The organism is Weissella sagaensis (assembly GCF_010306265.1).
Classification (GTDB): domain Bacteria; phylum Bacillota; class Bacilli; order Lactobacillales; family Lactobacillaceae; genus Weissella; species Weissella sagaensis.
The window spans coordinates 1-57,671 of sequence record NZ_BLKA01000006.1; the positions used below are offsets into that span (position 1 = coordinate 1).

At 36.5% G+C, this 57,671-nt stretch carries 58 protein-coding genes, 6 tRNA genes, 1 pseudogene and 1 other annotated feature (1 of these 66 running past the window's edge); of the genes and pseudogenes, 60 read left to right on the forward strand and 5 right to left on the reverse strand.

Annotated elements, in window-relative coordinates; genetic code table 11:
* Nucleotides 1-71: 71 nt before the first annotated feature.
* The 10 genes from G7Y65_RS06800 to G7Y65_RS06845 all read left to right on the forward strand — a co-directional run bounded on the left by G7Y65_RS06800 (nucleotide 72) and on the right by G7Y65_RS06845 (nucleotide 3,378).
* Nucleotides 72-144, forward strand: a tRNA-Val gene (locus G7Y65_RS06800).
* A gap of 2 nt (nucleotides 145-146) precedes the next feature.
* Nucleotides 147-219, forward strand: a tRNA-Lys gene (locus tag G7Y65_RS06805).
* Nucleotides 220-228: 9 nt separating this feature from the next.
* Nucleotides 229-302 (forward strand) — tRNA-Arg (locus tag G7Y65_RS06810).
* Between the two features lie 27 nt (nucleotides 303-329).
* Nucleotides 330-403: transfer RNA gene (locus G7Y65_RS06815), tRNA-Pro, on the forward strand.
* A gap of 26 nt (nucleotides 404-429) precedes the next feature.
* Nucleotides 430-503 (forward strand) — tRNA-Met (locus G7Y65_RS06820).
* Nucleotides 504-514: 11 nt separating this feature from the next.
* Nucleotides 515-586 (forward strand) — tRNA-Gly (locus tag G7Y65_RS06825).
* A 150-nt stretch (nucleotides 587-736) separates the two neighbouring features.
* A complete protein-coding gene (locus G7Y65_RS06830) occupies nucleotides 737-1,366 on the forward strand; it encodes an HAD family hydrolase (RefSeq protein ID WP_042492444.1) in 630 nt (209 codons plus the stop codon).
* A gap of 34 nt (nucleotides 1,367-1,400) precedes the next feature.
* Nucleotides 1,401-2,234 carry a glutamate racemase gene (murI, locus tag G7Y65_RS06835; RefSeq protein WP_137600761.1) on the forward strand — a complete coding sequence of 278 codons (834 nt, stop codon included), beginning with the start codon at nucleotides 1,401-1,403 and terminating at the stop codon, nucleotides 2,232-2,234.
* A gap of 26 nt (nucleotides 2,235-2,260) precedes the next feature.
* On the forward strand, nucleotides 2,261-2,857 hold the full coding sequence (locus G7Y65_RS06840) for an XTP/dITP diphosphatase (protein ID WP_042492450.1): 597 nt from the start codon (nucleotides 2,261-2,263) through the stop codon (nucleotides 2,855-2,857).
* A gap of 2 nt (nucleotides 2,858-2,859) precedes the next feature.
* Nucleotides 2,860-3,378, forward strand: a complete 519-nt coding sequence (locus G7Y65_RS06845) for a YfcE family phosphodiesterase (protein WP_042492452.1) — start codon at nucleotides 2,860-2,862, stop codon at nucleotides 3,376-3,378.
* Nucleotides 3,379-3,433: 55 nt separating this feature from the next.
* On the opposite strand, the gene G7Y65_RS06850 is transcribed toward G7Y65_RS06845, so the two are convergent.
* Nucleotides 3,434-4,048 carry a DsbA family protein gene (locus G7Y65_RS06850; protein ID WP_052348382.1) on the reverse strand — a complete coding sequence of 205 codons (615 nt, stop codon included), beginning with the start codon at nucleotides 4,046-4,048 and terminating at the stop codon, nucleotides 3,434-3,436.
* 344 nt (nucleotides 4,049-4,392) lie between these two features.
* On the opposite strand from G7Y65_RS06850, the gene G7Y65_RS06855 reads away from it, so the two are divergent.
* The 26 genes and pseudogenes from G7Y65_RS06855 (at nucleotide 4,393) to G7Y65_RS06980 (ending at nucleotide 28,968) form a co-directional block, all read left to right on the forward strand.
* Nucleotides 4,393-5,010, forward strand: a complete 618-nt coding sequence (locus G7Y65_RS06855) for a GTP pyrophosphokinase (RefSeq protein WP_042492453.1) — start codon at nucleotides 4,393-4,395, stop codon at nucleotides 5,008-5,010.
* 21 nt (nucleotides 5,011-5,031) lie between these two features.
* Nucleotides 5,032-5,850, forward strand: a complete 819-nt coding sequence (locus tag G7Y65_RS06860; protein ID WP_042492456.1) for an NAD kinase — start codon at nucleotides 5,032-5,034, stop codon at nucleotides 5,848-5,850.
* A gap of 1 nt (nucleotide 5,851) precedes the next feature.
* Nucleotides 5,852-6,769 (forward strand): RluA family pseudouridine synthase, encoded by a 918-nt coding sequence (locus G7Y65_RS06865; RefSeq protein WP_042492458.1) that lies wholly within the window; start codon nucleotides 5,852-5,854, stop codon nucleotides 6,767-6,769.
* A gap of 15 nt (nucleotides 6,770-6,784) precedes the next feature.
* Entirely contained in the window at nucleotides 6,785-8,164 is a 1,380-nt protein-coding gene (gene mgtE, locus G7Y65_RS06870; protein ID WP_042492460.1) for a magnesium transporter, read from the forward strand.
* 165 nt (nucleotides 8,165-8,329) lie between these two features.
* A complete protein-coding gene (locus G7Y65_RS06875) occupies nucleotides 8,330-9,016 on the forward strand; it encodes a ribosome maturation factor RimP (RefSeq protein ID WP_042492462.1) in 687 nt (228 codons plus the stop codon).
* 17 nt (nucleotides 9,017-9,033) lie between these two features.
* Nucleotides 9,034-10,164 (forward strand): transcription termination factor NusA, encoded by a 1,131-nt coding sequence (gene nusA, locus G7Y65_RS06880; protein WP_042492464.1) that lies wholly within the window; start codon nucleotides 9,034-9,036, stop codon nucleotides 10,162-10,164.
* A 12-nt stretch (nucleotides 10,165-10,176) separates the two neighbouring features.
* Nucleotides 10,177-10,476 (forward strand): RNase P modulator RnpM, encoded by a 300-nt coding sequence (gene rnpM, locus G7Y65_RS06885; RefSeq protein ID WP_042492466.1) that lies wholly within the window; start codon nucleotides 10,177-10,179, stop codon nucleotides 10,474-10,476.
* Entirely contained in the window at nucleotides 10,466-10,771 is a 306-nt protein-coding gene (locus G7Y65_RS06890; RefSeq protein WP_042492468.1) for a YlxQ-related RNA-binding protein, read from the forward strand. Before rnpM ends, G7Y65_RS06890 begins: the two co-directional genes overlap by 11 nt.
* Nucleotides 10,772-10,782: 11 nt before the next feature.
* A complete protein-coding gene (infB, locus tag G7Y65_RS06895) occupies nucleotides 10,783-12,996 on the forward strand; it encodes a translation initiation factor IF-2 (protein ID WP_042492469.1) in 2,214 nt (737 codons plus the stop codon).
* 38 nt (nucleotides 12,997-13,034) lie between these two features.
* Nucleotides 13,035-13,388: a 30S ribosome-binding factor RbfA gene (gene rbfA / locus G7Y65_RS06900; RefSeq protein ID WP_042492471.1), complete on the forward strand. Its 354-nt coding sequence runs from the start codon at nucleotides 13,035-13,037 to the stop codon at nucleotides 13,386-13,388.
* Nucleotides 13,389-13,514: 126 nt separating this feature from the next.
* Entirely contained in the window at nucleotides 13,515-14,426 is a 912-nt protein-coding gene (truB, locus tag G7Y65_RS06905; protein ID WP_042492474.1) for a tRNA pseudouridine(55) synthase TruB, read from the forward strand.
* A 63-nt stretch (nucleotides 14,427-14,489) separates the two neighbouring features.
* Nucleotides 14,490-15,428 (forward strand): riboflavin biosynthesis protein RibF, encoded by a 939-nt coding sequence (gene ribF / locus G7Y65_RS06910; RefSeq protein WP_042492476.1) that lies wholly within the window; start codon nucleotides 14,490-14,492, stop codon nucleotides 15,426-15,428.
* Between the two features lie 19 nt (nucleotides 15,429-15,447).
* On the forward strand, nucleotides 15,448-17,142 hold the full coding sequence (locus G7Y65_RS06915) for an NFACT RNA binding domain-containing protein (protein ID WP_165314753.1): 1,695 nt from the start codon (nucleotides 15,448-15,450) through the stop codon (nucleotides 17,140-17,142).
* A 102-nt stretch (nucleotides 17,143-17,244) separates the two neighbouring features.
* Nucleotides 17,245-17,880, forward strand: a complete 636-nt coding sequence (locus tag G7Y65_RS06920; RefSeq protein WP_042492480.1) for a copper homeostasis protein CutC — start codon at nucleotides 17,245-17,247, stop codon at nucleotides 17,878-17,880.
* 41 nt (nucleotides 17,881-17,921) lie between these two features.
* Nucleotides 17,922-18,338 carry a MarR family winged helix-turn-helix transcriptional regulator gene (locus G7Y65_RS06925; RefSeq protein WP_042492482.1) on the forward strand — a complete coding sequence of 139 codons (417 nt, stop codon included), beginning with the start codon at nucleotides 17,922-17,924 and terminating at the stop codon, nucleotides 18,336-18,338.
* A gap of 174 nt (nucleotides 18,339-18,512) precedes the next feature.
* Nucleotides 18,513-19,379, forward strand: coding sequence for a DegV family protein (locus tag G7Y65_RS06930; protein ID WP_042492484.1), 867 nt, complete (start codon nucleotides 18,513-18,515; stop codon nucleotides 19,377-19,379).
* A 180-nt stretch (nucleotides 19,380-19,559) separates the two neighbouring features.
* Nucleotides 19,560-20,405 carry a DegV family protein gene (locus G7Y65_RS06935; RefSeq protein ID WP_042492486.1) on the forward strand — a complete coding sequence of 282 codons (846 nt, stop codon included), beginning with the start codon at nucleotides 19,560-19,562 and terminating at the stop codon, nucleotides 20,403-20,405.
* Nucleotides 20,406-20,519: 114 nt separating this feature from the next.
* Nucleotides 20,520-21,404, forward strand: a complete 885-nt coding sequence (locus G7Y65_RS06940; RefSeq protein ID WP_150189644.1) for a GDSL-type esterase/lipase family protein — start codon at nucleotides 20,520-20,522, stop codon at nucleotides 21,402-21,404.
* Nucleotides 21,391-22,008, forward strand: a complete 618-nt coding sequence (locus G7Y65_RS06945) for a YpmS family protein (protein ID WP_081839285.1) — start codon at nucleotides 21,391-21,393, stop codon at nucleotides 22,006-22,008. Before G7Y65_RS06940 ends, G7Y65_RS06945 begins: the two co-directional genes overlap by 14 nt.
* Nucleotides 22,005-22,226: a YozE family protein gene (locus tag G7Y65_RS06950; RefSeq protein WP_042492488.1), complete on the forward strand. Its 222-nt coding sequence runs from the start codon at nucleotides 22,005-22,007 to the stop codon at nucleotides 22,224-22,226. Before G7Y65_RS06945 ends, G7Y65_RS06950 begins: the two co-directional genes overlap by 4 nt.
* Nucleotides 22,227-22,247: 21 nt before the next feature.
* The gene (gene ylqF, locus G7Y65_RS06955; RefSeq protein ID WP_042492490.1) at nucleotides 22,248-23,123 is read left to right on the forward strand and encodes a ribosome biogenesis GTPase YlqF; all 876 of its coding nucleotides are present in this window, start codon (nucleotides 22,248-22,250) and stop codon (nucleotides 23,121-23,123) included.
* The gene (gene rnhB, locus G7Y65_RS06960) at nucleotides 23,113-23,880 is read left to right on the forward strand and encodes a ribonuclease HII (protein WP_042492492.1); all 768 of its coding nucleotides are present in this window, start codon (nucleotides 23,113-23,115) and stop codon (nucleotides 23,878-23,880) included. The genes ylqF and rnhB overlap by 11 nt, the downstream gene beginning before the upstream one ends.
* Before the next feature lie 130 nt (nucleotides 23,881-24,010).
* Nucleotides 24,011-24,795 (forward strand): annotated as a pseudogene (gene dprA, locus G7Y65_RS06965) (DNA-processing protein DprA).
* 123 nt (nucleotides 24,796-24,918) lie between these two features.
* On the forward strand, nucleotides 24,919-27,069 hold the full coding sequence (topA, locus tag G7Y65_RS06970; protein WP_042492497.1) for a type I DNA topoisomerase: 2,151 nt from the start codon (nucleotides 24,919-24,921) through the stop codon (nucleotides 27,067-27,069).
* Nucleotides 27,070-27,080: 11 nt separating this feature from the next.
* Complete coding sequence (gene xerC / locus G7Y65_RS06975) at nucleotides 27,081-28,007, forward strand: tyrosine recombinase XerC (protein ID WP_165314754.1); 927 nt, start codon at nucleotides 27,081-27,083, stop codon at nucleotides 28,005-28,007.
* Nucleotides 28,008-28,086: 79 nt separating this feature from the next.
* A complete protein-coding gene (locus G7Y65_RS06980; protein WP_042492500.1) occupies nucleotides 28,087-28,968 on the forward strand; it encodes an aldose 1-epimerase family protein in 882 nt (293 codons plus the stop codon).
* A 93-nt stretch (nucleotides 28,969-29,061) separates the two neighbouring features.
* On the opposite strand, the gene plsY is transcribed toward G7Y65_RS06980, so the two are convergent.
* Nucleotides 29,062-29,685, reverse strand: a complete 624-nt coding sequence (gene plsY, locus G7Y65_RS06985; RefSeq protein ID WP_042492501.1) for a glycerol-3-phosphate 1-O-acyltransferase PlsY — start codon at nucleotides 29,683-29,685, stop codon at nucleotides 29,062-29,064.
* A 194-nt stretch (nucleotides 29,686-29,879) separates the two neighbouring features.
* On the opposite strand from plsY, the gene parE reads away from it, so the two are divergent.
* The 3 genes from parE (at nucleotide 29,880) to G7Y65_RS07000 (ending at nucleotide 35,374) form a co-directional block, all read left to right on the forward strand.
* Nucleotides 29,880-31,907, forward strand: coding sequence for a DNA topoisomerase IV subunit B (parE, locus tag G7Y65_RS06990; protein WP_042492504.1), 2,028 nt, complete (start codon nucleotides 29,880-29,882; stop codon nucleotides 31,905-31,907).
* 6 nt (nucleotides 31,908-31,913) lie between these two features.
* Nucleotides 31,914-34,370, forward strand: coding sequence for a DNA topoisomerase IV subunit A (gene parC / locus G7Y65_RS06995; RefSeq protein ID WP_137600765.1), 2,457 nt, complete (start codon nucleotides 31,914-31,916; stop codon nucleotides 34,368-34,370).
* A gap of 77 nt (nucleotides 34,371-34,447) precedes the next feature.
* Nucleotides 34,448-35,374 carry a manganese-dependent inorganic pyrophosphatase gene (locus G7Y65_RS07000; RefSeq protein ID WP_165314755.1) on the forward strand — a complete coding sequence of 309 codons (927 nt, stop codon included), beginning with the start codon at nucleotides 34,448-34,450 and terminating at the stop codon, nucleotides 35,372-35,374.
* A gap of 132 nt (nucleotides 35,375-35,506) precedes the next feature.
* On the opposite strand, the gene G7Y65_RS07005 is transcribed toward G7Y65_RS07000, so the two are convergent.
* Nucleotides 35,507-36,124 carry a GntR family transcriptional regulator gene (locus tag G7Y65_RS07005; protein WP_042492512.1) on the reverse strand — a complete coding sequence of 206 codons (618 nt, stop codon included), beginning with the start codon at nucleotides 36,122-36,124 and terminating at the stop codon, nucleotides 35,507-35,509.
* Nucleotides 36,125-36,370: 246 nt separating this feature from the next.
* Between G7Y65_RS07005 and G7Y65_RS07010 the strand changes: the two genes are divergently transcribed.
* From G7Y65_RS07010 to G7Y65_RS07040, 7 genes are all read left to right on the forward strand, one after another.
* Nucleotides 36,371-37,624, forward strand: coding sequence for a quaternary amine ABC transporter ATP-binding protein (locus G7Y65_RS07010; protein ID WP_042492514.1), 1,254 nt, complete (start codon nucleotides 36,371-36,373; stop codon nucleotides 37,622-37,624).
* A 1-nt stretch (nucleotide 37,625) separates the two neighbouring features.
* Complete coding sequence (locus tag G7Y65_RS07015; protein WP_141926822.1) at nucleotides 37,626-39,359, forward strand: ABC transporter permease/substrate binding protein; 1,734 nt, start codon at nucleotides 37,626-37,628, stop codon at nucleotides 39,357-39,359.
* Between the two features lie 17 nt (nucleotides 39,360-39,376).
* Nucleotides 39,377-39,550 carry a hypothetical protein gene (locus G7Y65_RS07020; RefSeq protein ID WP_228179876.1) on the forward strand — a complete coding sequence of 58 codons (174 nt, stop codon included), beginning with the start codon at nucleotides 39,377-39,379 and terminating at the stop codon, nucleotides 39,548-39,550.
* A gap of 231 nt (nucleotides 39,551-39,781) precedes the next feature.
* Nucleotides 39,782-41,128, forward strand: a complete 1,347-nt coding sequence (locus tag G7Y65_RS07025; protein ID WP_165314756.1) for an FAD-dependent oxidoreductase — start codon at nucleotides 39,782-39,784, stop codon at nucleotides 41,126-41,128.
* A 57-nt stretch (nucleotides 41,129-41,185) separates the two neighbouring features.
* Nucleotides 41,186-41,450: a binding site (T-box leader), on the forward strand.
* Between the two features lie 47 nt (nucleotides 41,451-41,497).
* Nucleotides 41,498-42,331 carry a MetQ/NlpA family ABC transporter substrate-binding protein gene (locus G7Y65_RS07030; protein WP_137600767.1) on the forward strand — a complete coding sequence of 278 codons (834 nt, stop codon included), beginning with the start codon at nucleotides 41,498-41,500 and terminating at the stop codon, nucleotides 42,329-42,331.
* A 13-nt stretch (nucleotides 42,332-42,344) separates the two neighbouring features.
* The gene (msrA, locus tag G7Y65_RS07035; protein ID WP_042492525.1) at nucleotides 42,345-42,875 is read left to right on the forward strand and encodes a peptide-methionine (S)-S-oxide reductase MsrA; all 531 of its coding nucleotides are present in this window, start codon (nucleotides 42,345-42,347) and stop codon (nucleotides 42,873-42,875) included.
* Nucleotides 42,876-42,888: 13 nt separating this feature from the next.
* Nucleotides 42,889-43,833: a diacylglycerol/lipid kinase family protein gene (locus G7Y65_RS07040; RefSeq protein WP_137600768.1), complete on the forward strand. Its 945-nt coding sequence runs from the start codon at nucleotides 42,889-42,891 to the stop codon at nucleotides 43,831-43,833.
* Between the two features lie 84 nt (nucleotides 43,834-43,917).
* Here G7Y65_RS07040 and rnjA read toward each other — a convergent pair whose 3' ends face one another.
* The gene (gene rnjA / locus G7Y65_RS07045; RefSeq protein WP_137600769.1) at nucleotides 43,918-45,597 is read right to left on the reverse strand and encodes a ribonuclease J1; all 1,680 of its coding nucleotides are present in this window, start codon (nucleotides 45,595-45,597) and stop codon (nucleotides 43,918-43,920) included.
* A 3-nt stretch (nucleotides 45,598-45,600) separates the two neighbouring features.
* Nucleotides 45,601-45,813, reverse strand: coding sequence for a DNA-directed RNA polymerase subunit epsilon (locus G7Y65_RS07050; RefSeq protein WP_042492538.1), 213 nt, complete (start codon nucleotides 45,811-45,813; stop codon nucleotides 45,601-45,603).
* A 307-nt stretch (nucleotides 45,814-46,120) separates the two neighbouring features.
* Here G7Y65_RS07050 and G7Y65_RS07055 point away from each other — a divergent pair, with 307 nt between their 5' ends.
* From G7Y65_RS07055 to G7Y65_RS07120, 14 genes are all read left to right on the forward strand, one after another.
* Nucleotides 46,121-46,603, forward strand: coding sequence for a hypothetical protein (locus G7Y65_RS07055; RefSeq protein WP_042492542.1), 483 nt, complete (start codon nucleotides 46,121-46,123; stop codon nucleotides 46,601-46,603).
* Nucleotides 46,604-46,647: 44 nt separating this feature from the next.
* On the forward strand, nucleotides 46,648-47,235 hold the full coding sequence (gene def, locus G7Y65_RS07060) for a peptide deformylase (RefSeq protein WP_137600770.1): 588 nt from the start codon (nucleotides 46,648-46,650) through the stop codon (nucleotides 47,233-47,235).
* A gap of 3 nt (nucleotides 47,236-47,238) precedes the next feature.
* Entirely contained in the window at nucleotides 47,239-47,529 is a 291-nt protein-coding gene (locus tag G7Y65_RS07065) for a UPF0223 family protein (RefSeq protein ID WP_042492546.1), read from the forward strand.
* 3 nt (nucleotides 47,530-47,532) lie between these two features.
* Complete coding sequence (locus G7Y65_RS07070) at nucleotides 47,533-48,318, forward strand: inositol monophosphatase family protein (protein ID WP_042492549.1); 786 nt, start codon at nucleotides 47,533-47,535, stop codon at nucleotides 48,316-48,318.
* A 73-nt stretch (nucleotides 48,319-48,391) separates the two neighbouring features.
* On the forward strand, nucleotides 48,392-50,236 hold the full coding sequence (gene typA, locus G7Y65_RS07075; RefSeq protein ID WP_042492550.1) for a translational GTPase TypA: 1,845 nt from the start codon (nucleotides 48,392-48,394) through the stop codon (nucleotides 50,234-50,236).
* Between the two features lie 162 nt (nucleotides 50,237-50,398).
* Entirely contained in the window at nucleotides 50,399-51,616 is a 1,218-nt protein-coding gene (locus G7Y65_RS07080) for an FtsW/RodA/SpoVE family cell cycle protein (RefSeq protein WP_042492553.1), read from the forward strand.
* 3 nt (nucleotides 51,617-51,619) lie between these two features.
* The gene (locus G7Y65_RS07085; protein WP_042492554.1) at nucleotides 51,620-51,931 is read left to right on the forward strand and encodes a YlbG family protein; all 312 of its coding nucleotides are present in this window, start codon (nucleotides 51,620-51,622) and stop codon (nucleotides 51,929-51,931) included.
* On the forward strand, nucleotides 51,931-52,485 hold the full coding sequence (rsmD, locus tag G7Y65_RS07090; RefSeq protein ID WP_042492556.1) for a 16S rRNA (guanine(966)-N(2))-methyltransferase RsmD: 555 nt from the start codon (nucleotides 51,931-51,933) through the stop codon (nucleotides 52,483-52,485). Before G7Y65_RS07085 ends, rsmD begins: the two co-directional genes overlap by 1 nt.
* Before the next feature lie 4 nt (nucleotides 52,486-52,489).
* Complete coding sequence (coaD, locus tag G7Y65_RS07095) at nucleotides 52,490-52,966, forward strand: pantetheine-phosphate adenylyltransferase (RefSeq protein ID WP_042492558.1); 477 nt, start codon at nucleotides 52,490-52,492, stop codon at nucleotides 52,964-52,966.
* A 2-nt stretch (nucleotides 52,967-52,968) separates the two neighbouring features.
* Nucleotides 52,969-54,012, forward strand: coding sequence for a SepM family pheromone-processing serine protease (locus G7Y65_RS07100; RefSeq protein ID WP_165314757.1), 1,044 nt, complete (start codon nucleotides 52,969-52,971; stop codon nucleotides 54,010-54,012).
* A 247-nt stretch (nucleotides 54,013-54,259) separates the two neighbouring features.
* On the forward strand, nucleotides 54,260-55,258 hold the full coding sequence (lplA, locus tag G7Y65_RS07105; protein WP_042492571.1) for a lipoate--protein ligase: 999 nt from the start codon (nucleotides 54,260-54,262) through the stop codon (nucleotides 55,256-55,258).
* Nucleotides 55,259-55,273: 15 nt separating this feature from the next.
* Nucleotides 55,274-56,410 (forward strand): thiamine pyrophosphate-dependent dehydrogenase E1 component subunit alpha, encoded by a 1,137-nt coding sequence (locus G7Y65_RS07110; RefSeq protein WP_141926819.1) that lies wholly within the window; start codon nucleotides 55,274-55,276, stop codon nucleotides 56,408-56,410.
* 2 nt (nucleotides 56,411-56,412) lie between these two features.
* Entirely contained in the window at nucleotides 56,413-57,393 is a 981-nt protein-coding gene (locus G7Y65_RS07115; protein ID WP_042492575.1) for an alpha-ketoacid dehydrogenase subunit beta, read from the forward strand.
* Nucleotides 57,386-57,671, forward strand: the 5' end (the start) of a protein-coding gene (locus G7Y65_RS07120) for a 2-oxo acid dehydrogenase subunit E2 (protein ID WP_137600772.1). It continues 1,016 nt past the right edge of the window; only the first 286 of its 1,302 coding nucleotides appear in the window; it begins with the start codon at nucleotides 57,386-57,388; its stop codon lies off the right edge, out of view. Before G7Y65_RS07115 ends, G7Y65_RS07120 begins: the two co-directional genes overlap by 8 nt.

Genomic DNA, 57,671 nt, shown 5'->3' on the forward strand with positions numbered 1-57,671 from the left:
GTTAAGCTCAGTAGTGCCAAAAGTAGTTGGAGGATCGCCTCCTGCGAGGATAGGACGTCGCGATGCAATATGGACGTTTAGCTCAGCTGGGAGAGCACCTGCCTTACAAGCAGGGGGTCACAGGTTCGATCCCTGTAACGTCCATTGGGTCGTTAGCTCAGTTGGTAGAGCAGTGGACTTTTAATCCATGGGTCCTGGGTTCGAGCCCCAGACGACCCATTATATATTGCACCTATAGCGCAACTGGATAGAGTGTCTGACTACGAATCAGAAGGTTGAAGGTTCGAATCCTTCTAGGTGCATTAACAATAGAATAGTTGTTAAATTTTCGGGACGTAGCTCAGCTTGGTAGAGCACCTGGTTTGGGACCAGGGGGTCGCAGGTTCGAATCCTGTCGTCCCGATTATATGGCATATAATTGTCATAGTTCGCGGTGTAGCTCAGCTGGCTAGAGCGTCCGGTTCATACCCGGGAGGTCGAGGGTTCGATCCCCCCCGCCGCGATATGTCATAATGCGGATGTAGTACAATGGCTAGTGCTCCAGCCTTCCAAGCTGGGAATGCGGGTTCGATTCCCGTCGTCCGCTTACTTATGATTATCTCTAAAATTCTCTGATGGAGGTTTTTAGAGATTTTTTTTACTTTAAATTAACATCACAAATATTAAATTTACTACTCAGATGCATGAATTTTACTAGTGTTATATAATGAGTAGTATCAATTATTTTGGGGGAACTATGAAAACAATTATTTTTGATGTGGATGGTACTTTATTAAGTACTGAGGCTATGTATATGCAATCTCTTATTCAAACATTTAAGGATAGAGGTATTGAAAAATCATATGAAGAAGTATATAAAGTTTTTGGATTACCTTCATTAGACGGCTTAATTAAAATGGATGCACCTGAGCCCGAAAAAATGCAATTGGAATGGCAAAGTCATTATGAAGATTTTTGGCACGAAGTAAAAGTGTTTAGCGGCGTAGACGAAATGTTAGCAAAGCTAAAAGCGAATAAATTCATCCTTGGAATAGTAACATCTAATACAAAAGAAGAGTTTACAAGTAATACCAGTCAATTTGATTTTGCAAAATATTTTGATCGGTTTGTATTTGCTGGTGAAACACCTAAAATGAAACCAGCGCCTGATCCAATTTTAAAATCATTAAGTGATTTACACGCTGATCCGCAATCTGCAATGTATGTTGGTGATTCTATTCATGATATGCAAGCAGCACACAATGCTGGTATAAAGTTTGGTATGGCTGCTTGGGGAGTGCGTGATCAAATGATTTTTAATAATCAAGCTGATTATGTTTTTAAAACACCACAAGAATTATTTGAGTTTGCGATAAGTAACAAATAATTTTTTTAATAATTTTTTGAAAGAAGTGATTATAATGGATAACCGAGCAATAGGTTATATAGATTCTGGCATAGGTGGCTTGTCTGTTGTTAAAAAAGCACTAGAGCAATTACCAAACGAACAAGTATATTATGTTGGTGATACTGCTAGAATGCCATATGGACCAAGACAACCTAAAGAAGTCAAAAAATTTACATGGGAATTGGCAAATTTTTTGACGAATAAAGACATTAAATTATTAGTGATAGCATGCAATACTGCCACAGCGGCAGCGTTAGATGAATTGACCGCTAATTTAGACATACCAGTAATCGGGGTTATACAACCTGGTGTTCAAACGGCAAATAAAGTGACGAAAACTCATGAAATTGGTGTAATTGCCACACAAGGTACGGTTAATTCACTAGCGTATTACAATGGTTTAAAGCAAGTAAATAAAGCTAATCATATTACACAATTAGCAGTGCCACGATTGGTTGAAATTGCTGAACAGCCTGTTAAAGAAACAGTTGAAATACAACAGGAAATAACAAAAATATTATCGCCGATTAAACAAGGTAATATTGATACATTAGTCCTTGGCTGTACACACTTCCCATTATTAGCACCATATATTCAACGTGCAGTGGGTAAACAAGTGCAACTTGTTGATGCTGGTGCAGCTGCAGTATCAGTTGTTACTAATGTTTTAAAAGAACAAGATATACAGCATGAACCGTTAATGATTACCTCACAAAACCACGATGAATATTATACGACGGGTAATCAAAAAACCTTTGCAAAGTTAGCACAAGGCTGGCTCCAAACAACCCATTTAGATGTCCAACATTTGGATATCCAAGATGGTTGTTTAATACTTAATAAGTAATCGATAATTAAATAGGAGTATTTAAAATGGCAAAAATAATTTTTGCATCAAAAAACAATGGTAAAATTCGTGAATTTCGTGAGTTTTTGACACCATTCGGCGTTGAAGTTATTTCATTACTTGATTTAAATGGGGTTCCTGAAATAGAAGAAAATGGGGCAACATTTGAGGAGAATGCGACGATTAAAGCACAAACAATTGCTCAATTTTATCATTTACCTGTCGTCGCTGATGATTCAGGTTTGAGTGTGGATGCATTACATGGTGCTCCAGGAGTGCATTCTGCTAGATATGCGGGAGACCATAATGATTTGGCTAATAATAAAAAATTACTTGCTGAATTAATTAATGTGCCATTTCCTAAGCGTACAGCAACTTTCCATACAGTCATTGTTGGTTTAAAACCTTCCGGGGAAAAAATTGTCATTGATGGTGCAGTTAATGGCCATATTTTAACAGAATTTCGTGGTGATAATGATTTTGGTTATGATCCCTTATTTTATTATGATAAGTTAGATAAAACTTTTGCCGAAATGACACCTACAGAAAAGAATGAAGTTTCACATCGTGGGAATGCCTTGCGTAAGTTCATAACAGTCTTTAAAGAATGGTGGGAGGATTAAAAATGGATTATTTAATTATTTCTGATACACATGGCGATTGTCAAATTTTATTGGATATCGTAAATCACTATCAAGGCCATGTTAAAGCAATGTTTTACAACGGTGATTCTGAATTGAAACGATCAGACGAATTGTTTGATACTTTACTACCTGTTATTGGTAATATGGATAGTGACCCAATGTTTCCTGATGACCGTGATTACCAAGATAAATATTTAAAGCTTTATCAAACACATGGGCATCTTGTGCACACTGAAGTATCACTTAATCATTTAAGGGAAGTGGTTGCGCCAAAAGATGTTGACGTCGTTACTTCAGGCCATACGCATATGCTAGGTGCTGAAATGATTGATGGTAAATTATTTATTAATCCAGGATCAATTTCATTACCTAAGGGTACCTATGCCTATTTAAAAGGAACGTATGCTATTTTATCAGTCGAACCTGAAACATTTCATGTTCAGTTTTACACACGTGATATGCAACCAGTACCAGAATTAGTATTTGAATTTAATCGTTAAATAAAAATTACGTAGATAGCATGTTTTCATGGCATCTACGTAATTTTTTTGAATGTTAATTACTACCTTCTTCATAATTAATTAAATGAGGGGTAGCAGTTAACCCATTTGATTGATGAACAGGATCAAAAATGAGTGATAATCCACTAGTTGAAAAGTCTGACGTTTTAAACGCATATTTTTCTTGTTTGGAGTCACAAACAATCATTGTTGGATAATTAGTAATATCCATAGTTGCTGCCATATTTTGATCTTGCTGCAAAGCTAGCATGGTAGCAGGTGTATTATAATCTTCTAAAAAAAGATTAGTATCTAAATTTAATTTAGACAAAGTTGTGAGTACTAATGATGTAGAATAGGGTGTGTTATTTAAGAGTAATTCCTGCATTTTTGCATAGAATATCCTAGCCGCTTTTTTACCTTGCGACTGCACAGCTTTTGTATCTAATGCAAGTTGTGATAAATTTCGAGCCACAGTAGCATAGTCAACTTTTAATTGATTATGTCGCTTTAATTCTAGATAAGTATCTCTGACTGATTGCATTGTAACAACGGGTATCATACGGTAAGAAACAAACTGTGAGGTTTGCTTAATATAATGAGTGACTTTCTTTTCTGATAGAATACTATCAGACGAAAGTGGGGTTACGAAGTGGTACACTTCTAACATGACAAGCGACAACCTCCAAAAACATTTTTTACATACCAAATAATGGTACGCTATTATTACTAGTGTGTCTATAATTGCTTTACTCAATATAACATGATTAATTAAAAAAAGTTGGTTAAGATTATTATTTAAATAATACTGGTAAGAACCGCATACTAATTGTAAAATTAAGTCATTGTGTTATTTGTTATATCAAGCTAATTTGATTATATAATTTTTGGACTGAGTCCGACAATTTTTTTGCTTATAGCTTGTGCTTTCAGTATTAGTCGTTTGGTAATATTATGATAAGCTACAGATTTTGTAACGATTAGACACAAAGCAAATAATTTGGGGGTTTGGAAATGACACGTGAAGAATGGGAAAAACTGTTACAGCCATATGTTCAGACAGTTGATGAATTAAAAGTGAAGTTACGGGGAATGCGTTCTGAATTTGAAATAGAAGGTATTCACACACCCATTGAATTTGTAACTGGGCGTGTCAAAGAAATTTCAGCCATTGAAGAAAAGCTTGTTCGTCGTCATATTAGTGTGGATCGTATTGAACAAGATATGGAAGATTTAGCCGGTGTGCGTATTATGACGCAGTTTACTGAAGATATTTATAAGGTAGTTGACTTATTACGTCAGCGTAAGGATATCGTGATTTTAGAAGAGCGAGACTATGTTACTAACGAAAAACCGTCAGGATATCGTTCATACCATATTGTCATTGAATATCCAGTACAATTAAGTAGTGGTGAAAAGAAATTATTAGCTGAAATTCAAGTTCGAACGATGCAAATGAATGTCTGGGCAACAATTGAGCACGCTATTAATTATAAATATGATGGTGATTATACACCTGAAATGTCAGAAAAATTAAAAAAGGCAGCGACATTAAGTATGGAAGTTGATAAATTGTTTTCGCAATTACACAATGGCCTGGCAAATACGATAGATACACCGCAAGATAGTTAAAAATAAAGGATGGACTACTATATGAAGATTTCTATATATAGTAATAATGTGCCACATTCACGTGCTGTTGTCTCATTGTTAAAAGACAAGTTAGCTGTACGGAGTAATGGTAAGGTAATATTTGACGATGAGAATCCAGAAGTGGTTATTACTGTTGGTGGTGATGGTACTCTGTTAGGTGCATTTCATCATTATACAAATCAATTAGACAAAATTAGATTTATCGGTGTGCATACTGGTCATTTAGGCTTCTATGCAGATTGGCAATATTTTGAATTAGATGAATTAGTTGAAAGTTTAATCAATCAAGAAACAACGGCTAAAACAGTGAAGTATCCGCTATTAAATGCAACTTTGCATTATACAGATGGACACGAAGAAACGGTATTAGCTTTAAATGAAGCGGCAATCAAGCGACCACTTGGTACGTTAGTTGCAGATGTCTATATTCAAAATGAATTATTTGAACGCTTTCGTGGTGACGGCTTAACAGCCTCAACACCGACTGGGTCAACCGCTTATAACAAAGCAATTGGTGGTGCCGTGATGCATCCAAGTTTACAAGCTATTCAATTAGCAGAAATTGCTTCAATCAATAGTCGAGTATTTCGAACGTTGGGATCACCTTTAATTATTGGAAATCATGAAGTTATCAAAATTCAATTAGAAAATGATGGTTCAGCAGTTACATTTAGCTATGATCATTTAAATAAAATTTCTTCTAATATTGACTGGATTTCATTTAAAGTTGCAAATCAAAAAATTCAATTTGCTGAGTATCGGCACATGCATTTTTGGCATCGTGTGCAGGCTAGTTTTATTGGCACGGAGGTAAAATAAATTGGCCCATTTTAGTTGGCAAAATCAAAGCGATGAAACATTACGAATCAAAACATTTTTGGCTCAGCGTGGTGTTTCACATCGTATGTTTTCAATCATTAAACGTGGTGGTGGACAAGTATTATTAAATCAAAAACCAGTTCTAACTCTGGACGAGGTTGAACCTGGTGGGGTGGTTGAAGTTAATATGCCACCAGAAACGTCAAATGCAGTTGTTGCTGCATCTAATTTACCAATCAAAATTTTGTTTGAAGATGAAAATTGGTTATTGGTAGATAAAGAAGCAGGGATTACGTCTGTTCCGGGTAAAGCTGATCGTGAAACAACAATGGTTAATCGTGTTAAAGGATATCTGATTTCAACCGGGGCAGAGGATCTTGTGCCGCATGTTGTAACAAGGTTGGATAGATTCACATCAGGGGTGGCCTTGCTAGCAAAGCATCGTTTTGCCCATGGCTTATTAGATAAGCAACTACAAACGCATACCGTTGATAAACGTTACTATGCAATTGTTGATGGTGTTTTGGATGATGATCATGGCTTCATTGATGCTCCCATTGGTCGGATGGATAATGATTTCATTCGCCGAGAAGTAAGAGAAGATGGCCGCTCATCCCAAACTGAATATTGGGTTGTTAAAAGAATGCCTAATCAAACATTGGTTCAAGTCCAATTACATACTGGTAGAACACATCAAATTAGAGTGCACTTTAAGTATATTGGTCACCCATTAATTGGGGATGAAATTTATGGTGGTCCAATGGATAGAGGAATTGCAAGGCAGGCATTACATGCATATTGGTTAGAGTTTTATGATCCTTTTATTCAAAAGAAATTACACGTAAACAGTGCTGTACCAGCAGATTTAAAAGGAATTTTATTAAATGATATGTCAGTAGAGGAAATTGACAAATTGTAACAGTATGGGGAGAAGATGAAGGAAACATTACAAGATTTAACGATACGCGATGAATTATCAGATCAGGCTAATCATCTAGTATTTTACATTGAAAATAATGAAAAAAATGCTTTTTTAGATAGTTTTGATGAATTACACACATATGATCAGGCCGTTTTTTACGTGTCACTAACAACGCAATTGCGCCATCAAATTATTGAATGGGTAACGCCCACAGAATTAGCTGATATTTTTGATGAAATTGATCCAGAAGATGTAGATTTTGAAAATCTTTTGTCAGAAATGTCACCTCGTTATGCAGCAAATATGCTAGCCGATATGTATACTGATAACGCAGTTGATTTATTATCTCAGGTTGAACCAGAAGAAATGGCTATGTATTTATCTTTGATGCCCAAAGATAATATGGATGAAATTAAACGCTTATTAAAGTATGAAGATGATACTGCTGGTTCTTTGATGAGTACAGAGTTTATTTCGATTAATCAAAATTTGACAATTGGCGAAGCCATGGTTATTGTCAAAGAAGCTGCACAGGGTGCTGAACAAATCAATTATATTTATGTACTTGATGATGATGGCGCCTTAGTTGGTGTTATTTCATTAAAATCATTGATTATTTGGCCTGATGCCGCTAAAATATCCGAAGTAATGGACACCAATTTAATTACGGTTGGTCCAATTGATGATCAAGAAGATGTTGCTAAAATTATGGCAGATTATAATTTTGTTGCATTGCCGGTTGTCGCAAAGCGAAATATGATTGGTATGATTACAGTTGACGATATTGTTGACGTTATTGATGCTGAGGCTGCTGAAGACTATTCTCGTCTAGCTGGTGTTGATGTGGTAACGTTAGAAGATAATCCTTTAAAATCAGCGTTAAAACGTTTACCATGGTTAATAGGGTTAATTTTCTTGGGGATGGGGACCGCTTCAGTTATTGATGGATATAATTATCTAGTTGCCGAAACCTCAATTTTAGCAGTTTTTATTTCATTGATTACTGGAACTGCAGGAAATGCTGGTACGCAATCATTGGCTGTTGCAGTCAGAAGAATTGCCTTGAAAGAGAAAAAAACCTTATTTAAATCGTTGATAGTAGAAATTTTGATTGGGTTAATGATTGGAATCATTGCAGGGGTGACTATTTTCTTAGTCATTTTGGTTTGGAAGCATAATTTGTTGTTAGGAATTGCAGTTGGCTTAGCAATGGGTGTTGCCATTTTGGTTGCCAATGTTGCAGGGGCATTTATTCCAATGATTATGGACAAAATTGGTGTTGATCCAGCGGTTGCTTCAGGACCATTTATTTCGACACTATCTGATTTAACTTCTGTTATCATTTATTTTAATGTTGCAAAATTATTTATTGATAAATTTATGATGCACTAATTTGGCGTATAAGGCCTGTTACTTGCCTACTTAGTGGATTCATGATAGAATTAAAATTGTTATTGAATATGCTCTTAATTGAGTGGCCGGATTTTTTCTCGGCCGCTCATTTTTTTAAGGAGTTTATTAAGTTAATTAGAAAAGATAAATGAAGGGAGGTTTAGAATGGCGAAAGTTATAGAGGATGTTCAAGCAATTTTAAAACCTGTATTAGTTAAAAAAGGTTTTGATTTATGGGATGTTCTGTATGAGAAACAAGAAGGTGATTTTGTTCTTCGTGTATTTGTAGATCGTGTTGCAGGTGAAATTAATATGGATGACTTGGTGATGTTAACCGAGGTCATTAGCGAGGAACTAGACAGTATTACGCCTGATCCATTCCCACAAGCATACCTTCTGGATGTCTCATCACCAGGGGCAGATCGTGAATTAAAACAACCACAAAATTATTTGTGGGCAATTGGAAAATTTATTGAGGTTGAATTATCAGTGACATCTTTTGATGTTGATAATTATATTGGTCAACTAGTTTCATTTGTTGACGATGAACTAACATTGGATGTATTTTCAAAGGCTAAACATCAGCTCATTAATATACCACTTACTAATGTAAAATCAGCTCGACTTTCAGTGAGTCAAGATCGCATATTGGTAAGCGGTGAAGATTATGAGTGGGCACTTAATAAACTAGTACATGTCTCAACCTATCAAAAAATTGATGGTCAAAAAGAATTTTCGGGTGAATTAAGTCAGATAACAGATGATAATTTAGTTATTAAAAATGATGATGATAGTGAGTTTGTTATTCCACGTCGTGCAGTAGCCCAAGCAAGACAATCAAATGATTTTTAAAAATACGGAGAAACAAAATGAGTAAGGAATTAGTATCAGCACTTGATGCATTAGAAGAAGAGAAGGGAATTAAAGCGGAAGTTTTAATTGAAGCTCTTGAAGAAGCTTTGAAAAAGGCTTATGAAAAAAACTATGACGAATCACAAAATGTTGAAGTACAATTTGACAATAAAAAAGGAAATATCAAAGTCTACGCAGTAAAAACGGTTGTTGATGAAATTGATGAACCTTACGAACAAATTACTTTGGAAGAAGCTCTTGATATTAACAAAGCGTATGAAGTTGGGGATGAAATTCGTTTTGAAGTCACGCCAAAAGACTTTGGTCGTTTAGCAGCACAAACTGCCAAGCAAATTATTATGCAAAAAGTACGTGAAGCAGAGCGTGGTGCTGTTTATGATAATTTTGTTGGCTATGAAGATGAAATTGTTACTGGAGAAGTCGAACGTGAAGACTCTCGCTATCTATATATTATTTTGCCTGGAAATCAAATGGCTGCAATGAAGCCAACTGATCAAATGCCTAGTGAGTCATACCAAATGGGTGATAAAATTAAGGTTTTGGTTGCACAAGTGCAAAATGAAAAGAAGGGCCCACAAGTATTTGTTTCACGGACGCACCCGGATTTAGTTAAACGTTTGTTTGAAGCTGAAGTACCTGAAGTTTTTGATGGTACTGTTGAGATTAAGTCGATTGCTCGTGAAGCTGGCGATCGTTCAAAAATCGCTGTATACTCGCACAATGAAAATCTAGATGCAGTTGGAACGATGGTTGGACAAAGCGGTGCCCGTGTTCAAACCGTTGTCACAGAATTATCTGGTGAAAATATGGATATTGTGGAGTGGACAGAAGACCCAGCGGCATTTATTAAAAACTCATTGAATCCAGCTGAAGTTGTTGAAGTTATTTTTGATAAGAATAACGATCGTGCTGCAACGGTTCTTGTACCAGATTATCAATTGTCATTGGCTATTGGAAAGCGTGGTCAAAATGCCCGTTTAGCAGCCCGTTTAACTGGATTTAAGATTGATATTAAGCCTGAATCAGCCCGTGATGAAGTTATTGCGACGCTTAATGAACAACCAGTCTTTAAACAAGCCAATGATTATAATACAGGATTTGAATTAGACGACGATTCAGAAGAATAGGAGATACCGTTTATGAAACCACGTAAGATTCCAATGCGTAAAGATATTGTTACTGGGGAAATGGTGCCCAAAAAGGAACTTGTTCGTATTGTACGAACACCAGAAGGTGAAGTAACCTTAGATCCATCAAATCGAGCAAATGGTCGTGGTGCGTACATCTCTCTATCAGTTGAAGTAGCAGAAACTGCGAAGAAAAAACATATTTTTGATAAAGTATTTGAAACAAAACTTGATGACCAGTTTTACGATGACTTAATTGCATATGTCGACCATCAAGCAGCACGTAAGGAGTTATTCGGTGATGCAAAATAGACAAAAATTATTAAACTTATTGGGCCTTGCTAGACGTGCGGGAAAATTAGTAACTGGTGAAGAGTTAGTTTTGAATGCAATCCGTTCTGGCAAAGCAAGTTTAGTATTTTTTGCATCTGATGGTGGTGAATCAAGTAAAAAGAAATTCACTGACAAGACAAACAGTTATAAAATTGCGTTTTCAACGACATTTACACGCCAAGAATTGGGTGATGCAACAGGGTTAGCACGAACAGTTATTGCTGTTGCTGATCAAGGATTTGCGAAAAAAATGCGAGAATACTTAGATAATTAGGAGGAAGTTATATGACCAAGCGAGTTTATGAGTTGGCAAAAGATTTAAATATTTCATCAAAGGATCTAGTGTCAATTGCAAATGGGGTTAATATACCAGTTAAAAATCATATGTCTACATTAGATGATAAGACGGTTAAAACATTGACAACTGCTGCAAAAAACAAGAAGAACAACCAATCATCAAAGTCACAATCAGGTGATCAAAATAAAAATGTAAAGCGTGAAAATACTCAAGCGCCACGAAATAAGGCAAATGGGGGACAACCACGTACTAATAGTGACAGTAACAACGGTCGTAATAACACAAACAACAACCATAATTCACAAAATAAAAACCGTCGTTTTAATAATAACAACACTAACAACGGTAACCGTAACAATAACCGACGCGGGAAGAAAGGGCCAGGACGTAACCGTAATAATAATGAACACCGTCCTGCACCAACTGTTCGTAAGGAACAACCATTACCAGAGACACTTGTTTATTCAATTGGTATGAACGTACAAGATATTGCTAAGTTGATTCATCGAGATGCAACTGAGATTATCAAGAAATTGTTCATGTTAGGGGTTATGGTTAACCAAAATCAGTCACTAGATGCTGATACAATTGAATTGTTAGCGGCTGATTATGGTATTGAAGCTGAACAAAAAGTTGAAGTTGATATTGCCGACTTAGACAAGTTTTTTGAACTTGAAGATGATGATCAAGCTAACATGTCACCACGTGCACCAGTTGTTACAATTATGGGACACGTTGATCATGGTAAAACAACGTTGCTTGATTACCTACGTAATTCACATGTTACTGATGGTGAAGCTGGGGGTATTACCCAACATATTGGTGCTTACCAAACTAAGCTAAATGATCGTGTTGTAACATTTTTGGATACGCCTGGGCACGCAGCCTTTACTGCAATGCGTGCACGTGGGGCAGATATAACCGATATTACCGTATTGGTTGTTGCAGCCGATGATGGTGTTATGCCACAAACAGTTGAAGCAATCAACCACGCCAAGGCTGCCGGTACGCCAATTATTGTTGCTGTTAACAAGATTGATAAGCCGGGAGCAAACCCAGAAAATGTTATTAATCAATTAATGCAATATGAATTAATTCCCGAAGCATTGGGTGGAGATACAATCTTTGTTAATATTTCAGCCAAGTTTGGTCAAAATATTGATGAATTACTAGAAATGATTCTATTGACAGCAGATGTTTTGGAACTCGAAGCAAACCCAAACAAGCAAGCTGCTGGATCAGTTGTTGAAGCACGTTTGGATAAGGGGCGTGGGACAGTTGCAACTGTGCTTGTTCAACAAGGAACAATGCATGTCGGTGACCCAATCGTTGTTGGTAATACATACGGACGAGTACGTACAATGACAAACGACCGTGGACGACGTGTGAAGGAGGCTTTGCCATCAACACCAGTGGAAATTACTGGGTTGAACGATGTGCCATCAGCCGGTGATCGTTTTGTTGTCTTTGAAGATGAAAAGACAGCCCGTGCTGCCGGTGAAGAACGTGCAAAGCGTGCCGTTATTGCTGAGCGAAACCGTAACAATATTGTTTCAGTTTCAGATCTATTTAATAAGATGGCTGAAAAGCAAATGAAGTCTGTACCAGTTATTATTAAAGCGGATGTTCAAGGTTCAGTTGAAGCATTAGCTGGTTCATTTAACAAAATTGATGTTGAGGGTGTTAAGGTTGACATTATTCACACAGCTGTTGGTGCGATTAATGAATCTGACGTAACCCTTGCAGAAGCATCAGGTGCTATTATTGTTGGATTTAATGTACGTCCAACGCCACAAGCTAAGCAACAAGCTGATTCGGATAAGGTAGAAATTCGTCTACACAGTGTTATTTATAACGCCATTGATGAAATTGAAGCCGCAATGAAGGGACAATTGGACCCAGAATTTGAAGAAAAGGTTGTTGGTACTGCCGAGGTTCGGGATCTATTTAAGGTATCTAAGGTTGGTACAATTGTTGGTGGTATGGTAATGTCTGGTAAGATTACCCGCAACGCCTCAGTTCGTTTGATTCGTGATGGTATTGTTATTTTTGATGGTAAAATCGGTTCACTACGTCGTTACAAGGACGATGTTAAAGAAGTTAAGAACGGTTATGATTTCGGTCTAACTATTGAAAAGTACAATGACGAAAAAGTTGGCGATGTTATTGAAGCTTACGAAATGGTAGAAATTCCACGCTAATCCTCGTTATATAACAATATTGATGGGAGGAAGTTAATATGGCACAACAAAACTTTCGTGTTGGTCGGTTAGAACAAGAGATTCAACGTGAAGTCAATGATTTATTACTAAAGCGCATTCGTGATCCACGAGTAGAAGGTGTAACAGTAACCGGCGTTGAAGTAACTGGTGATTTGCAACAAGCAAAGATATTTTATAGTGTGTTATCTGAATTGGCTTCTGTTAATAAAAAGGCCGCAGATGGACTTGATGCTGCAACTGGTTTAATTCGTAAAGAATTAGGTTCACGGTTGCGTATCTATAAAACACCAGAGCTTAAATTTGTTAAAGACGAATCAGTACAATATGGTGATAAGATTGATGATTTAATTCGTCAATTACATCAAGATTAATTGATTATACTTTAACTAAAACGAGTATTTGTCAAAATAATTAATTAAAGGGTCTTTCTTTGCTACTGAATTGTGGTATGAGAGACCCTTTAATATACATATAGTTTTAAGATATAGGAGAATGACATGGACGGAATCTTACCAATTTATAAAGAAACAGGCATGACTTCGCATGATGTAGTTTTTAAATTACGCCGTATTTTAAATATGAAAAAAATTGGTCATGCAGGAACTTTGGATCCAAATGTTGATGGTGTATTGCCAATTGCCTTAGGCAAGGCTACTAAAACAATCGAATTTTTACAAGAAGCAGGGAAAATTTATACAGGATCAATAACGTTAGGATTTGCAACAACGACGGAAGATTTAGATGGCGAAGTTGTTGCGAAAAAGGCCATTGTGACACCATTTTCTGTGGATGAGATTAAAGAAGCCATGGCTTCTTTAACTGGCGAAATCGTTCAAATACCACCAATGTATTCAGCGGTAAAAGTAAATGGACGTCGCTTGTATGATTATGCTCGTGCTGGCGAGACGGTGGAACGACCACGTCGACAAGCAACAATATATGAGTTTAATTTGACGTCAGAACCAGTTTTTGATGTCCAAAAGCAGACGCAGTCATTTACATTTGTTGCAAGAGTCTCTAAGGGAACCTATATTCGGACTTTAGCCGTTGACTTAGGTAAACAGCTAAAGGTACCTTCTGTTATGAGTCAACTTACCCGAGTTAGTGCTGGTGGTTATGATATTGCACATGCACATAGTCTTAACGATATTGCCAATCGGATGCAATTAGAGAATGAATTAGGTGATTGGCTAATGCCACTTTCAACAGCAGTTGAGCAATTTATACATGTTGAATTAAACGATGAACAATGGGAACAAGTGAAGCACGGCATTGGTCAACCAGCTAGTTTGTTAGAACCAATACAAGATAAAATCGTTTTGACGTATCATGGTGAAGTCAAATCAGTCTTTCATTGGCGAAAAGACAAAAATCAGTATCGGGCATATCGAACTTTTTCAATCGAGTAATGGCACAATATTATATTATGTTATGATTGGTATATTGAATACAAAGAAAAGAAGGTCTTAGCGATGGAAGTTATTCATTTGCATCATCCATATAAACCTGATCAAATCAAGAAAGATCCAATTGTGTTAGCAATGGGATTTTTTGACGGTGTACATGCAGGACACCGGATGGTTATACAAAAAGCAGCAGCAGAAGCGAAAAAACGTGGTATTAAACTAGCGGTTTTAACTTACGATCACCATCCATCTGTGGCATTTAAAACGTACAAAACGCCACTAACATATCTAACAACTTTACCAAAAAAACTGGAAATATTGGCATCTTTAGGAGTTGATATTGTCTACGTTGTGAATTTTACATCTCAATTTTCAAAATTAGCTCCGCAAGATTTTGTTAACCAGTATATGGTTGGACTACATGCAACAGCAGTTGTGGCGGGGTTTGATCATACATATGGTCCTAAAAATGCAGACATGCTACATTTACCAGTATATGCCGAAAATCGGTTTGATGTTATTGAAGTGCAACAGGTTAACGTGGACGGTCAAGAGAGTGCTTCAACACGAACACGACAATTGATTGATAACGGTGATTTAGATGAAGCCAAAAGATTATTGTTGCGTCCCCATGAAACGACAGGACTGATTGTTCATGGTGAGGCTAGAGGTCGTGAATTAGGGTATCCTACTGCAAATGTTGAAACAACTGCTGGTGAAAGATTACCAGGTGTTGGTATTTACGTTGTAGAAATGAAAATTGGCGATGATTGGTACCCTGGGATGGCGTCAATTGGCTATAATGTCACTTTTGGTGAAAACCGACCAAAGACTGTGGAAATTAATTTATTTGATTTTCATAATGCCATTTATGGGGAGACAGTCCAAGTCAAGTGGCATCATTTTTTGCGTGGTGAAGTAAAATTTGCCAATAGGGAAGAACTTATTGATCAATTGGCAAAAGACGAGCAACAATCACGATTATTTTTAAAAGACAATCAGTGAAAAGGGGTAAGAAGCTAAAATGTCATTTGATGGACTATTTACACATGCAATGGTTAACGAATTAAATGAGACACTTTCTGGTGGACGGATAATGAAAATTCATCAGCCGTACACAAATGAAATTTTCTTAGTTATTCGAAATAATCGAAAAAATTATCCGGTACTATTAAGTGCGCATCCGTCGTTTGCACGTGCACAAATTTCACGAATTAAATATACAAATCCACAGACGGCACCAAATTTTGCAATGATGTTACGTAAACATCTGGAAGGATCAAGACTAATACGTGTAGAACAAGTTGAAAATGATCGTATTATTCGTTTTGTGACTTCAGGACGTAATGAATTGGGTGATGAGGAGCAAACAACTCTAATCCTTGAAATGATGGGACGCCATTCTAATTTGTTTTTAGTTAACGAAACCACACAGCAGATTATTGATTTAATTAAGCATGTACCAGCAGATCAAAATCGTGTACGTACTTTAATGCCAGGTGGCACGTATGTTTTACCACCAAAACAAGATGTTGTTAATCCATTTAAGCGCTTAGATGGTTTAGCTAATTTAATTTTAGATAACCCTAAAGTTAATGATTTAGCCAAAGAAATTCAGCATCATTTTCAAGGCTTTGCTCGTGATTCGGCACATGAATTAGCAACGGTTTTACAAGAGTCTGGTAATGCTTTGACAATGGTACAAGAGTGGTTAGACAAATTTAATCACCCCAAACCGCAGTTAATTACAACTGAAAAAAGTATCGCATTTATACCATTTGATTGGCTAACACTTACTGGTAATACAGTTGCTTTTGATACGCTTAGCGAGATGTTGGACGCATATTTTTCAGAAAAATCTGAGCATGATCGTGTACAACAACAAGCAACAATTGTTTTACGAACAGTGCGAAATGAATTAAAAAAGAACAAAAATAAAATTAAAAAGCAACAAGCAGAATTAGAAAATGCCGACCATGCGGATGAGTTCCGAATTAAAGGGGAACTATTAACGACTTATATGTCGCAAATACAGCGTGGTACAACAGAAATTACATTGCCCAATTATTATGATAATAACTCGATGATGGCTATTCCATTATCTAATCAAATGGGACCATCACAAAATGCGCAAAAGTATTTTACAAAATATAATAAATTGAAAAATTCAGTAAAATATTTGAATTCACAGATTGATTTAGCACAAAAAGAAGTCGATTACTTTGAAACGTTAATTGCTCAAATTGATATTGCCTCACCAAAGGATATTGCTGAAATTCGAGAAGAATTAACGCAAGAAGGTTATTTACGTGTCCAAAGTAAAAAGAAGCAAAAAACTAAAGTCAGCCAGCCAGAAAAATTTTATGCTAGTGATGGTACATTAATTGAAGTTGGTAAAAATAACTTACAAAATGAACGTTTATCAATGAAAACAGCGAATAAATCAGACATTTGGTTACATACGAAAGATATTCCAGGATCACACGTAATTATTCATAGTAGTGAGCCTTCTCAAGATACCTTGTATGAGGGCGCTATGTTAGCAGCTTACTTTTCTAAAGCACGTGATTCAGCTAATGTACCAGTGGATTATCTACCAGTACGTCGTCTAAGAAAACCAAATGGTAGTAAACCGGGTTTTGTTATTTTTGAAGGACAAACGACAATCGCAGTAACGCCGGATAGTCGAATCATTCAAAAATTACGCCAAAATAATTAATAAAACACTTAAGGTCAGACTAATCACGTGTATTAGTCGGCCTTTTTTAGTATCTTATAATAGATGAGTTATTAAATAAAAATTATATAATGGGGACGTTTCATGAAAAAAGAAATTGCATTGGGTGATATACCTACCATGAAATTAGCAATTGCTAGTGGGATAAATCGTGTTGAGCTAAATGCTCATTTAGAATTGGGGGGATTAACGCCAGCATGGCATATAGTAGCGCAAGCTGTTGATATAGCACAGGCAGCTAAAGTTGAATTGGTTGTGATGATTAGACCTCGAGCAGGTGATTTTAATTATAATTATGCAGAAATTGAAAGCATGCGTCAGTCAATTTTATTGTTTAAAAGTTTAGGGGTTAAAATGGTTACTTTTGGTATTGTCGATGCTAAAGGCCGTTTAGACAAGCAAAATATGATTAAATTACTTGAAGCGGCAAAACCAATGCAGGTTGTATATCATATGGCATTTGATGCAATTGATAAGGCGTATCAAGACCAAGCATTGCAATGGCTATATCAATATGGCGTTATTCGCATTTTGACGCATGGTGGACAGTTGAATAAGAAAATAGATGAAACCATCGACCATCTACAAGAAATCGTCTCTATGGCGCCTGACAAGCTGATTATTATGCCAGGTGGCGGTGTGACATACCAAAATGCGGCCAATATTGCTGAAAAGTTGGGTGTTAAAGAGGTTCATGGATCTAAAATTATCGCATTATAGCTAGTTTGATTAATGAATAATTATTTTGGAGAATTGTATAGATGAAAACAATTTTTGAAGCGTTAAAGCAAGCAGAAGAACAGCATAAAATTGTGTTATTAACGATAACCAAAAATTATGGCATAACTATTGCCGAATGGAAATTACTTAATTTGTTAAGAAATCACATTAATACACAAGATAAATTATCAATTGAAACAGGGTTAGATCATTCTACCTTATCGCGTCAATTACATTCATTACAGAAAAAAGAATTGATTATGAGTGCAGCAATTGGCCACAAGAATCGGCAATTACATTATGAATTAACTGTAGCAGGAGATGATACGCTTGAAGAAGCTAATGTTAAATATGCATCTTTTCAAGATAGAGTTTTTCAATTATGGTCTGATGAAGAACTTAATATGTTACAAATATTGTTAAATCGGTTACATAAATCAATGAAGAAACCGCTTTAAAATTTTAGTTTTGGAACTAAAATGAAAACATTTTTGATTTATGGTATGATTTACCGAGTAACTAAGTCGTTTTACATATTAAAATATTTTTTTACTGATTATAAAAGATAGATATTATCAGTAATTAATTGACGCTAGGATAGGCGTCAAATGGCTTCGAAAGGATTTAATTAAATGAAACTTGCAGTCGTAACTGACTCAACTGCTTATTTGAGTCAGGAAGAAATTGATAAATATGATATAAAAGTCGTTTCAATACCAGTTATTATTGATGGCGTAACTTACCGAGAAGGTGTTGATATCACAACTGAAGAGTTCTATGAGAAATTAACCACTTCTTCAGAATTTCCAACAACTTCACAACCAGCAGTTGGTGTTTGGTTATCATTATTTGATAAGTTAAAAGTAGAAGGCTACGATGGTGCTTTGGTCATTAATTTAGCATCAACTATTTCAGGAACTGTTAGCACGGTTGCCAGCTTAAATGATATGGTTGAAGACTTTGAAGTTTATGGCTATGATTCAAAGATTACGGTACGTCTAATGGGTCATATGGTTATGAAGGCTGCTCAAATGGCACAAGCAGGACTAGATATTACTGAAATTATCAAAACGTTAGATGTATTGTCGGCAACGGTTGATGAATGCTTTATTGTTGACGATTTACAAAATCTAGTTCGCGGTGGTCGTTTATCGAATGCTTCAGCGTTTATTGGCACGATGTTAAAAATAAAGCCACTATTAACTTTTGACAATGAAACAAATCATATTGTGCCATTTGAAAAAGTCAGATCAATGAAAAAGGCAATGCAGCGAGCAGAAACATTATTTGCAGAAGCTAAAAGCCAAGCTGATTATCCATTACGTGCTATTGTTATTCAAGGAAACGATGAAGTAACGGGTAAAGCTTGGCATGATGAATTGCAAAAAAAATATCCAGATATGCTAATTGAATATTCATATATTGGTCCAGTGATTGGTGCTCATTTAGGAAAAGGAGCACTTGCTTTAGCTTGGTTACGTGATCCGGATTCACTTTAAAATGAAAAAAGCTGGTATTATCTAATAGATTATTGATTACAGCTTTTTGTGTAGAATGTTAGCTTTAATGTAGTTACAAAGACTAGATTACGGGTTTTTGTATATTAGTTAATTGAAAAAATAATTTAAAGATGAGATAATTAGGTATATTTAATTAGAGAAAACGGGGAAGTAAAAATAATGGCCCAAGTAAAAATTGTGACTGATTCGACGGCAATGTTATTGCCTGATGAAATTGAAAAATATCAAATAACAACAGTTCCATTAACTATTGTTATTGATGGCGTGACGTATCAAGATGGTATCACGATATCACCAGCGGAATTTATGGATAAAATGGCAGTAGCCAAAAATTTACCACAAACTTCACAACCAGCTTTAGGTGTGTTCACTGAAGTATACGAGCCTTTAGTTGCTGATGGATCATCAGTTATTTCAATCCATTTAACAAAGGGATTATCTGGATCAGTTGATGCTGCTTCTCAAGCAGCAATGATGGTAGATGGGGATGTTACTGTTATTGATTCTGATTTAATTGACCGTTCACTTGGAATGGTCGTTTTGGCAGCAGCTAAAAAAGCGGCTAGTGGCGCTACACGTGATGAAGTACTAGCTGAAATTGAGGCTGTAAAGGCTAAAACAGAACAATATGTGATGGTCTCAAAGTTAGATAATTTAGTTGCAGGTGGTCGGCTATCAAAGACAGCAGGGTTATTAGCAGGTATGCTAAATATCCGTATTGGTGCACATGTTGTTTCAGGTAATATTAATGTTGAAACAAAAGGCCGTGGTGCAAAATCAACGAAAGCTTATTTTAAAAAGATTACCGATATTTTGCAAGCAGCTCCTAATGGTGTACATGCTATTGGGATTTCAACTGCAGGGATTCCGGAAAAGCGGGAAGAACTTGGTGAACAACTAAAGGCAATGTTTCCAGATGCACAAATTGTGTTACAACAAACGACACCAATTGTAGCAACACATACTGGTGATGCAGCTATTGGTTTTAGTTATCAATTGAATTAATTAAAGTTAATGATTATAAAATAGCGGGGCTGTCACGCCCCGCTATTTTTCGTGTCTTGGTAAATATGGTAAAATAATACACTAGGTTATCTTGTTCAGAGAGGAGTTGCTGATATGTATAAAAAAATGATGCAATGTTTAATAGCCATGTGTGCTGTGTTTTTATTCAATACAGGCGTCATTCATGCAGCTGATAAAAAAACAATTAATTTTATTGCAGTAGGCGATTCTTTAACAGAAGGAGTAGGTGATACTACTGCACAACAAGGTTATACAAAAAGAACAGCACAAATTATTGCTGATAAATACGATGTTAAAGTTAAAACTGCTAATTATGGTAAAGCTGGCGATCGGTCTGACCAAATTTTAAAACGAATTAAGACTAATCCAAAGGCGATTAAACAACTACAAAAGGCAGATGTTATTACGTTGACTGTTGGTGGTAATGATTTGCAGCAGACATTATTCAAAGCTATTTTTTCTAAGTCTGAACAAGATGTTACAAAGTATGTTGCGCAAGCAATGCCAAATTATACTGAAAATTTGATGTCTTTAGTTAAATTTATCGAAAAGCAAAATAAAAATGCACCTATTTATTTATTTGGTAATTATAATCCGCTGTATGTTTACTTAGCTAATCGTGATGATTTAAATGCAGATGTTAAGATTTATAATGATATTAATGCTAATTTAGCATCAGCTGATAAACAGGTTTATTATGTTTCAACTTTTAAAACATTAACGTACGGCCAATATACAACGAAAATAGAACGTGAAAAATTACGAACATCTGCTAAGCTAGCTAATCGAGGGTCACTAAACAATAGTATGGTTACAAAAACGTTGCAAGCAAAAACTCAAAACGAACGTAATCATTACATAACAACACAAGATCATTATCACCCAAATGATATTGGTTATGATAAAATGAGCGCTTTGTTAGCTAAAAAAATGGCAGCTACTAAACAGGAATGGTTAAAAATAAATGACAAAAAATAATATGCGGTCAAATGCCGACGTACTTATTAAAACGGCACGTAGGCAGGGCGTTTTTAAAGGTATTTTAGGAACATTGTTAGTATTGGTTATGATTAGCATTGCTTTAATGTTGATGCCACAAAGTCATAAGCATGTAACAGACACGAGGCCAGAAATTGGACAAGCTTCATTTGAAGTTAGCATTAGTCGTAAAGAATTAAATGCTTTAGTTGAAAAGTATATCAATGCAGATCCGTCATTACGTAAACAATTTCGTTTTGAAATGCAAAAACAAGGCATGATGGTTTACGGGACGTATCGTTTATTCGGCCAGTCTGTTGATTTTGGTATGCAAATGACGCCAGAAGTAACCAAAAATGGTGGTATTTTATTACATGCTGATTCAGTTGCTGTTGGTCAATTATCGTTACCAGTAAAATTTATTGTGAATTATTTTGGCAAAAAGGTTGATTTACCCAAGTGGTTGATACTCGACTCGCATAAGCAAACCTTATTGATTGATCTAGGTAAAGCACCAAAAGTACAAGGTGTACGTGTTAAAGCCGTTCAAATTGATCCCAAAAACGATAAATTTGTATTTAAAGGAGGTTTTTCAGATAAATGAGACGTTCATTTTTTCAATGGTTAATGACACAACGAAATCCAGTGACAAGTGACGAAGTTGAAAATTTTGCTAATGCAGCATTTTATGATACTCAGTTTCCTAAGCACACAGATGATTTTGACTTCGTATCACGATATTTAGAAGAAAATGCGACGTATTTGCACAGTATGTCTATTTTTGATCAGGCATGGTCACAATATTTAATATCAGAATCATAATGACAAATAGAGGAGTTTAATATGTCTCAAATTATACAATGGTTTCCAGGACACATGGCGAAAGCTTTTCGATTGATGCGCGAAAATTTAAAGCACGTGGATATTGTGTTTGAGTTAGTAGATGCCCGAATCCCATTATCATCACGAAATCCAGAATTAGATGAAGTCTTAGGTGATAAGCCACGATTAATTGTAATGACTAAAACAGATTTGGCTGATCCAGAAAGAACAAGCATTTGGCGTGCTTATTTTGAATCACAAGGGCTATCAGTTGTGTCTTTAGATACTCGTGGCCATAAAACACCGCAAATAATCACCAAAGCAGCGCGCTTAGTTTTGGCAGATAAATGGGCCAATTTAGCAGAAAAGGGTGTGCAAGATAAGGCAATTCGTGCCTTAGTAGCGGGTATTCCTAATGTTGGAAAGTCGACACTATTAAATCATTTGGTAACAAAAAACGTTGCTATTACGGGGGATCGCCCAGGGGTTACTAAAAAATTACAATGGTTAAAAACGCCAACTAATTTAGAATTGTTAGATACGCCAGGAGTATTATGGCCTAAGTTTGTTGATCAAAGAGTTGGGCAACATTTAGCGATGACTGGAGCTATCAAAGATCAATTAATTAATTTGGATGATATTGCACTAGCTGTTTTAAAATTCTTTAGGGAATATAACCCAGAAGCGATTACGACACGGTATCATTTAAATAAAGACATTTGGGAAACGCAATCAGATGTCGATGTGTTATTAACCATTACACAAAAACTGGGATTTAAAGATGATTACAATCGTGCGGCTGAACGGATGTTACTTGATTTGAGACGAGGCAAATTAGGTCGTTATACCCTTGAATTACCTAGCGATAATATTGGTGAAGTAGTTGATGAGTCATAATAAAGAAACAATTGGTTCAATAAAAAAACTATTAAATAGTAAACCGACTGCAGATGAGTTGGTACGTTGGCGACAAGACCAGCGGATTGGTGTGCAAAAGTTGTTAATGCAATATGATAAACAACAAGAAAAAAAACAGCATCAACAGCAAGCATTTGAAAAACGCTTAATATTTGAAAAACAAGCTTGGCAGCAAGGCGCTCATTTAGCCGGTGTTGATGAAGTTGGTCGAGGTCCATTAGCTGGCCCCGTTGTTGCTGCTGCAGTTGTTATTGATGAATCATTTGATATGACGATTGTGCATGATTCTAAACAATTAACTGAAAAAACACGTTTGAAATTAGATCAAGAATTACGAGAAAAGGTTGTTGATTTTGCATTTGGTATTGTTGATGCAGAACAAATTGATTCCTTAAACATCTATGAAGCTTCACGAATTGCTATGCGTCAAGCGATTGAAGCTTTACATGTACCTATAGATGGTTTGTTAATTGATGCGATGACTGTTGACTTACCATTACCACAAGAAAAGTTAATTAAGGGTGATGACCGGAGTATTTCTATTGGGGCAGCTTCTATTTTAGCTAAAAATTATCGCGACGCATTAATGAAGGAATTTGCTGTGCAGTATCCTGGCTATGGGTTTGAACATAATGCAGGGTATGGAACTGCTGAACATCTAGCTGGTTTAGCAAAATTAGGGGTAACACCTATTCATCGAAAAACTTTTTCACCAGTTAAAAAGCATTTGAAATAGTACACAAATCACGTTGTCACACGTCTCTTTTATAGTAGGAGGATGTTAGATGAAACAACGTGATTTTTTATTGTGGTTAATGTTAGTACCATGTTTGACTATTAAAGGACGTTATCGTATCTGGCAATATATGGATAAAAATAAACTGACTAACATTAATATCAAATTAGTTTTACAATTGAGCCGTCTTAATCAAGAAAAAAAGCAATATATTTATGATTGGTATCGGAAAAAGGTTTGGCAAAGACAATTTCAATCGATTAAACAATGTCCTTTTATTGCAATATGCGACAGTCAGTATCCAAAATATTTATTGTATTGTATAGACGCACCTATCTGTTTATTTTATCAAGGTGATTTAGAACTATTACAACAGCCGTTGGTTGCAATTGTTGGTGCTCGTCAAGCAACAAACTACGGTAAAAAAATATTACGTGCATGGATACCTTATCTGGTAAAATCAGGGTTAATAACTGTCTCGGGGTTAGCGTTAGGTATTGATGAATTAACGCATCGTACGACATTAGCTGCAGGTGGCAAAACAATCGGTATTATTGGAACAGGCCTTGGTTGTACCTATCCAAAACGTGATGATTTGTTACAAGAAAAAGTTGCTGTTAACGGATTGTTATTATCTGAATATTTGCCATGGCAGGACCTAACCGAAAAAATTTTCCTGAGCGTAATCGTATTATTGCAGGTTTAAGCCATGTTTGTATCGTGATTGAAGCTAAAAAACGTTCAGGTTCTTTGATAACAGCGATGCAAGCTTTGGACCAGAACAGAACCGTAATGGCTGTACCAGGTCGAATTGATGAGCAAACCTCTAAAGGCACTAATGCATTAATTTTAGCTGGTGCTACGCCTATTTTAGTTCCACAACAAATTGTATTAGAATTTAAAAATTTTTATTAATTAGGTTAGATTTTAAGCAACGAGCATTTGGCAAATCTCAGGTTGATAGTGTATAGTACAATATTGTTAGGTATAAAGACTAATTAAAATAAAAATAAATTATAAGAAAAGAGGTGCACGCAAATGGTTTCACAAACTGCTGTTAAAGAAAAAAAGGCGCGTGCGGTGAAGAAAACGACAACTAAAACGAAAACTCGTGCGAAAAGTAAAGCGAAAGTTAAAAAAAATTTAGTTATTGTTGAATCACCATCTAAAGCGAAAACAATTGAAAAATACTTAGGTAAAAGTTATAAAGTTGTTGCAAGTATTGGTCATATTCGGGATTTACCAAAATCAACGATGGGAGTAGATATTGAAAATGATTATCAACCAAAGTATATTAACATTCGAGGTAAAGGGGATGTCATTAAATCCTTGAAAAAGGATGCAAAGGCATCTAAACATGTGTATTTGGCTTCCGACCCGGACCGTGAAGGCGAAGCCATTGCGTGGCATTTAGCGCACATTTTAGATTTAAATTTGGAAGATAGTGATAATCGCGTCGTTTTTAATGAGATTACCAAAGATGCCGTTAAAGATGCATTTAAACATCCGCGACAAATTGATATGGATTTAGTGGACGCACAACAAGCTCGTCGTATTTTAGATAGACTGGTTGGTTATTCGTTGTCACCTATATTATGGAAGAAAGTTAAAAAAGGATTGTCAGCAGGTCGTGTACAGTCAATTGCATTAGGATTAGTAATTAAACGCGAACAGGAAATTCAAAGTTTTGAACCAGACGAGTACTGGTCATTAGACACTATGTTTAAAAAAGGCCGCACTAAATTTAAATCGACGTTCTATGGCCTTGATAATAAAAAAATGACGTTGCCTGATAATGATGCTGTCCAGGATGTTTTAAAGAAAATTGATAAAACGAAACCATTTGATGTTGTCAATTTGGTGACTAAGGAGCGTAAACGAAATCCGCAACCACCGTTTACAACATCAACGATGCAACAAACAGCTAATACGCAATTAAATTTTAAAACACGTAAAACAATGATGGCCGCACAACAACTATATGAAGGAATTAATTTAGGTGGTAAAAACGGCACGGTTGGATTAATTACATATATGCGTACAGATTCAACTCGTTTATCAGAAACTGCAAAATCAGAAGCAACCACATTCATTAATGATGAGTACGGTGAAAAATTTGTGGCGGCCAAGCCTGTACAAGGCAAAAAACAAGAAGGATCTCAGGACGCGCACGAAGCAATTCGGCCAACTTCAGTTTTTAGAACACCAGCATCAGTGAAGGATAAATTAACAAATGATCAGTTTAAATTATATCAACTAATTTGGTCCCGTTTTGTGGCTAGTCAAATGACACCAGAAGTGTTGGAAACAATGGCAGTTACAATTGAACAAAATGGTGTTACTTTTAAAGCGAATGGTTCACAGACAAAGTTTGCAGGTTTTACAAAGGCATATCCTGCTGCTAAGAGTAAAGATAATAAGTTACCAGCACTTGAGATAGGTGATGTATTGGACATGGTCACAATGTCACCTGAACAGCATTTCACACAACCACCTGCTCGTTATACTGAAGCAACATTAGTCAGAGCTTTAGAAGAGAATGGTGTGGGCCGTCCTTCAACGTATGCAGCAACAATTGAAACTATTCAACGTAGAGCTTATGTACGATTAGATACAAAAAAATTTGTCCCAACTGAACTAGGTGAATTAGTTCAAAATACTGTACAAGAATTTTTCCCTGATGTGACGAATATAAAGTTTACTGCCCAGGTTGAAACAGATTTGGATAATGTTGAATCTGGTAAAAAAGATTGGGTAAAAGTTGTTGATGATTTCTTTACGCCATTTTCTAAAGAATTAGAAGTAGCTGAAAAAGAAATGGAGAAGGTAGTTCTAAAGGATGAATTAGCTGGCTATGATTGCGAAATTTGTGGTGCTCCAATGTTAACAAAACTAGGACGCTATGGTAAATTCCATGCTTGTTCACGTTTCCCGGATTGTCGGAATACACAAACAATTGTGGAAGAAATTGGATTGCTATGCCCTAAGTGTAAAACTGGCCAAATTGTTGAACGTAAAACTAAGCGTGGTCGTACATTTTATGGTTGTTCACGTTATCCTGAATGTGATTTTGTTTCTTGGGATAAGCCAAATGAAAAAACATTACCTGATGGTACAACACCTAAGGAAGATAACGCAGAGCAAACAAACAAAGAGGACCAGGTAAATACAGTTGAATCTTCTGATTAAAGGAGACAATAATGGATGTAAAAGACACGAAAAATGTTAAACAACTTTTTTTAGATTATTTACGTATTGAAAGACAGTATTCTGTTGAAACACAAAAGGCTTATAAGAGTGATATGACAGAATTCTTGAGTTTTTTGGCTAAAACGCAAACTAATCAAGAAATTGACTTAAATAAAATTACAACGTTTGATGTCCGGGTGTTTTTATCTGAACTTTATGAAAAAGGTGATGACGCCAGAACGATTGCTCGTAAAGTAAGTTCGTTACGGAGTTTTTATCGCTTTTTAATTAATAATGAATTAGTGAATGATAATCCATTTGTGGGAATTACTCTCCAAAAATTTGGTAAACATTTACCACGTTATTTTTATCAAAAAGAATTAAATAGTATGTTTGATGTTGTGCTCGCTGACCACTCCATTCTAGGTATTCGTAATTGGTTGTTGCTGGAAATGTTGTATGGAACTGGTGCCCGTGTTTCAGAAATTGTCAATATGACTCGCCAGTCTGTTGATCAACGTGCCCAAGTAGTCACAATTACCGGAAAAGGGAATAAGATGCGAATTGTGCCTTTTGGTCATTATGCATTAGACGCTCTAGAACAGTACCTAACAGCAAGTCGACCTTTATTGGCCCAAAAACAAAAATTACCAAATGACTATTTATTTTTGAATCAACGGGGGAACCCTTTGACAACCGCTGGTGTGGAGTATATCTTAAAGCAGATTGGTAAAAAGGCTGGTTTAACACAAGATGTTACTGCTCACATGTTTCGTCACACATTCGCAACTGACTTGTTAAACAATCAGGCTGACTTAAGGACGGTACAACAATTACTGGGACATAGTAGTTTAAGTACAACGCAGATATATACCCATGTCACAACTGATGCGTTACAGCAAAGTTATCGTAATTTTTTTCCTAGAGCTTCAGAGTAATTTTACAATGATAAAATTGGTAAAGACCAATTTTGTTTGGTATTATTAATATAACGTTATTGAAACTTTGGAGGGGCTTATGTCAGTAAAATTAGAAAATGAAAACATTAGTGTTATTATTTCTGAGTTAGGGGCAGAATTAACTAGTGTTACGAATCGGGAATCTGGATTAGAGTATATGTGGACGGCAGATCCTAATTTTTGGGGAAGACATGCGCCTAACTTATTTCCAATTGTTGGTCGTCTTAAAGGGGATCGTTACAAATATCGAGATAAGACTTATTTTATGACGCAACATGGGTTTGCTCGAGATAATGAGTTTGATTTAGTAGAAAAAACAGCAACTTATGCGCGCTTGCGATTGGTTGATACGGAAGAGACACATTCGATTTATCCATTTCATTTTCAATTTGATGTTATTTATCGTTTAACTGATCAAGATACTTTAGGTGTGACTTATGTGGTAACTAATACGGATTCACATGAAATTTACTTTTCTGTTGGTGGTCATCCAGGATTTAGAGTGCCGTTAGCAGAAAATGAAAAATTTACAGACTACTATGTCAATGTTGAGCCTAATCGTATTTACAATCGTTCGAAATTGGTTGGCCCATACCTAGATAACAATTTAGATACAACTTTTAATTCATCAATTCCATTAAGATTACGTCGTGATGATTATAAAAATGATGCGATTATTTTACGCTTAGATGGTAATCCTGTATCTGTTGTTTTAGCTAGATTAGGAGAATCAAATGGGGTGACGATGCACATTCAAGATGCACAATACGTAGGGATTTGGACACCTTATGGTAAAGAGGCGCCTTTTGTTTGTTTAGAACCATGGTGGGGTGTTGCAGACACGGTGGATGCTGATGGTATCATTAATCATAAATATGGTATTAATGAATTGGCACCGGCTCAAACATTTACCGGTTCATACTCATTGTCATTCTTTTAGCGCAAAAAGGACATTGCTATTGTTTGATTAGATGATGGTAAAAATATTATTGGAAAAAAACTCTCCCATATTATATGGGAGAGTTTTTATATATTATTTTTTTGAAAACCAATAACCGAAGCCAAAAGGAACTTTTGATTCAGTACCGTGCAAAATACGATTAATATTACCACGGTGACGATAAAATACGAAAATGGTTAATATAAAAGCAATGGTTGTTAATAACCAATCATTTAACCAAAATGCAGATAGTACCGTAACAATGGTAAAACCAAGCATTGACCCGATAGATACCATACTTGTTAATAGAATAGACAATAAAAACGTAATAACAGCGGCAGCAAACATTGATGGGCTGTATAATAAGAGGACACCTACTGATGTTGCTACTGCCTTACCACCTTTAAAACCAATCCAAAATGAAAAAGTATGACCTAAAATAGCGCCTAAGCCAACAACCATATATGCCCAATGTGGCGTAGAACCCCAAATAGTTGCCATTGAAGCACCTAAAATACCTTTGCATAAATCAATAATTAAAACCATTGTGCCAGGTATGACACCTAAAGTACGAAAAGTATTAGTAGTGCCAATGTTACCAGATCCTAATTGTAAAATATCTTTTTTGAAAAAAATTTTACCAATCCAATATCCTGAAGGAATAGACCCTAATAAATAGGCTAACCCAAAACTAATGATAAAATGAAAAATCGTCACAACGATAGCTCCTTATATGTTTTTTAATACTTGTATGTTTATAATCTATCACAAAACCTTATCTATTTTAGCATGTTTCTCAACCTTGGAACTTTAAATTTTTTTAATAGTGTTGCGTCAAGGGTTAGTTTTGAGATATTATGAAATTTGAAACGCGTTAAAACGCAAGTAACATAAATGAAAGGAAAACATCCATGGTAAAGAAAAATGATTATTCGGATGATTCCATTACAGTTTTAGAAGGGCTTGAAGCTGTTCGAAAACGACCGGGGATGTATATTGGTTCGACAGATGGTAAAGGTCTGCACCATCTAGTGTATGAAATCTTTGATAACGCAGTTGATGAGGCATTAGCTGGGTATGGTGATGAGATTAATGTTACGATTCATGAAAATAATGCCATTACGGTTGTTGATCATGGACGTGGTATGCCGGTTGGCATGCACGCTTCCGGAAAACCGACTCCGGAAGTCATACTGACTGTTTTACATGCTGGTGGTAAGTTTGGTCAAGGTGGTTATAAAACGTCCGGGGGACTGCATGGTGTGGGCTCTTCAGTTGTTAATGCATTATCAAGTGATTTAATGGTTACAATTGTACGTGATGGTGCTAAGTACCAAGAACACTTTATTAATGGTGGTCACCCAGATGGGACACTTAAAAAGATAGGTAAAACAAAAGAAAAGTCTGGAACAACAGTAACGTTCAAACCAGATCCTACAATTTTTTCAACAACAATTTATAATTTTAATACTTTAGCCGAGCGGTTACGCGAATCAGCATTCTTGTTACGTGATGTTAAAATTACGTTAACTGATGAGAGACCAGGTCAGGAGCAAAGTGAAGTTTACCACTACTCTGAAGGCATTAAGGCATTTGTATCTTATTTAAACGAAGATAAAGACACGCTGGGTGATACCATGTATTTTGATGGTACAGCGCAAGGTGTTGAAGTTGAAGTAGCGGCACAATATAATGATGGCTTTTCAGAAACAATGATGTCGTTTGTTAATAATGTACGAACGCCTGATGGTGGTACTCATGAGGCTGGATTACGTGCAGCTTGGACAAAGGCATTTAATGAGTATGCCCGTAAAGTTAATCTTTTAAAAGATAAAGATAAGAATTTAGAAGGTTCGGATGTTCGAGAAGGACTGTCGGCAGTTATTTCATTAAGAATTCCTGAAAATATCTTACAATTTGAGGGACAGACAAAAGAAAAGCTGGGAACACCGGAAGCACGCACGATTGTTGACAATATCATCACAGAACAATTGGGTTTTTATTTAATGGAGAATGGGGAATTCTCACAAAATCTTATCCGAAAGTCGCTAAGAGCTAGAGAAGCTCGTGAAGCCGCCCGTAAGGCCCGTGATGAAGCGCGGACGGGGAAGAAAAAGGGAAAGGCTGATCGGCTGCTCTCTGGTAAATTAACACCTGCACAGTCAAAAAATGCTAGTCAAAATGAATTGTTCTTAGTTGAGGGGGATTCTGCGGGTGGTTCTGCTAAGCAAGGTCGTAACCGTAAATTCCAAGCAATTTTACCTTTACGTGGTAAAGTTTTGAATACTGAAAAAGCAAAATTAGCTGACATCATGAAAAACGAAGAAATTGCAACGATTATTTATACGATTGGTGCTGGTGTTGGTCCTGAATTTAATGTTGCTGATTCACATTACGATAAAATTATTATTATGACTGATGCAGATGATGATGGGGCACATATTCAAACGTTGTTGTTGACATTCTTTTATAAGTATATGCGCCCATTGATTGATGCTGGCAAGATTTATATTGCTTTACCACCGTTATACATGTTGCGTCGAGGTAAAGGCAAGCAGCAACAAGTTGCGTACGCTTGGACTGATGCACAATTATCATCAGCTGAACAAGAAATTGGTCGCGGTTATACTTTGCAACGCTTCAAGGGACTAGGTGAAATGAACGCTGAACAACTTTGGGCAACTACAATGGATCCAAGTCAGCGGACACTTATCCGTGTCAAAATCGATGATGCAATGTTAGCTGAAAAGCGTGTTACAACTTTGATGGGTGATAAGGTTGAACCACGTCGTAAGTGGATTGAAAGTAACGTTGCTTTTAACCTAGTTGAGGAAGGTGATACCTTACTTGATGAAGCGGAACAATCTGAAGAATTAAATGCCCAAAGTCAAGAATTTGTGGCGCCAATTATTGAAAGTTGGCAAGACAAAAAGGAGTAAAGTTGAATGGCAGAATCTGGAAATATTCAAGAATTAAGCCTTGAAGCGGTAATGGGTGATCGTTTCGGACGATACTCAAAATATATTATTCAAGAACGTGCATTACCTGACATTCGTGATGGTTTAAAGCCAGTACAACGGCGTATTTTGTACGCCATGAATAAAGATGGTAATACGTATGATAAGCAATTTCGTAAGTCGGCTAAATCAGTTGGAAATGTGATGGGTAATTTTCACCCACATGGTGATTCATCAATTTACGAAGCGCTGGTGCGTATGTCGCAAGACTGGAAATTACGTGCACCATTAATTGAAATGCATGGTAATAATGGATCGATTGATAACGATCCTGCTGCTGCGATGCGTTATACTGAAGCCCGCTTATCAAAGCTAGCAGGTGAGATGTTACGAGATCTTGATAAAGAAACTGTTGATATGGTTCTTAACTTTGATGATACGGAGTATGAGCCTACAGTATTGCCAGCTCATTTTCCTAATTTGTTAGTGAATGGGGCTACTGGTATTTCAGCGGGATATGCAACCGATATTCCACCACATAATTTAGGCGAAGTTATTGATGCTTTAATTTATTTACTAGCACACCCTAAAGCCAGTCTAGATGATTTGATGGGCTTCGTAAAAGGTCCAGACTTTCCAACGGGTGGTATTATTCAAGGTGTTGATGGTATTAAGGCGGCTTACAAAAATGGTCGTGGTCGAATTGTCGTTCGTTCAAAAACTGAAATCCTTAAGCTAAAGGGTGGTAAGTCACAAATTCAGGTTAGTGAAATTCCTTATGAAGTAAATAAAGCGAGCCTAGTTAAAAAGATTGATGAAATCCGATTGAATAAGGACGTGGCAGGAATCGTTGAAGTACGTGATGAGTCTGATCGTGATGGATTATCAATTGCTATTGAATTAAGCAAAGATGCAAACGTAAACGGCATTCTAGCTTATTTGTTAAAAAAGACTGATTTGCAAGTTACGTATAATTTTAATATGGTTGCAATTCATAATCTTAGACCAGAACGGGTTGGTTTAAAGACAGCTCTTGAAGCATTTTTGGATCATCAAGTTGATATTATTACAAAACGGACGAGCTATGATTTACGCAAAGCACAAGAACGTCAACATATTGTTACTGGATTAATTAAAGCACTTTCAATTTTGGACGAGGTGATTACGACAATTCGCGGGTCAAAGGATCGCAAAGATGCTAAACAAAATTTGGTTGATCAATTTGATTTTACGTTAGCCCAAGCAGAAGCTATCGTGACACTGCAATTGTATCGTTTGACGAATACTGATGTCACACAACTACAAGCTGAATTTGAAGAATTATCAAAGAAGATTGAACATTTTAATGCTATTCTTTCTGATCCTAAGGTTTTGCGTCAGGAATTGCGTCAAGAATTGAAACTAATTAAGAAAAATTATAGTACACCGCGTTTGACGGAAATTCAGGCTGATGTGCAAGAACTAAAATATGATGCAACGGTAACGGTTGCGGACGAAGATGTTGCAGTATTAGTATCAAAAATGGGTTATGTTAAACGATCATCACTACGTTCACATAAAGCATCTGGGGATGATAATGGGTTACGTGAGGATGACAGTACTGTTTTTGTTGATCATGTTAATACGCTACAACATATTTTTATGTTTACAAATAAGGGCCATGTTATTTATCGGCCAATCCATGAATTACCAGAATTTAAATGGAAAGAAGCCGGTGAACATTTATCACAATCAATTAATGGGTACTTACCTGATGAAGAAGTTATCCATGTTGAAGTTGTGTCCGATATTGATAAGTTGGTTGGTACTTGGTTAACGGCAACGAGTGATGGTTATATCAAACAATTTAAATTTGCCGATCTTATACCACGTAGTACTTATAAAAAACGTAGTATGATTTTTATGAAATTAAAAGTGAGTTCAGCAACTATTATCGGGTTAGAAAAATTGCAATTGGGTGATAATGCTAACCGTACAGTGGTTTTGGTATCTCGTAAGGCAATGGGATTACGTTACGATTTAGCAGAAGTACCATTATCTGGTAATCGAACAACTGGTGTTAAGTCTATGAACTTGGCGAATGGTGATGAAATTATTAGCATGGCATCTGTAACGGACGACCAAGCATTAGCAGTGATTACGCATCGCGGTGCCTTTAAGTGGATGGCAGTTACTGAAATACCAGTTACAAGTCGCGCTCGTAAGGGCGTACTAATGATGCGTGAATTGAAAAAAGATTCACATGAAATTATTGCAACGCAAGTAGTTGATCAACATTCACCAAAACCATTATCGATTTATACAACCCGTGGCAAGCAGTTTGATGTGATACCAACTGACCATAATTTAAGTCAACGATATAGCAACGGTAGTTTTATTATTGATATATCGACTGCTGGTCAACCTGTGGCGATGCAGTTATATGATGTTACGAAGGTATATTAATACATTTCTATGGTTCAAAACGTAAAAAATGGTGTATGATTAACATGATAAAAAATAATGAATTGGAGAATTATCTGATGGCTAAGACATTGGTTTTTGGACACCAAAATCCTGATACAGATACAATTGCATCTGCAATTTCTGCATCATATTTCTTGAATAAAGCGTACAAATTGGATACGGAAGCAGTTGCATTAGGAACACCTAATGCTGAAACTGAATACGCACTAAGTTACTTTAAAGTTGAAGCACCACGCGTCATTGAAAATGCGGATACAAAAGAGGTTGTTCTAGTTGATCATAATGAAGCGAGTCAATCGGTTGCCAACTTGGCTGATGTGACGGTTGCAGGTGTTTATGATCACCACAAAATTAACTTTACTTCTGCTGCACCATTATGGTTTACTAATAAGCCATGGGGTTCGGTTGCAACCGTTTTATATTATGAATATCAAACTGCTGGTATTGAGATTCCTGCTGCAATAGCTGGTATGATGTTATCAGCTATTATTTCAGATACACTTTTGCTAAAGAGCCCAACGACGACATCAATGGATAAGCCAGCATTAGAAGGGCTAGCAAAAATTGCTGGTTTGGCTGATTATGAGGCTTATGGATTAGAAATGTTAAAAGCTGGAACGGATCTATCAACTAAGACGGCTAAAGAATTAATTGATGGGGACGCTAAGTCATTTGAATTGGGTGGTCAAACATTGCGTATTGGGCAAGTGAATACAGTGGATGTTAACGATGTATTTGCTCGTCGCGATGAAATTGTGGCTGCAATATCAGATGAACTATCAAGTGAAAACTATGATACTTTTGTCTTCGTTGTAACAAATATTTTGGATTCAGACTCAGATATTTTGGTGTTGGGTGATAATCAAGATAAGATTGCTGCAGCATTTGGTGTGACATTAGAAGATGGGCGTGCTTCATTACCTGGTGTAGTATCACGTAAGAAGCAAGTTGTACCACCGTTGACAACGGTATTTGAAGGATAAAAAAATTGCTGAACAATTACCTCATTGGGTTATTGTTCAGCAATTTTTTGGTTTAAAGTCTTAAAACCGAGTTTAATGATGATCATATGATAAAATAAATACTGGAAGGACTTGTTTGATATAATTAAACAATTATTCATAAAATAAATTGTAAACATTTTGGAAACTAAGTTCATCACCAACAAAATATAGCGTATCATTTTGATAAATTTTTGCATATGGTCCAGGTGAAAGTGTTAGATGATTTTCATGAAGAATGCCAACTAGTGTTGTACCTGTTCGATGCCAGAAGTTTAAATCACTAATGGTTTGATCAAATATAGGTGAGTCATTCACTAGTTTTAATTCATAAGGGGTAAACGGATTGTGTTGCTTATAGTACTGTGTTTGCTCAATAAATGCGTTCAGTGATTGCGTGAGTTTAACCAGGCCAACTTGTTGTTCTGCAATTTGATTGGTTAATGCTGTTTGCATATTCTGTAAATCTTGCGCATCACTTTCAGAATTAACGAATTCTTGTGCTTTTTCACGTGAAATAATGATAGCACCACTACCATGGCGTGTTTCCACAATGTCTAAGTCTTCTAAGATACTGATAGCACGGCGTGCTGTCTCTGATGAAACACCAAAATTAGTGGCCAATGTTGAACGGGCATGAATTTTAGTGCCCACTTGTAATTGCCCACTGCTAATTTGTTCAGCAATCCTTAGTGCGATAATACGGTATCGGGGTTGTTTAATTGCTGTCATAACGTCCTCCTAAAATCAGCCATATAATTTTAAGGATACCATAGATTAGTGCTTATGTGCTGTTTAAAGTATTTTTAAAATAAATTGGTACTGTATGAATGTAAGCTTTTTATTTGGCCTTTAAACTAATTATAGACGATTGGTATAGTAGTTTTTATTTGACCGAAGTGACAACTTTATGTTTACAATAGAATTGTCACTTAGCGAAAGCATAAAAACTTTCGAACAAGTAGGAGGAGAAAATGTATGTCAAAGGTAAAAATTGAACACCTGACTAAGATTTTCGGAAAACGTGTAAAGCCAGCTTTACAAATGGTTGAGCAACACGAATCAAAAACTGATATCTTAAAGAAAACGGGTGCAACAGTTGGTGTGTATGATGCTAACTTAGCCGTTGAAGAAGGTGAAATATTCGTTATCATGGGACTTTCTGGTTCTGGTAAGTCAACTTTAATTCGGTTGTTAAATCGATTGATTGAGCCTACCTCAGGTCACATTTACATTGATGATGATGATGTATCTAAACTTAATAAGGAAAAGCTACTTGAAGTTCGTCGTAAGAAGATGAGTATGGTATTCCAAAGCTTCGGACTTTTCCCTCACCGTACGATTTTGCAAAATACTGAGTACGGATTGGAAGTCCAAGGTGTTGCCAAGGCAGAGCGTCGTGAAAAGGCCGAAAAAGCATTGGATAATGCTAACCTATTAGCATTTAAGGATCAATATCCTAATCAATTATCTGGTGGTATGCAACAACGTGTTGGTCTTGCTCGTGCGTTAGCGAATGACCCTGAAATTTTACTAATGGATGAGGCGTTCTCAGCACTTGACCCATTAATTCGTCGTGATATGCAGGATGAACTGTTGGATTTGCAAGAACAGTATAAAAAGACCATTATCTTTATTTCTCACGATTTGAATGAAGCATTACGTATTGGTGATCGTATCGCTATTATGAAGGACGGGGAAGTTGTCCAAGTTGGAACTGGTGAAGAAATCGTTACACAACCAGCTAATGATTATGTTCGTGCCTTCGTTGAAGACGTTGATCGTTCAAAGGTGTTAACTGCTGAAAACATTATGATTCCACCATTCTTTACAAATATTGAAGTTGATGGTCCTAACGTTGCTTTGAAGAAGATGCGTACAGAAGAGGTATCCGGACTAATTGCAGTTGATCGTAAGCGTCAATTTAGAGGATTTATTACGAGTGAGGATGCTATTCGAGCTCGAACAGAAGGCCTATCATTAATTGACGTGGCAACTGATATACCAACTGTATCGCCTGATATGTTGGTAATGGATATTATGCCATTAATTTATGATTCACCAACACCATTAGCAGTTGTTGATGAAGATGGTCGCTTACGCGGAACGTTAATTCGTGGTCGTGTTCTGCAAGCACTAGCAGAACACGGTGAAGAACCTGCAGCCAAAAGTGTTGTTGCAGATCAAGCTGAATCCGAAACAGCTCAATTAGAGTCAAAGGAGGAGGTATAGTATGTTTGTTTTAGCGGATTTATTTCCTAAATTACCTTTAGGACCTTGGGTTGATAGTGGTGTTGATTGGTTAACAGATCATCTAGGTGGTTTATTCGATGCATTACAAAGTGCAGGAAATGCTGTTATGAATACCATGACAGGTGGTTTAATGACCATCCCAGTATGGCTATTTATTATTGGTATGACGATTTTTGCCATTTTGATGTTTGGTAAAAAATGGGGAATTCCTCTCTTTACATTTATTGGTTTATTAATTGTTGAAAATCAGAACTTATGGTCTGATTTAATGAATACATTTACGTTAGTTATTATTTCCAGTTTAATTTCGGTTATCATCGGTGTCCCATTGGGGATTTGGATGGCAAAGAATGAGACTGTAAATAAAATTATTCAACCAATTCTAGATTTCATGCAAACAATGCCAGCCTTTGTTTACTTGATCCCAGCCGTTGCCTTCTTTGGTATCGGTGTGGTTCCAGGTGTGTTTGCTTCTGTTATCTTCTCATTGCCACCAACAGTGCGCATGTCAAACTTAGGTATTCGTCAAGTACCTAATGACTTGGTGGAAGCAGCTGATTCATTTGGTTCAACTGGAAAACAAAAATTGTTTAAGGTTGAATTACCTTTGGCTAAGGGAACTATCTTCTCAGGTATTAATCAAACTTTGATGTTAGCATTGTCAATGGTTGTTATTGCCTCAATGATTGGTGCCCCTGGATTAGGTCGTGGTGTATTATCAGCTGTACAAAATGCTGATATTGGTAAAGGTTTCGTTAACGGTCTTGCCTTGGTTATTTTAGCCATTATTATTGACCGTTTCACACAACAACTTAACCGCACACCTGCTGAAAAGTCAGAAACTGCCAAGCCAAAGCATCACTGGAAGGGTTGGACAGCTATTGTAGTTGCCGTAGCCATGATTGGTGGTGGTGTGGTTAACTCAGTAACTTCAGCTAATTCACAAAAAGAATCAATTAAGTTGGTTTATGTACAATGGGATTCTGAAGTTGCATCAAGTAACGTATTAGCACAAGCCATGAAACAACATGGTTATGATGTTGAATTAACACCGTTGGATAACTCAATTATGTGGCAATCAATTGCAAATGGGCAAGCGGATGCTTCTGTATCTGCTTGGTTACCACTAACTCATAAGGCACAATACAATAAGTACAAGTCAGACATTGATCTCGTTGGTCCTAATTTGAAGGGTGCCAAAACAGGTCTAGTTGTACCAAAGTATATGGATGTAAACTCTATTGCTGATTTGCAAGATCAAGCCGGTAAGAAGGTTACTGGTATTGAACCTGGTGCTGGGGTTACAAGTTCAGCTGAAAAAGCTATGAAAGACTATGGTTTGGATAGCAAAGGTTGGCAAGTAACACCATCATCATCTGGTGCAATGGCTGTTGCATTAGGTAAGGCGATTAAAGCTAAGAAAGACATCGTGATTACTGGTTGGGAGCCTCACTGGATGTTCCAAAAGTATGATTTGAAGTACTTGGCAGATCCAAAAAAGACATTTGGTGATGCTGAAACGCTTAATACGATGGCTCGTAAGGGATTGAAAGAAGACAAGCCGGATGCATATAAGGTTCTTAAGAAATTTAAGTGGACCAAAGATGATATGGGTAAGGTCATGCTTGATATTCAAAATGGTAAGTCAGCCACGGAAGCCGCAAATGACTGGATTAAGGATAATCAATCAAAGGTTGATGCCTGGTTCAAGTAAGGAAAATATATAATATAATGTTAACCGAACAAATTGAAGATGCTTGTATATACATCATTGTACTTGTAATTGTGATTGCAATTAGTACAACTGTGATGGCAGACAAGTCGTTATTCGCTCAAGTTGTCATGGCGTTAGGCGCTATGACCGGATCAGTAATGATTGTGAGGGCGTGGCGGAACAATTCATGAGGTTTTAAAGCCATAAAGACTGCAAAGGTCTTTATGGCTTTTTTATTTTGTAATTGTGAATTTTTGTTGACATTATTGTGAAATATTATACAATATAAGTATGTTAAATTGTTGAATTATTTAAAAACCCTAATTAATTAGGTGTTTCAGCGTTTTTAATATTGTGAATAATAATTTAATGTATTTTTTAAAATGGCATCTACGACTAGAGAGTATACGAGGAAAACTAAAATGGTTAAAATCGCAGTAATTGGTAGTACACATGCAGGAACTTTCTCAGCAACACAAATTAAACAACAAAATCCAGACGCCGAAATAACAGTTTATGAAAAAGGAACGACTGTTTCATTCTTATCATGTGGTATTGCACTATGGTTAGGTAATCATGTATCTGATGAACAGCGAATGTTTTATGAAACGCCAGAATCGATGACTGAACAAGGCATTACAATGAAAATGCAACATGAAGTTATTGAAGCTAATTTAGTGACCAAAACAGTACGTGTTAAAAATCTTGTTACTGAAGAAATGGGAACAGAAAGTTTTGATAAAATTATTATCGCAACAGGTTCAAAGCCATTAGTACCAAATATTCCAGGTATTGATAGTGAGAAAATTTATATGATTAAATCGTGGGAAGACGCACAACGTATCAAAGCAGTTTCAAACAATGTTTCACGGGCAATTGTAATTGGTGCTGGATATATTGGTGCTGAGGTAGCAGAACAATTTTCCGTTACTGGTAAAGAAGTAACTTTGATTGATGAAGCTGATCGTGTATTACCGAAAAATTTTAGCCCAGTATTTACGGATCGCATCACAGATGCATTTATTGAAAATAATGTTAACCTAGCTTTATCACAACGAGTTACTGGCTTTGAAGATCTACCAGAGGGTGGCATTCGTGTTAAGACGAATAAGGGGAGCTTTGAAGCTGATATTGCCATACTAGGAATTGGGTTCTTACCTAATACTGACTTATTTGTGGATCAAATTGACATGTTGCCTAATGGCGCAATTGTCACTAATGAATATATGGAGGCTAGTATGCCTGATGTGTTTGCGGCAGGAGATGCAACGACAATTTTTTATAATCCAACACAAAAACACGATTATATTCCGTTAGCAACAAATGCCATTCGGCAAGGTATGTTAATTGGTCGTAATATTAATGGGCACAACTTAGCTTATAATGGTACGCAAGCGACATCGGCAGTTGAGTTATATGGTTATGCAATGTCAGCAACTGGTATGAATAAAATGGGAGCACAATTTCGTGATATAGATGTTGTTGAAACAACATATGAAGAAGATTACCGACCTGATTTTATGTTATCAACAACATCCGTATTATCATCAATAACATGGGAAAAGAAAACTCGTCGTGTGGTTGGTGCTGCATTTATGTCAAAACATGATACATCACAAGCGGCAAATGTGGTGTCAGTAGCGATTCAAAATAAAATGACGATTGATGATTTAGCAATGGCTGATTTCTTTTTCCAACCAAACTTTACGCAACCAATTAATTTCATTGGTGCAGTTGCTTTGAAGGCGGTTAATGAAAATATGAAATAACGATTATTAAACTATTGACTTAAAAATAAGAATCATCTAATATAAATATTATAGATTTTAAACAAAGTGATCAGGAAAGTATATGTTAGACTGAAACTTAGAGAGCTACAATTTGGTGCAATGTAGTATGAAGCTGACATGGAAAATGGCCTGTGATTGGGTATTATAAATGGCAAGACTATGAATAATACACGGGTTGGTCTTCGTTATTAGACACACGTATAAACAAAGCATCATATCGCTCCTTGTTTGCACGTTTAGAGTTTCTTTTGAGTAATTAATTGAAAAAAATAGAATGGTAACACGATTAGTCGTTTCTAGGTTAGAGCCTAGAAACGACTTTTTTATTTTACGAAAGAGAGTGTTTTGATGAATAAATTTTTGATAAGTACAATTGGTGTACTGGGGGCTACTGTAATTGGGTCAACGATTAGTACACAAATTATTTCTGCAGATAGTAAACCTAAAACAGTAACAGTTGGTTTAGTTGGTGATTCTGATCGTCAATTATGGGAATATGTAAAAAAAGATGCGGCTAAAAAGTATGATATTAATATCAAGTTAAAATTATTCACTGATTATGTTAAGCCTAATCAAGCATTAGTCGATAATTCAATTGACTTAAATGCGATGCAAACAATTGATTATTTTAATGAGCAAAATAAACATTTAGGTAATAAATTAGTATCGATTGGTAAAACGTATGTGACGCCTATTCGCATGTATTCTGAAAAATATAAAAGTTTGAAAGAATTACCTAAAGGCGCAACGATTATTGTGCCAAATGATGGTTCAAATGAAAAAAGAGCATTAGATGTTTTACAAGATGCTAAATTAATTAAATATGATCATGCAAAGAAGGTTCCCGGTGTTGCGGACATAACGCAAAATAAAAAGAATTTTAAAATTAAAGAAGTAAATTCTGAACAAACAGCATCAGCTCTAAAAGGAGTTGATGCAGGTGTTGTTAATACTAATTATGCGCTAGATGCTAAATTAGATATTGATAAAGCGCTCTATACAGAGCCTGTTAATAAGGCGAATAAAGGATACATTAATATTATTGTTGCCCGTAAGGATAAGCAAAATAAAAAGGTTTACAAACAAGTCGTTAAAACATATCAAACTGAACAAACAAAAAAACATATGCATGACTTATATGGTTCAGCAGAAAAAGCAGCTTGGGATATTAAATTAAAGTAGGAGATAAATTATTATGGCAGAAAAAACAGCAATATTTGCAGGTGGATGTTTTTGGTGCATGGTGGAACCGTTTGAAACATTACCAGGTATTATAAAAGTACGTTCAGGTTATACAGGTGGGTTTAAGGACAATCCAACATATGAAGAAGTTAAAGCACATAAAACGGGTCATACGGAAGCTGTTAAAGTATGGTTTGATGATAGTGTAGTTGATTATAAGGATTTAGTTGACTTATATTGGCAAACTGCTGATCCAACAGATGCGATGGGTCAATTTCAAGATCGTGGCGATAATTACAGACCAGTTATTTTCGTTGCTTCAGATGAACAATTAGCAATTGCTGAAGCATCAAAACAACAATTGGTGGCGTCAGGTATCTTTGGTGATGACCCCATTGTGACTAAAATTGAAAAAGCAGTAACTTTTTGGGATGCTGAAGAAGAGCACCAACAATTTTATCGTAAGCATGCGGATATTTATGCCGATGAAAAACAAGATCGAGATGCTTACAAAAAGAAGTATTGGGATAAAACTAATAAATAACGGTTGTTCATAAATGAAGTATATATTTTTAGTGAATCCGATTGCTGGTAGCGGTCGGGCAAAAAGAAAATGGCGCATATTGCAACAATATTTAATTGAACAATCATTTGATTATGAAATTTATTTTTCAAAAGCAACAGGTGATATTCAAAAGCGTCTGGGAAACCAAGATTACACTGATCCACAACAGAGTATTATTATAATGGGTGGCGATGGTACATTGCACGAGGCAATTAATGGTGTATTACATAATGTAAAAATAGCACAGCAAATACCAATTGGTTACATTTCAGCAGGTTCAGGTAATGATTTTGCTCGACTGTACAGCTTATCTAACGATCCCGTTTTAGCATTTAAAAGAATTGACCAGGCAATGAAATACCGCCAATTTAAGATGATTGATATTGGTAAATATACGAATCAACAAACAAGTATGATAACGTATTTTATAAATAACATGGGCATTGGTATTGATGCAACAGCAGTCCATTTTGCAAATGATTCGCAGACGAAACGTTGGTTGAATAAATTACATATGGGGCAGTGGAGTTATCTAATAGCAGCACTTAAAAGTCTTGTTAAGCAAGAAGCATTTGAAATAATGGTGGAAGATGCTAATCGCCAGCAAATACGGACACAAAAAGGCTATTTTGTGACAATTGCTAATAATCCATATTTTGGTGGAGGAATTAAAATTTTACCCGATGCCGATCCCACTGATGGATTACTGGATATTATTATTGTTGATAAGCCGCAGCATATTTTTCGCCTTATTTGGTTATTGGGTGCATTGTTTAGGGGAAATTATTATCAATATTCAGAAGTCAATCATATTCAAACAAAACAAATGATTTTGAAAACAACGAGATCTGAATATAGTCATTTAGATGGGGAATCAGTATCACCTCAAATATTTGACGCAAAAATTCAATTAATTAAATATCCGATATGCTTTTAAAAAAAATAAAAAGCCACTTAGCTTGATTACAAATAATATGTAACAAGCCAAGTGGCTTTTTTATTTTTTTAAAAAATCTGTGTACTAAATCATAATAAACATTGGCAAAATCAACGGACGTCGTTTTGTTTGTTCAAATAAGAAACGTTGTAGCTGAGAAACAACCGCATTACGAATAGTGTGATCATTTGCTGATGTCTCATGCATTGATGATAAGATTGCGTGGAAAATAACTTTACGACCTTCATTGATTAATTCTTCAGATTCACGCATGTAAATAAAACCACGTGAAAGAATGTCTGGTCCAGCAGTAATTTCTTTGTTCTTTAAATCAATTGTTGCAACAACAACGACTAAACCGTCTTCAGATAACATCTGACGATCACGCAAAACAGCAGTACCAACATCACCAATACCATTACCATCAACGTAAGTATCTTGTGCAGGTATTTGACCCACGACATGTGCTTCATTAGGGGAAACTGCCAGAACGTCACCATTGTCTAGGACGAACGTATTCTCCTCGGGGACACCAATGTCATGACCTAATCCTTCATGTACTTTAAGCATACGGTATTCACCGTGAATAGGCATAAAGTACTTTGGTTGCATTAATGATAGCATTAGTTTTTGTTCTTCTTGACCACCGTGACCAGAAGCATGGATGTTATTAATTTTACCATGAATAACATTAGCGCCTGCTTCTTCAAGTTCATTGATAACTCGGTTAACAGATTGTGTATTACCTGGAATTGGAGAACTTGAAAAGATGACAGTATCATTGGGTTGAATAGAGATTTGTCGATGGGTTCCGTTTGCGATACGTGCTAAGGCAGCCATCGGTTCACCTTGAGAACCTGTTGACATAATCAAAACCTTTTCTGGTGGTAGACGATTAATTTCATGGGCATCTACTAACATATCATCAGGAATATCTAAGTAACCTAAAGCACGACCATTGTTGACAGCGCCTTCCATTGAGCGACCAAACACAGCAATTTTACGACCATGTGCGATAGCTGCCTCAGTAGCCATTTGGATACGAGACATATTTGAAGCAAAGGTTGCAAATATAATACGACCGTCAATTTCATTAAAGAGCTTGTTAATGGTCTTACCAACCCAACGCTCAGATTTTGAAAATTCTGGGCGTTCGGCATTGGTTGAATCAGACATTAATAACAATACGCCTTCTGAACCAATTCGCGCCATTTTTTGAAGGTTAGGTGGCTGCTTAGTCGTGGGCGTCAGATCAAATTTAAAATCACCGGTTTCTACGATAGTTCCTGAAGGTGTATGAACAGCAACACCATAAGTATCAGGAATTGAGTGGGTTGTACGGAAAAATTCAACACTCATTTTATCGAATTGTAGAACAGTATCTTCATTAATTTCATGAAGTTCCGTACTATTAAGAAGTCCATGTTCATCCAATTTGTTTTTAATTAGCGCAATTGCAAGTGGACCAGCATAGACCGGCACGTTAACAGCATTTAGAAAGAAATGAATAGCGCCAATATGGTCTTCGTGTCCGTGTGTAATAACAAGGGCCTTGATTTTATCTTTGTTTGCTTTTAGGTAAGAGTAATCAGGAATGACATAGTCAATTCCTAAAAGTTCATCTTCTGGAAATTTGACACCAGCATCAACAACAATGATTTCATCACCATATTCAATACCATACGTGTTTTTTCCGATTTCTCCCAAACCACCCAAAGCATAAACAGCTGTTTCATCAGGCCGAATAGTAAAATCAGTCGTCATAGATTAAAACTCCGTTAGTTTAAAATTTGGGCTTTGTTGCTCGTAAGCAAGTGCCTTTTCTGATAGTTGTTCAATGTGTTCAACATTAAATTCAGTATTTTTTTCAACAGCCAAACGTGCTGAAGGCAAATCAACTGCATCTAAATAGATAGATTGTGTGTTTTCGCGCTCTGGGCTTTGAAATGAATTAGGTTGATAGTAAACTTTAAAAATCATAGTAATAAAGTGCTCCTTATGTTTTATTCCGAATCTTCTTATAGAGTAAGTTTAGCAGAAAATCATGTTATCGGCTACTTAACTGTTAAGTTGATGGTTTATTATCTGGATATGGAATAGTACATATCCAGATGAGTTTGATAAGACAAATGGATAAGTAATATCATGATTAAGCTTAAATACTAGTGTGTTGAAATTATTTTGTTAAAATAATTACTGAATATTGGTCTGCTTAATCGTTTTTTCGCCTGAATTCAGGTACACTAGATATAGTAAATTTTTACAATTTTAAATAGTGGAGGATGTTATGTGGTTTCTGTGGCTAGTATTGATTATTATATGTATTATGATTGCCCTAACTATTTACCGTCGCTATGGTCGCCGTTTGACAGAACGTCAAATCATTACTTCACAGCAAGTGGTTAACCATGCCCTCACTTATGCATTGAAAGATCTTAATGACGCACTTTATTTGGTGCCAGATAAACAAATATCTTCAACTTTGGTTGCAAATATTTGGGGACATGAAGTGATGGCATTTGAATTTGTATTACCAGTTTCTGATTTGCAAGAAGTGATTGTGGTACGACAAGCAGTTAATAATGCGCTAAGAGAGTATGCTGAAAAAAACAATCTAAAAAGTGCAGCAACTGACGAAATGGCCTTGTTAGTCACTGATGTTTGGTATGATGCCCGTGTACCGGAATTACATATTGATATTGCTCATATAACAAATCAAGAAACAGCGGCCTATATTAGAGATTTAAGGAAATTAAATCAACCGGTATAGAGTTTGGTATACTAAATATAAATATAAAACAGGAGATTTTAAAGATGTATTTGATGAATGAAATTGTGCGTGATGGTAATAAAGTATTGCGTGAACGAGCAACTAAAGTTGAGTTTCCTTTATCTGATGAAGTAAAAGAAGTATCAAAAAATATGATGGAATATTTAGTTGTTAGCCAAAATGAGGAAGAAAATGAAAAATATGGATTACGTCCAGGTGTCGGTTTGGCTGCGCCACAAGTTGGTGTATCACAACAGTTTTCATCTATCTTAATTCCCTCTGATGATGTAGAAGAATTGCAAGAAAAGCCTGAAAATGATGATGAATATTACTTTAAGGGGACCATTTATAACCCAGTGATTACACGTCAGTCGGTAAAACAGGCTGCTTTATCTATGGGGGAAGGGTGCTTGTCTGTAGACAATGATTTGCCTGGTTATGTTAATCGTGCTTATAAAATTACAGTTAAATTTCAAAATGAGCAAGGCGAACAACAAGAGTTGCGCTTATCAGGGTATCCAGCAATTGTCTTTCAACATGAAATTGATCACTTACATGGTTCTTTGTATTATGATCATATTAATAATAAAGATCCATGGCACCAAACAGACAATACACGTTATTTGGGGTAATGTATGATGATACAATCAGATAAAAATTTTGCCTATCCAATATTACCGGGATGGGACAAGACAGATATTATTGTGACTAGTAAATTTTATTCGGCAATTGCAAATGCATATGAAATCGGCATTGACCGTCAAGATTTATTAGAGTCGTATGCAGCGTTCAAAACTGTTGTACCAAGTAAGAGTGAAGAGAAACAAATTGGTCGAGAATTTGAAAAGGATTCGGGCTACAGTATCTACAAAACAATAAAATTTGCTCATCAAACAACTAGTCAGCGTATTAAAATGGAGAGCTAGCATATGGATCAAATACAATTACAGAAGTTAGATACGACAGTATTAAAATGGTTGGATCAGGTCCATCATTTAGTTGAGCAACGTGTACAGCAACGCATGCAAGTAGATACAAAATCTAGCCATCGAGATTTAGTGACGAATGTAGATCGCGAAGTTGAACAGTATTATGTTCAACATATTCGTAATTTTGATCCAGAAGCAAAAATTTTAGGTGAAGAAGGCTTTGGGGATGCCGTTAAGTCAATGAAAGGACGAATTTGGTTTGTTGATCCCATCGATGGCACCATGAATTTTGTTAAGCAACAAGCTGAATTTGCAACAATGGTCGCTGTCTATGAAGATGGTGAACCAGTCATGGCTTGGATTATGGATGTGCAACAACATGATATTATCCATGGTGGTCCTGAGTATGGTGTTTTCCATAATGGTGAGAAGCTAGAACTATCTGTTGATATTGGTTTGGATGAGGGGCTAGTAATTTTGTCAGGAGCTCGTTTGTTGTATGAAGAACCAGGATTTCCTCAATTAGCCAAAGCAGCAATAGGTTATCGGGTTTATGGCTCAGCTGGTATTTCATATTTACATGTTTTAACAGGGAAAGCGGTTGCTTATTTGAGTCGGATGCGACCATGGGATTTTGCAGCAGGTGTCACTTTGGCGAAATCTTTGGGATTACGTGTCGGAACGATTGACGAACAACCTATGAATATGTTAGTATCAGGTTCAGTACTTGTAGCGACAGACAAAGCATACGCAGACATTATGGCACTTTTACAAAAAAAGAGTTAGTGTTGTTGTTATAATTGATGTTTGTTACACCGGTTAAGAAAAAAGTGACGTATTCGTCAAGGAGAAGAAAATTTTGGCAAAACGCGAAAATATCCGAAATATTGCAATTATTGCCCACGTCGATCATGGAAAGACAACGTTGGTTAATGAATTGTTGAAGCAATCTGATACGCTAGATTTGCGTACAGAATTAGGTGACCGAGCAATGGATACTAACGATCTTGAAAAAGAGCGTGGTATTACCATTCTATCAAAGAACACAGCTGTTAAAGTTGGTGATAAGCAAATCAATATCATGGACACGCCAGGACACGCGGACTTCGGTGGTGAAGTTGAGCGTATTATGGGTATGGTTGATGGTGTTTTGCTTGTTGTCGATGCCTTTGAAGGAACGATGCCTCAAACACGTTTCGTGTTGAAGAAGGCCTTTGAGCAAAACTTAACACCTATCGTGGTTGTTAACAAGGTTGACCGTCCTGGTGCACGTCCATCAGAAGTTGTTGATGAAGTTTTGGACTTGTTTATTGAATTGGGTGCTGATGAAGAACAATTGGACTTCCCAGTTGTTTACGCTTCAGCTATGAATGGAACATCATCATATGACCCAGATGTTGATACACAAGAACACACAATGACACCAATTTTTGAAACTGTCTTTAAGACTATTCCTGCGCCAGAAGATACATCAGCAGAGCCATTGCAATTCCAAGTATCACTTTTGGATTATAATGATTTCGTTGGACGTATTGGAATTGGTCGTGTCTTCAATGGTACGATTAAAGTTGGTGACTCAGTTGCTGTTATGAAGGCAGATGGGTCAACCCCTAACTTCCGTGTTACAAAGTTGTTTGGTTACATTGGTTTGGATCGTATCGAAATTGATGAAGCACAAGCTGGTGATTTGATTGCTATTTCAGGAATGGACGATATTTCAGTTGGAGAAACTGTTGTAGATCCTGCACACCCTGAAGCTTTGCCATTACTTCACATTGACGAACCTACATTGCAAATGACTTTCCGTACAAATGATTCACCATTTGCTGGGCGTGAAGGTAAATTTGTTACAGCTCGTCAAATTGAAGACCGTTTGACTCGTGAATTGCATACTGATGTTTCATTACGTGTTGCAGAGACTGATGAAGCGGGAGCATGGTTAGTTTCTGGTCGTGGTGAATTGCACTTGTCAATTTTGATTGAAAACTTACGTCGTGAAGGTTTTGAATTACAAGTTTCACGTCCACAAGTTATTATCAAGGACATTGATGGCGTACAATCAGAGCCATTTGAAGCTGTGCAAGTTGATACTCCTGACGAGTACTCAGGTTCTGTTATTGAGTCATTGAACCAACGTAAGGGTGAAATGCGTAATATGGAACCAACTGGTACTGGAACAACTCGTATGGACTTCCTAGTACCATCACGTGGTTTGATTGGTTACTCAACTGAATTTATGTCATTGACTCGTGGATATGGTATTTATAACCACACATTTGAGTCATATGGACCAATTGTTAAGAACTGGAATCCTGGTCGTCGTAACGGAACGCTTGTTTCAATCAACCAAGGTCAATCAACGACATATGCTATCATGGGTGTTGAAGATCGTGGAACGATGTTCATCCATCCTGGTGACGATATTTATGAAGGTATGGTTGTTGGTATGAATAGTCGTGATAATGACATTTCTGTCAATGTTACAAAGGCTAAGAACCAAACTAACGTGCGTTCATCAAATAAGGATCAAACTGCTTCTATCAAGACGCCACGTGATATGACGCTTGAAGAATCATTGGAATTCTTGGATGATGATGAATACGCCGAAGTAACACCAGAAAACGTTCGTATCCGTAAGCAAATTTTGGTTACAAGTGAACGTGAAAAGGCTGCTAAGCGTCGTAAGATGTCACAACAAGGCTAATTCAAAATAAAAGTTAAAAAGTTGTTGCCCATGTTAATTATGGACAGCAACTTTTTTCTTTATTGTTATGACGAAAATATGATATCCGTTAATGCATTATTAGCTATGGGAGTAGATGTGATAAAATAGAAAAAGCTATTTATAAAAGAGGAGCTTATTGATATGGAAGCAAAAAAAGAACAGGTGCCTAAAAATGGGGTAAATAAAATTAACCTGATCAACCGAATAAAAAATAGGTTTCGTTATTTAGATTTGTGGTTGCTCATTCCTATTATCGCCATCATGATTTTTGGTGATGCTATGGTATACACAGCAAGTACTAATATGGCTACCGGATCAGCTAGCAGCTTTTTAAAAAAACAGGCATTGTTTGGTGTTTTAAGTTTAACCACAATATTGATTATTTTTATTTTTAAAATTAAATGGGAATCAAAATTTATTAATCGTTCAGTTTTAGCTGTAAATATTGGTATTTTGATAACAATGGGCATTACGTTACTAGTAGGGCCAGTGACGTCCGGCGCGAAAGGCTGGATTTATATTGGATCTTTTGGAATCCAACCTGTTGAATATTTTAAAATTAGTATGATTTTGTACATTGCCCATCGCTTCGCTAGGAAAATACCTAAAACTAAGGCATGGTTTCCGAATATCCGATTATGGGATGTTATGATTCCACTTACAGGAATAGGCTTAACAATATTAATGCCTGATATGGGAGGGGCGATTATTTTAATTCTGATATTGGCGATTGTTATGACAATGGCTGGTGTTAGAAAAAGAGCATTGTTAACCTTTTTAGCAGTAGTAGTTTGTCTATATATAGCAATTCCATTTTTATTACCAGTTTTGGGCAGACTGCCATTTTTCCAGTATCAACTAGCCAGATTTGATGCATATGTTAATCCTTGGTTAGCTGGTGATGCAGGACATCAATTAATTAATTCTTACTATGCTATTAGTAATGGTGGGTTGTTTGGCCGTGGCTTAGGCAATAGTATTCAAAAGACAGGTTATTTGCCAGAACCTAATACCGATTTCATTATGGCCATTGTAGGTGAAGAATTAGGTGCAATTACTATCTGGCTTGTTTTGATTGTATTTGCGGTGATTATATGGCGTTTGATCGTGATGGGAATTCGTGCGCGTCACATGAATCAACGACTTGTTTTATATGGTATTGCAACTTATATTGTGGTTCAAATTTTAATTAATTTAGGTGGTGTCGTAGGTGCCTTACCAATTACCGGTGTGACTTTCCCGATGATTTCATATGGTGGTTCTTCGCTACTGTCATGGGGAATAACTTTTGGTGTTGCACTAAATATAATTGGTCAAATTAAATCAGAAGCAATGAATTATCCAGTTAGAAAGGAATAACTAATGGCATTTATGATGCAAGCAAGGCGCAGCGTGATTGTTTATTTAAAAAATGTACGTCAAGCTCGTCAATTACGCCGTTTTGGTGTAGTTAATTATATTTCAGAAAAAATGAAATACGCAGTAATCTATATGGATGAAGAAGATATTGAAACTAAAACAAAGTTGATTGAAAGATTGGGATTTGTAGATTCAGTTAGTATTTCTCATTGGCCAGAAGTTGATACAACGGTAGGTAGTGAGGAAGATTCATTTGAATTAACCGTTGATCCGAATGAATTAGCAGATGAGCCAATAGACGAAGAGGAATTGTAATGCGAATTGTAAGTGGTGATTTTGGTGGTCGTTCATTGAAGGCTGTGCCTGGCAATGCGACACGACCAACAACTGATAAAGTAAAAGAAGCCTTGTTTAATATAATTGGGCCTTATTTTGATGGTGGTCGTTCACTAGATTTATATGCTGGATCTGGTGGGTTAAGTATTGAAGGTGTCTCACGTGGTATTTCAGAAGCTGTACTTGTTGATCGTCAATATGCAGCCATCAAAACAATTAAAGAAAATATAGCAGTTACAAAACATGCAGAACAATTTAAAGTCATTAAAAGCACAGCTGAGACAGCAATTCAACGATTAAAAGGTGGCTTACCATTTGATGTCTTGTACTTTGATCCGCCATATGCTAAACAAACCATTGTAAAGGATTTGGAAGAGCTACAAGCAGCCAAGTTGATTAATGATGATGCGTTAGTAATAGCAGAAACAGACCAATTTGCTGATTTACCAGAAGTTTTGCCAGGATTTGAATTAATTAAGCAAAAAGATTATGGTATTACAGTTATTACGATATATCGTTATACAAAGGAGTAAGGCGATGGTTAAAGCATTATTTCCAGGAAGTTTTGATCCATTAACAAATGGACATTTAGACATTGTGAAGCGAGCTTCACAATTGTTTGATGAAGTTATTATTGGTGTTGGCACGAATTTGAGTAAAAATTATTTATTCGATGCTGATGAAAAAATCAGTTTAATTAAGGAAGCAACGAAGGATGTCTCTAATACTAGTGTTGTAAAAATGCATGGTTTAACGGTGTCTTTTATGCAAAATGTTGGTGCTGATGTTTTAGTACGTGGCTTACGGAATGAAAAGGATTACTTGTATGAACGTGATATCATGCAAATGAATATGGATTTGGCATCAGTTGAAACAATCTTTTTATTAGCAAAGCCTGAACACCAATTTATCTCGAGTTCATTGTTAAAAGAAATTGCTAGCACTGGTACTGATATTTCTGCTTATGTTCCACATGCTGTGAAAAGTGCTTTCGATAAAAAATTAGGTAAATAATTATGGCAAAAACAAAAAAACGTTTAAAGATAATTGGCATCGTTAGTCTTGTCATCATTCTAATTGGCTTATTTGTGCCATTACCATTGTATTCGGAAACACCAGGTGAGGCTGATGATTTGAAGTCGTACATTAAAGTTGATGGTAAAAAGCCGAAAGTTGACGGTCAATACATGATTACAGCAGTTTATTTATCGCAAGTTAATGGTATTGGCGCAATTATTGCAGCGTTAAATCCAACGGCATCGTTGATGACAAGTCGTGAAGCAAATGGTGGTTCCAGTGCTACGGAAAGTAAAGAAATTAATCGGATTTATATGAATTCGGCGGTTAATGAAGCTAAAGTCAATGCCTATAAGGCAGCCAAAGTACCTTATAAACGAACATTTAACGGTATTTATGTTATGTCAGTACAAGATACTTCAAATTTCAAAAAATATCTAAAGGTTGGCGATACAGTTACTGCTGTTGATCAAAAAAAATTTAATTCTGCACAAGGGTTTCAAAAGTATATTCGTGCTCGTAAAGTAGGCACGAAATTAACGATTACATATAAACATAAGAAGCAAGTTAAACAAGCGACAGGTAAGTCAGTTGCGCTTGAAGGTACTAAAAACTTACCAGGTATGGGAATCGGCTTAACGGATTCAGTTGCGGTCTCATCACCACGTAAAATTAGTGCAGACATGGGAGAAATTGGGGGCCCATCTGGTGGTTTGATGTTCTCATTAGAAATGTATGATAGCTTGGTAAATGAGAATTTGGCAAATGGGCGTAAAATAGCGGGTACCGGAACAATTGATAAAGCAGGTCATGTTGGTGAAATCGGCGGGATTGATAAGAAGGTTATTGTTGCACATGAAGCTGGTGCTAAAATTTTCTTCGCACCGTATATTAAACCAACAAAACAAAACTTGAAATATGAGATTGACGGTCAGACTAATTATCAACAGGCTGTTAAAACAGCCAAGAAGTATGCCCCTAATATGAAAATTGTGCCAGTTAAAACATTTAATGATGCATTGACATACCTACGTGATAAGTAAAAAATAGTTTCATATGCGCAACATAAAAAAATAAATAAAAAAGACGATACAAAAAAACAAAAATATGTTTTTGTATCGTCTTTTTTATTTTAAAATATTTAATTCACTAAATTAAGGGATAATAAAGTGACATTAAATGTATAGTAATTTATGTTTTAACGCTTTTTTTCCTTGTTTAAATATAAGTGTTATAATTATCGTAAAGAAAGCATGTAAGCGCTTTCTTTTGAAAAGGGGGGGAACAATCGTGAGGTACATTAACTATTTGGGCACTGATGCCTATCAGAATATTGCGATGGATAGCTGGTTACTATATAACCTAAAGCCAGATGAACCAATTTTTACGTTGTGGCAGAATAAAAAGGCTGTCATTGTCGGACAAAATCAAAATACGTTCGGTGAAGTGAATCAGGAATATGTGGACAAAGAGGACATACAAGTTGTCCGCCGTATGTCTGGTGGTGGTGCTGTATATCACGATTTAGGAAATATTTGTTTCACTTTTTTCGTACCAGTTGAGAGTAGTAGTCAGGTGAATTTCAAGCAATTTGTGGAGCCTATGTATAACGCACTACAATCAATTGGTATTGATGCTAAGATTACGGGTCGTAATGACTTGGAAGTTGATGGAAAGAAGGTGTCAGGAAATGCGCAACGGTATGCTGGTGGATATTTAATGCATCATGGTACGTTGATGTGGGACACCGACGTTGATGCAATGGTACGTTCATTGAATGTTGCTGATGAGAAGTTTATTTCCAAAGCAGCCAAGTCAGTACGTGCACGTGTTGGTAATATTAAAAATTATGCACCAGAAAACCAAACTTTAGAAGGATTTATGGATGCACTTCGTTATTACTTATCTAATCAAGGTAAGGATGGCGAATTGATTCTAACTGATGATCAGATCGCTGATATTAAGCGTTGGCGTAATGAAAGATTTTCAACTTGGGAGTGGAATTACGGTAAGAGTCCTGATTTTGATTTTGTAAATCATGCAAAATATGCTGGGGGTAGCGTCGACGTTAAAGCAAACGTTAAGGAAGGTAAAATTCAAGATATTGATTTTACGGGGGATTTCTTAGGCGTACGCGATTGGCGTGAAATGAAGGATGAATTTATTGGACAAACTTTCTCTCAAGATGCAATCTTGAAAGTTTTAGATGCTAATAAAGATGGTCAATATTTTGGTGGTATTACTAACAATGAGTTAGCGGTATTGTTTACTGGAGACGGTGATAAGTAGAAAGGGGCTACACGCATGGCAAGTATCGCAGATGCAAATAAGAAGGTTTTGGATTTTGATGGACAGTTGCAAGCACAAGATGATTTTTTCCCAACGTTAAAGTTGTTGGATAATGATGGGAAGCTATTGGATAAGGCTGCTTACAAGCGTTCAGAATTAACAGATGAAGATTTAGTTGAAATTATGAAGCGGATGTTATTTAGTCGTCAATTAGACATTCGTTCAACAAAGTTAGCAAAGCAAGGACGTTTTGGGTTCTTCGCACCAACTGCAGGGCAAGAAGCTTCACAAATGGCATCAGCTTATGCATTTGGTAAGGAAGATTGGTTGTTCCCAGGATACCGTGATATCCCTGAAATTGTTGATAAGGGTTGGCCAGTTTGGAAGGCTATCCTTTGGTCACGTGGACACGCTAAGGGTAACGAGTTTACGACTGAAGAAGGTGAGCCAGTTAACTCATGGATGCCACAAATCATCATCGGTGCGCAATATGTTGAAGCAGCAGGTGTTGCTTTGGGATTAAAGAAGCGTAAGCAAGACGCTGTCGCATATGCTTACACTGGAGACGGTGGAACATCACAAGGTGATTTCTACGAAGGTGTTAACTTTGCTTCAGCTTATAAGGCAAATGCCGTCTTCTTTGTTCAAAATAATGGTTATGCTATTTCAACACCACGTGATTTGCAAACAGCTGCACCACATTTGGCTGCTAAGGGTTGGGGTTCAGGAATTCCAAGTCTAGTTGTTGATGGAAACGATCCTTTGGCAATGTACTTAGCTTCTAAGGAAGCACGTGCTTGGGCAGTTGCGGGTAATGGACCAGTCTTGATTGAGACATTGACTAACCGTTTGGAACCACACTCAACTGCTGGTGATGATCCATTACGTTACCGTACTAAGGAAGACATTGCTGAGTGGTGGAAGAAGGAACCATTGATTCGGATGCGTAAGTTCATGACAGAAAAAGGTGTTTGGGATGATAAGCAAGAAGAAGATTATATTGCTGAAGTAGATAGTTATATCGATGAGCAAATTAAGATTGCCGATAATATCGAAAAGCAAAAGATTTCTGACTTCCTAAAGAACACTTTGGAAGTTCCAGGACAAGCTATGAAAGAACAAATTGAGCACTTCGAGAGCGAGGGTAAGTAATTATGGCTAATAAAACATATATTGCAGCAATTCAGGATGCCTTAGATTTAGCTTTAGAAAAAGATGAAGACACATTAATTTTTGGTGAAGACGTTGGTGAAAATGGTGGTGTGTTCCGTGCAACTGATGGACTGCAGGCAAAGTATAGTGAAGATCGTGTGTTTAACACACCATTAGCAGAATCAGGAATTGGTGGATTAGCAATTGGTTTGGCAACAACAGGTTACCGTCCAATTATGGAAATTCAATTCTTTGGTTTCTTGTTCGAAGTAATGGATTCAATTGCTGGTCAAATGTCACGTGCACGTTACCGTTTTAATGGTACACGTAATATGCCAATTGTTGTTCGTTCACCTTATGGTGGTGGAACCAAAACACCAGAAATGCACGCCGACAATTTGGAAGGGCTTGTTGCACAAGTTCCTGGATTACGTGTTGTTATGCCAGCTAACCCCGCTGATGCAAAAGGATTACTATTAAGCTCAATTGAATCAAATGATCCAGTTGTCTTCTTGGAAAACTTACATCTTTACCGTTCTATGAAGGGCGAAGTCGCAGATGGCTATTACACAACACCATTAGATAAAGCAGCTATTGTCCGTGAAGGATCTGACGTAACCATTATTTCTTATGGTGGCGCTGTTCCATTATCATTAAAAGCAGCTGATGAGCTAGCAAAGGACGGTATTGAAGCTGAAGTCATTGATTTGCGTACGGTTTCACCAATTGATATTGAAACTATTGGTGAGTCAGTTAAGAAGACTGGTCGCGTTGTAGTTGTTCAAGAAGCGCAACGTATGGCGGGTGTTGCATCAACAGTTATGTCTGAAATTTCAGAACGTTTTATTCTAAGTTTGAAGGCACCAATTGGACGTGTAGCAGCACCAGATACAGTTTATCCGTTTGCACAAGCTGAAAATGATTGGATGGTTAAGGCCGATGATGTTGTTTCTAAGGCCAAGGAGGTTGTAAACTATGACTGAGATTTTTAAAATGCCGGACATCGGTGAAGGAATGGCCGAAGGTGATATCACTAATTGGTTAGTCAAAGTTGGTGATAAGGTAGCTGTTGATGATTCAGTTGCTGAAGTACAAAATGATAAGTTAGTACAAGAAATTTTGTCACCATACGCTGGAACGGTAACAAAGCTCTTTGTTGAACCAGACACAACTGTTGAGGTTGGTGATCCTTTGATTGAGTTTGATGGGGATGGTTCTGGTAGTGCTGCTGGTGAAGAGTCAGCACCTGCTGCCAAGGAAG

Coding starts and splice junctions, on each gene's coding strand:
- G7Y65_RS07065 (WP_042492546.1), top strand. CDS start 47,239: ATGATGATACAATCAGATAAAAATTTTGCCTATCCAATATTACCGGGA.
- mgtE (WP_042492460.1), top strand. CDS start 6,785: ATGAAGGAAACATTACAAGATTTAACGATACGCGATGAATTATCAGAT.
- G7Y65_RS07070 (WP_042492549.1), top strand. CDS start 47,533: ATGGATCAAATACAATTACAGAAGTTAGATACGACAGTATTAAAATGG.
- rsmD (WP_042492556.1), top strand. CDS start 51,931: ATGCGAATTGTAAGTGGTGATTTTGGTGGTCGTTCATTGAAGGCTGTG.
- G7Y65_RS07025 (WP_165314756.1), top strand. CDS start 39,782: ATGGTTAAAATCGCAGTAATTGGTAGTACACATGCAGGAACTTTCTCA.
- infB (WP_042492469.1), top strand. CDS start 10,783: ATGACCAAGCGAGTTTATGAGTTGGCAAAAGATTTAAATATTTCATCA.
- G7Y65_RS06845 (WP_042492452.1), top strand. CDS start 2,860: ATGGATTATTTAATTATTTCTGATACACATGGCGATTGTCAAATTTTA.
- G7Y65_RS06940 (WP_150189644.1), top strand. CDS start 20,520: ATGTATAAAAAAATGATGCAATGTTTAATAGCCATGTGTGCTGTGTTT.
- G7Y65_RS06915 (WP_165314753.1), top strand. CDS start 15,448: ATGTCATTTGATGGACTATTTACACATGCAATGGTTAACGAATTAAAT.
- G7Y65_RS06875 (WP_042492462.1), top strand. CDS start 8,330: ATGGCGAAAGTTATAGAGGATGTTCAAGCAATTTTAAAACCTGTATTA.
- G7Y65_RS06935 (WP_042492486.1), top strand. CDS start 19,560: ATGGCCCAAGTAAAAATTGTGACTGATTCGACGGCAATGTTATTGCCT.
- G7Y65_RS06890 (WP_042492468.1), top strand. CDS start 10,466: ATGCAAAATAGACAAAAATTATTAAACTTATTGGGCCTTGCTAGACGT.
- coaD (WP_042492558.1), top strand. CDS start 52,490: ATGGTTAAAGCATTATTTCCAGGAAGTTTTGATCCATTAACAAATGGA.
- truB (WP_042492474.1), top strand. CDS start 13,515: ATGGACGGAATCTTACCAATTTATAAAGAAACAGGCATGACTTCGCAT.
- G7Y65_RS07110 (WP_141926819.1), top strand. CDS start 55,274: ATGGCAAGTATCGCAGATGCAAATAAGAAGGTTTTGGATTTTGATGGA.
- G7Y65_RS07030 (WP_137600767.1), top strand. CDS start 41,498: ATGAATAAATTTTTGATAAGTACAATTGGTGTACTGGGGGCTACTGTA.
- G7Y65_RS07100 (WP_165314757.1), top strand. CDS start 52,969: ATGGCAAAAACAAAAAAACGTTTAAAGATAATTGGCATCGTTAGTCTT.
- G7Y65_RS07005 (WP_042492512.1), bottom strand. CDS start 36,124: ATGACAGCAATTAAACAACCCCGATACCGTATTATCGCACTAAGGATT.
- G7Y65_RS07000 (WP_165314755.1), top strand. CDS start 34,448: ATGGCTAAGACATTGGTTTTTGGACACCAAAATCCTGATACAGATACA.
- G7Y65_RS07040 (WP_137600768.1), top strand. CDS start 42,889: ATGAAGTATATATTTTTAGTGAATCCGATTGCTGGTAGCGGTCGGGCA.
- xerC (WP_165314754.1), top strand. CDS start 27,081: ATGGATGTAAAAGACACGAAAAATGTTAAACAACTTTTTTTAGATTAT.
- G7Y65_RS06830 (WP_042492444.1), top strand. CDS start 737: ATGAAAACAATTATTTTTGATGTGGATGGTACTTTATTAAGTACTGAG.
- def (WP_137600770.1), top strand. CDS start 46,648: ATGTATTTGATGAATGAAATTGTGCGTGATGGTAATAAAGTATTGCGT.
- G7Y65_RS07020 (WP_228179876.1), top strand. CDS start 39,377: ATGTTAACCGAACAAATTGAAGATGCTTGTATATACATCATTGTACTT.
- G7Y65_RS07050 (WP_042492538.1), bottom strand. CDS start 45,813: ATGATTTTTAAAGTTTACTATCAACCTAATTCATTTCAAAGCCCAGAG.
- rnhB (WP_042492492.1), top strand. CDS start 23,113: ATGAGTCATAATAAAGAAACAATTGGTTCAATAAAAAAACTATTAAAT.
- G7Y65_RS06850 (WP_052348382.1), bottom strand. CDS start 4,048: ATGTTAGAAGTGTACCACTTCGTAACCCCACTTTCGTCTGATAGTATT.
- parC (WP_137600765.1), top strand. CDS start 31,914: ATGGCAGAATCTGGAAATATTCAAGAATTAAGCCTTGAAGCGGTAATG.
- ylqF (WP_042492490.1), top strand. CDS start 22,248: ATGTCTCAAATTATACAATGGTTTCCAGGACACATGGCGAAAGCTTTT.
- topA (WP_042492497.1), top strand. CDS start 24,919: ATGGTTTCACAAACTGCTGTTAAAGAAAAAAAGGCGCGTGCGGTGAAG.
- G7Y65_RS06920 (WP_042492480.1), top strand. CDS start 17,245: ATGAAAAAAGAAATTGCATTGGGTGATATACCTACCATGAAATTAGCA.
- G7Y65_RS07010 (WP_042492514.1), top strand. CDS start 36,371: ATGTCAAAGGTAAAAATTGAACACCTGACTAAGATTTTCGGAAAACGT.
- rnjA (WP_137600769.1), bottom strand. CDS start 45,597: ATGACGACTGATTTTACTATTCGGCCTGATGAAACAGCTGTTTATGCT.
- rbfA (WP_042492471.1), top strand. CDS start 13,035: ATGGCACAACAAAACTTTCGTGTTGGTCGGTTAGAACAAGAGATTCAA.
- G7Y65_RS07015 (WP_141926822.1), top strand. CDS start 37,626: ATGTTTGTTTTAGCGGATTTATTTCCTAAATTACCTTTAGGACCTTGG.
- murI (WP_137600761.1), top strand. CDS start 1,401: ATGGATAACCGAGCAATAGGTTATATAGATTCTGGCATAGGTGGCTTG.
- G7Y65_RS07115 (WP_042492575.1), top strand. CDS start 56,413: ATGGCTAATAAAACATATATTGCAGCAATTCAGGATGCCTTAGATTTA.
- parE (WP_042492504.1), top strand. CDS start 29,880: ATGGTAAAGAAAAATGATTATTCGGATGATTCCATTACAGTTTTAGAA.
- G7Y65_RS06925 (WP_042492482.1), top strand. CDS start 17,922: ATGAAAACAATTTTTGAAGCGTTAAAGCAAGCAGAAGAACAGCATAAA.
- msrA (WP_042492525.1), top strand. CDS start 42,345: ATGGCAGAAAAAACAGCAATATTTGCAGGTGGATGTTTTTGGTGCATG.
- rnpM (WP_042492466.1), top strand. CDS start 10,177: ATGAAACCACGTAAGATTCCAATGCGTAAAGATATTGTTACTGGGGAA.
- G7Y65_RS07080 (WP_042492553.1), top strand. CDS start 50,399: ATGGAAGCAAAAAAAGAACAGGTGCCTAAAAATGGGGTAAATAAAATT.
- G7Y65_RS06840 (WP_042492450.1), top strand. CDS start 2,261: ATGGCAAAAATAATTTTTGCATCAAAAAACAATGGTAAAATTCGTGAA.
- G7Y65_RS06945 (WP_081839285.1), top strand. CDS start 21,391: ATGACAAAAAATAATATGCGGTCAAATGCCGACGTACTTATTAAAACG.
- G7Y65_RS06930 (WP_042492484.1), top strand. CDS start 18,513: ATGAAACTTGCAGTCGTAACTGACTCAACTGCTTATTTGAGTCAGGAA.
- G7Y65_RS06860 (WP_042492456.1), top strand. CDS start 5,032: ATGAAGATTTCTATATATAGTAATAATGTGCCACATTCACGTGCTGTT.
- ribF (WP_042492476.1), top strand. CDS start 14,490: ATGGAAGTTATTCATTTGCATCATCCATATAAACCTGATCAAATCAAG.
- G7Y65_RS07055 (WP_042492542.1), top strand. CDS start 46,121: ATGTGGTTTCTGTGGCTAGTATTGATTATTATATGTATTATGATTGCC.
- G7Y65_RS07085 (WP_042492554.1), top strand. CDS start 51,620: ATGGCATTTATGATGCAAGCAAGGCGCAGCGTGATTGTTTATTTAAAA.
- nusA (WP_042492464.1), top strand. CDS start 9,034: ATGAGTAAGGAATTAGTATCAGCACTTGATGCATTAGAAGAAGAGAAG.
- G7Y65_RS06855 (WP_042492453.1), top strand. CDS start 4,393: ATGACACGTGAAGAATGGGAAAAACTGTTACAGCCATATGTTCAGACA.
- G7Y65_RS06950 (WP_042492488.1), top strand. CDS start 22,005: ATGAGACGTTCATTTTTTCAATGGTTAATGACACAACGAAATCCAGTG.
- G7Y65_RS06980 (WP_042492500.1), top strand. CDS start 28,087: ATGTCAGTAAAATTAGAAAATGAAAACATTAGTGTTATTATTTCTGAG.